The organism is Streptomyces sp. MGP-BFMKR1, assembly GCF_057766585.1.
In genome coordinates this window covers 7,441,170-7,496,872 of the sequence record NZ_CM173408.1, presented here as the reverse complement: position 1 = coordinate 7,496,872, position 55,703 = coordinate 7,441,170, and the positions used below count along the sequence as shown (strand labels likewise).

Genomic DNA, 55,703 nt, shown 5'->3' with positions numbered 1-55,703 from the left:
CTGATCGGCGAGGAGCCCGCGCACGACGGGGAGCACCTGTTCGCGCTGCGCCGGATGGCCGTGGCCGGCGCGGACGGCAGCCCGCTGCCCACCGGGCCGATGACGCTCGGCAGCATCGACACCCATCGGGCGACGGACATCGCGGCGGCTGCCGAGGCCGTGGACGGCAGCCGGGCCGAGGCCGTCTCGCGCGGCGGCGGGCGCGCCGAGCGCGCGGGCCGCGGCGGCCTCGTCGCCGACCTGCGGCGCACGGCGACCGCCGACGGTGCGCAGACCCCCACGGGCGCGGTGGACGGCGCCGAAGGTGAGGCCGCGAGCGGCACCCGGCCGGCCGACGCCGAGCCGCCTGCCGCGCGAGCGGCCGATGAGTCGGCGCCGGCCGAACGACAGGCTGCGGCGCGGGCGGCCGGCAAGCGGGCGGCCGACCGCCAGGAGGCCGACCGGCGGGCGGCCGACCAGCGGAAAGCCGATCAGCAGGCGGCCGGCGAGGGGGCGGGCGCGACCGTCGGGGGCGCCACGGCCGGCGCGCTGGCCGACGTCGGCACGGGCGCCAGGGGCGAACGCTGGGTCGGCCCCGAGACGCCCGGCCAGCACGGCGCCGACGGCTCGGGCGACTCCTACGGCTCGGGCGGCGCCGACGGCTCGGACAGCGCCGACGGCTCGGGCGACGCGAGCGCCGGGGCGTCCGACGCCAGCGACGAGGTGCTGGCCTGGGCCCGGTCGGTGCCCGGGGCGCACTCGGTGATGACGGCGCCGCTGCACGCGCGCGGCATCCTGCTGGGGCGCGTGACGGTCTGGCGCACCGAGGCCCTGGAACCCTTTGACGCCGAGGACCTGACGCTGCTTGAGGAGGTGGCCGCCCGCGCCGGGCTCGCCGTGGACAACGCCCGGCGCTACACCCGCGAGCGACGGGCCGCGGTCAAGCTCCAGCGCAGCCTGCTGCCGCCCGCGCTCACGGACGTGGTGGCGGCGGAGACGGCCAGCGTGTACCTGCCGACGGACGCGGCGCGCGGCGTCGGCGGCGACTGGTTCGACGTCATCCCGCTCTCGTCGGCCCGGGTCGCGCTGGTGGTCGGCGACGTCGTCGGGCACGGCCTCCAGGCCACGGCCACCATGGGCCGGCTGCGCACGGCCGTGCGCACGCTGGCCGACCTGGACGTGGACCCGGAGGAGTTGCTGACCCACCTCGACGACCTGGTGCTGCAACTGACGGTGGAGGCCGACAGCGACCGGCCCGGCATCGAGGACGGCGCGTCCAACTCGCTGACCGACTCGGTCGGAGCGTCCTGCCTGTACGTCACGTACGACCCGGTCACCGGACACTGCGTCATGGCCAGCGCCGGGCACCCGCCGCCCGCGCTGATCTCCCCGGACGGCTCGGTCCGCTTCATCGAGCTGGACCCCGGGCCGCCGCTGGGCGTGAGCAGCCTGCCCTTCGACATCACCGAACTCGACCTGCCCCCGGGCAGCGTCCTCGCGCTGTACACCGACGGCCTGGTGGAGCGGGGCACCGGCGACGTGGACGAGGGCATGGCCGAACTGCGCGCCCGACTGCTACGGGCCGACGCGCTGCACCGCCCGCTGGCGGGGCTGCCGCGCGAGGTCGTCACCGACCTGCCGCCCAGCCGGCTGCCGGACGACGTCACGCTGCTGCTGGCCCGCACCCGGATGCTCCCGGAGGGCGACCGGGCCGCCTGGACGCTGGCGGCCGACCCGGCGCTGGTCGCCGGCACCCGCGAGCTGGTCGCGGGCCAACTCGCGGAGTGGGGCCTGCACGAGCTGACCTTCACCACCGAGCTGGTGGTCAGCGAGCTGGTCACCAACGCCATCCGGTACGCGGGCGGCCCGGTCGAACTCAGGCTGATCCGGGCCGGCGTGCTCATCTGCGAGGTGTCGGACCCGAGCAGCACCCAGCCCAGGATGCGCCGCGCCCGCGCCACCGACGAGGGCGGACGCGGCCTGTACCTGGTCGCCCAGCTCACCAGCCGCTGGGGCAGCCGCTACACCCGGCACGGCAAGACGATCTGGACCGAGCAACCGCTCCCGGACGTCTAGGAGTACGGGCCGGTACGGGTACGGGCCGGTAGGAGTACGGCCCGGCCCGCTCGGGTGCCGAGCGGTGTGCCGGTCGCGCGCCGGCGACTCACACCGCGACCACCGCCCGCCGCTCCCGGGCCTCGTCGAGACGGGCGAGCACGCGCTCGCGCAGCAGCTCGTACTCCGCGCGCAGTCGCACGATCTCGGCGGGGCGGGGTATGACCACCCCGCCGCTGACGATCTCCTGCGGCGCGAACTGCTCCCGGGTGAGGTCGATCTCCACGCCCATGCCCAGCCGGTTCCACCAGTGGAAGTCGGTCTGCTCACCGTCCACGTGCACCATGCCGCGGATCAGCTCGCCGCCGAGCAGGTCGTTGAGCACCATGGCGGTGACCCCGCACTGGTCCCGGGCGGGGTTGTCCGGCGTCCACCGGTCGCGGTACTCCGGCGTGCAGGTGTCGGCGCCCCAACTGGCGCGGACGGCTTGTTCGATGTCGGTGAGCAGCCAGTACGTCATGGGCTCACCCTGACACGAGGCACTGACAATCCGGGTTCGGGCGATCCCGGGCCGGGCAGCGACCCCGGGCCCGGCAGCGGTCCCCGCGCGGGTGGCGGCGGGGACTCACGGCTCCAGGCGTCGGATCGGCGCCCCCGCGAGGTAGGCCCGGATGTCCTCGACGGCCTGCCCGTAGTACCTGCGGTAGTTGCCCCGGGTGACGTAGCCCAGGTGCGGGGTGGCCAGCAGGCGGGGCGCCGTGCGCAGCGGGTGATCGGCCGGCAGGGGTTCCTCGTCGAAGACGTCCACGGCGGCGCCGGCGATGGTGCCCGCGTGCAGCGCGGCGAGCAGCGCCTCCTGGTCGACGATCGCGGCCCGCGAGGTGTTGATCAGGTAGCCGGTCGGCTTCATGAGGGCCAGCTCGGCCGCCCCGAGCAGCCCCCGGGTGCGGTCCCCGAGCGCCAGGTGCACCGAGACGAAGTCGCTCCCGCGCAGCAGCTTCTCCCTGGTGCCGGCGTGCGCCACGCCGACCTCGGCGGCGCGCTCCGGGGTCAGGTTCTGGCTCCAGGCGACGACGTCCATGCCGAAGGCCAGGCCGATCCGGGCCACCCGGCTGCCGATCTTCCCGAGCCCGAGCAGGCCGAGGCGCTGGCCGGCGAGGTCGGCGCCGAGCGTGCTCTGCCAGGGGCCGCCGGCGCGCAGCGCGGCGTTCTCCGGGACCAGGCCGCGGGCCAGGCCGAGCAGCAGCGCCCAGGTCAGCTCGACCGGCGGGGTCGGGGAGCTCTCGGTGCCGCACACGGTCACCCCGTGGGCCTCGGCGGCGGCGAAGTCGATGACGGAGTTCCGCATGCCGGAGGCAACGAGCAGGCGCAGCCTCGGCAGGCGGGCGATGAGCGAGGCGGGGAAGGGCACCCGCTCCCGCAGCGTGACCACGATGTCGAAGTCGGCCAGGGCCGCGGCCAGCTCGTCCTCGGTGCCCAGGTGTTCGGCGAACGTGACCACGTCGACCTCGCCGGCCAGGGCCGCCCAGTCGGCGCTCGTGGCGGCCACGCCCTGGTAGTCGTCGAGGACGGCGCAGCGGTGGTGCATCTCGGTGCTCTCCCTGGTGGTCGCGGGTGCGGACGGTGCCCCCTTGCCTATCGCACGGGCCACCCCGGCCGGCGCACCGGCCCCCCGTCGCGCGCTCGCCGCCGGGGTGCGGAGGGATCGGTTCCGCCATGGGAGAGCGCCGGGGACATGCCGCCGGGCGGAGCGTCGAACGGGCCGCGGCCCGCCGTGTGGTTCCCCGTTCGCGGGCGGGCCCGTGCGGCCTGGCCAGGCATGCGGGGCCTGATCGGTCCTTGGCGTCCGGGAAGTGCCGGTGTCACCATAGGCATATGCCCACGCTTCAGGAGACGGCCGCGGTCCCGCGCGTTCAGCCGTGCTGCCCTCCGCTCACCCGGCAGGAACTCTCTCCCGCGGACGCGGTGACGATGGCCGCCATGTTCAAGGCGCTCGGCGACCCGGTCCGGCTGCGGCTCTTCTCGAAGGTCGCCTCCCATCCCGACGGAGAGGCGTGCGTGTGCGACATCGCCGACGTCGGCGTCTCCCAGCCCACCGTCAGTCACCACCTCAAGAAGCTGCGCGAGGCGGGCCTGCTGACCTCCGAGCGGCGTGGCACCTGGATCTACTACCGCATCGCCCCCAGCGTCCTGGCCGCCCTGTCCGTCATGCTCAGCGACGCGCCCTGACCGGGCCCCGGCTGGCGCCCCGTACCGCCGCGCGGGGCGGCGCGGGAAGCGCGTGCTCCCGACGCGGCCGAGCGCGCGTCACGGCGCGCCTTCCGGTGCGCGTCGTCTCAGGTGCTGCCTGAGGTGGGCGCGGGCGCGGGCCAGGTTCTGGCGGACCGCGGCGGGCGTCGTCTCCAGCGCGGCGGCCATCTCGTCCGTGCTGATTCCGTCCAGGTACCCGGCCATGACCTGCCGTCGCTTGCCCGGCAACCGGTCGAGGGCCGCGTGCACCCGGGCCTGCTGCTCGCGCAGGACCACGGCCTCCAGCGGGCCGCAGCCGTTCGCGCGCTCCGGGGCCGCGTCGGTGAGTTCCTCCTCCGGGCGCACGGACTGGCGCAGGAACATGCGGAGCGCCACGGTGCGCAGCCACGCGGCGCGGTGGTCGATGAGGTGCCAGCTCCGGAACGCCTCGATGAAGGCGGCCTGCGCGGCGTCGGCCGCCTCGTGGGGGCCCGCCCCGTGGCGCATGACGAACCGGGTCAACCCGGCCCGGTGCTGCCGGTAGTAGCGCGCGAAGTCCTCCCGCGTCCCCTCGTCGGCGGCTGCGGCCGGCTCGGCGGGCTGGCGCCGGCCCGGCCGGGGCAGGCCGGCCGCCAGGCCGGGGCCGTGCCGTACGTCATCCACGGGCCGTGCCCCTCGGGAGGACGACGCGCACGCTGACCTCGTCAGCGCTGTGCGACTCGGCCAGCGTGCCGCCGGCCGGCAGGGCCCGCATCCGTTCGCTGATCCCCTGCTCGCGCAGCCGGAACACCTGGACGCGCACCCGTCCCTCGATCCACCCGGACGCCAGGCGCCATCCCGCCAGGAGTCCCGTCACGACGGCTCCGGTGACCACGACCACCATGTGGCCTCCTCAACTCTCCGCGTCGCGGTGCCGGGTGCACCGCGAACCCGCGGAAGAGTGCGCGCGGCGTGGCGATGTGTGACATGGGATGGGAGGGAAACCGCAGCGCCGCCGTTGTGCGAGGCGACTACTCGCCGCACCGGCGCGGCGGGTGGACCGCCGCGGGTGGGGCGCCGGGGAGGGTTGGGGCGTACGGGTTACAGGTCGGGCAGCACGCCGTGCAGGTCGGGCACGGTGGCGTGGCCCGGCACCCGGTCGCCGCGCGGGTCGCCGGCGCGTCGTACGCCGATGACGCGCCAGCCGGCCTGGAGGGCGGCGTCCAACTCCTCCCGTACGTCGCTGAGGAAGAGCGTGGCGCCGGCCGGTACCCCGATGCGGGCGGTGATGGCCAGGTAGGACGCGGGGTCGCGCTTGGCCCCGGCGTTGGCCAGGTCGAAGTGCCCGCACAACAGGGGGCTGAGGTCGCCGTGGTCGCTGTGGGCGAACCAGTCGCGTTGCGCGGCCACCGACCCGGAGGAGTAGACGTAGCGGGCGATGCCCGCGCGCTGCCAGCGGGCCAGGGCCGGGGGCACGTCGTCGTAGACGTGGCCGGCGAGTTCGCCGCTCGCGTAGCCGTCGGCCCAGATCAGCCCCTGTACGTCCTTCAGTGGCGGGGCCTTGACGTCCGCGTCGGACCAGGCGGCCAGCGTCGCGGCGACGCCCCGTTCGTCGAGGTCGGGCGCGTCGGCGTGGGCGCGGGTCGCGTGGAGCACCCGCTCCCAGGCCGGCTGGCCGCGGTGGGCGGCGAGCCAGTGCGCGAGGCGCTCGCGCGCGTACGGGAAGAGCACGTCGCGCACGTGGTCCGCGGAGCCGGTGGTGCCCTCGATGTCGCAGACCACCGCGCGCGGCGCGGGGCCGTTCACGCCGCGTCCGCCGCGAGCAGCGCGTCGAGGCGCGGGAAGCGCTGGGAGATCGGGTCGCCGGTGAAGTCGCCCACCCAGCCGTCCTCCCCGGCGAAGAAGCGGATCGCGGTGAACTCGGGGCGCGGGCCCATGTCGAACCAGTGCGGGGTGCCGGCCGGTACGGACAGCAGGTCCCCGGCCTCGCACACCACCGCGTACACCTCCTCCCCCAGGTGCAGGTAGAAGCACCCCACACCGTGGGCGAAGAAGCGCACCTCGGCCTCGGCGTGCCGGTGTTCCTCAAGGAAGGTGGCGCGCGCCGTGGCGGCCTTCTGTCGCCAGGCGTCACTCTCCTCGGGGTGCAGGCCGGCGACGTCGACCAGGCGCAGGTCGTCGCGGGCCTGGAGCGCGTCCACCTCGGCGCGGTAGCGCGTCAGCACCTCGTCCGGGGCGGTGCCGGGCGCGACGGGGCCGCGCACCGGCCAGCGGTCGAAGGCCACCGCGTGCGCGCGCAGCGCGTCGGCGATGCGCGCCTGGTCACGGGTGCGCAGGAGCACCTGGTCGGGCGCGTCGTCGGGCATGACCTGGAGCAGGGTCACGGCACGTCACCTCTCGGCATCGGTTGTGTCGTCGTGTGCGTCGTCGGGGGTGTTCGGCGGCAGGCCGCCGGTGAGCAGCAGCAGTTGGCAGATCGCCTCCAGGCATTCCAACCGGTCGCGGGCCTGTGCCAGGTCGCGGCCCCAGGTGGTGACGCCGTGGTCGGTGATGAGCAGGGCGGGCGGCGGGTCGGGGGTGGCGGCGAGGTGGCCCGCGACGTCCTGGGCGATTCTGGGTACGTCGGGCCAGTTGGGGAAGACGGGCAGCGCGGCGCTGGTCGGGTCGGCCAGGCCCAGCCCCTTGAGGAGTTCGAGGCGCTCGACGCGCAGCGTGCGCCGGCGCGCGGGGTGCCCGACGCGGGTGGCGACGGCGGTGGCGTACGGCGCGTGGACGTGGATGACGGCGCGGGCCCCGGTCGCGCGGTAGACGGCGCAGTGGATCGTGGTCTCGGCCGAGGCGCGCAGCGGCCCGGGGGCCACCTCTACCCCGCTGTCGGCGTGCACGGCGACCACCTCGCGCCCGGTCAGCTCGCCCTTGGCCCGGCCGCTCGCGGTGATCAGCGCGGTGGTGTCGGACAGCCGCACGGAGAGGTTGCCCGCGGTGCCCGGCATCCAGCCGCGCTCGTACAACTGACGCGAGAAACGGGCGAGTTCCGCGCCCTGACCGTCGTGGGCGCGCGGCTCGGCGCGGGTCATGTCGCCGCCCCGTCACGCTGGTACGAGGCGGTGGGCGCGACCACCGGCCGCGCGGCGCGCTCTCGGTCGGCGGGGTCCAAGGCGGCGGGGGGCCGCGCGTCGCCGGGGACGAACACCCGGTCCTCGGAGACGATGGCGGTGATCAGGTCGGCCGGGGTGACGTCGAAGGCCGGGTTGTACGCGGCGGCGCCCGGCGGTGTGGTCACCACGCCGGCGTACGCGGTGACTTCGGCGGGGTCGCGCTCCTCGATGACGATGCCCGAGCCGTCGGCGGTCGCCCGGTCCCAGGTGGACTCGGGCGCGACGACCACGAAGGGGATGGCGTGGCGCGCGGCGGCTGTCGCGAGCCCGTACGTGCCGATCTTGTTCGCGACGTCCCCGTTGGCGGCGATCCGGTCGGCCCCCACCAGCACGCAGTCCACCAGCCCCTGGGCCATCGCGGCGGGCGCCGCGGAGTCCACGCACACCCGGTAGGCGATGCCCGCCCGCTCCAACTCCCAGGCGGTCAGCCGGGCGCCCTGCAGCAGCGGTCGGGTCTCGCCCACCAGCACCTCGCGGACCAGGCCGCGGCGGCCGAGTTCGAGGATGACGCCGAGCGCGGTGCCGACCGCGGCCGTGGCCAGCCGGCCGGTGTTGCAGTGCGTGAGCAGGCGCATCGGCCGCGCCCCGACGCGCGCGAGGACCAGTTCGCAGGCGCGCTCCACGGCGGCGGCCCCCGTCGCGGCGTCCTCCTCGACCATGGCCAGCGCCTCGGCGAGGACGGCGTCGGGCCCGGCGGCGACGCGCCCGGCGGCCCGGCGGACGGCCCAGGCCAGGTTGACGGCGGTGGGCCGGGCGGCGACCAGCCGCGCGGCGTCGGCGCGCACCGCGGCCTGGTCCCACCCGTCGTCGGTGCGGTGCCGGTACGCCGACAGCGCCACGCCGAGGGCGCCGGCGAGCCCGATGGCCGGCGCCCCACGGATGGCGAGCGAGCGGATGGCGGCGATGAGTTGGTCCACGCTGGTCAGCCGCAGCACCCGGGTCTCGCCGGGGAGCGCGCGTTGGTCGACGGCGACGATGGCGCCGTCGTCCCAGGCGAGCGACGGCTGGTCAACCGGTGCGGCGCGGGACGCGGGCGCCTGCGCGGGCCGCCTCCCCCTTGCGTCATCCATCGGCGTTCCCTCGGCTCGGGCCGGGGCGGCACGTGCGGCCCCGGGCTGTGGCGTGCCGCGCGGCCCATGCCGCGGCGGTCGTACGGAGACGGCCCCGCGACCGGCGCGGGGCGGGCGGACGACGGTCGGGCGCGCCGTGGTGACGGCGCCCGACGGCCAGGCTATATGAAAACGATAATCAAATATACGGGTGCCGCGACCACCTCACGAAACCGGCCGACGACGCCCCCGCCACCCCGTGGCGAGCACGCCCCGAGACGCGGCGAACGACGAACGGGCGACGAGCGAACGGCGGGCGATCGGCGGGCGGTCGGGGCGTGCGCCGGCGTACGGGAGGGGCCGAGCGGCGACCTGCGGGATGCGCCCCACGCCGCACCGCGTCCCAACTCCGCTGGTGGCGGCGCCGGTTCGAGGTCGATCGTATGTGCGCCCCTCGCGGGTGTGTCAATGGGTGCACATATCGCACCAGAGTCGGTCAATGCCCGTCCAACATCCGGGCACGTAGTTGACGGGAGGCGCAAAATACTGGTCCATTAGTTTCGTGAAGGGACAACAGCGCTTGGTCACCCGCGACCACATCGACTTCGGTCGGGTGTGGTCCGCCGCGTGTTGTCGCTGACGCGGCAGCGGGCCGTCTGACCGGCCCTCCCCTCCTGCGGTAGCCCCATCGCGGGCCACCCGACGCTCGCCGCCCCACCCTCGCGCGGCCCCTCCCCCACGCCGGCCGGCCCCGCACCCCAGCGGCGCGCCGCCGCGAACCCCGCCGCGCGAGCCGCCATCCGAGCCCGTGCCACCCACCGGTGCGCCGCGCTCGCCGCGTCCCGTTCACCCACCACTTCCGTGCCACGCCGACGGCCCGCTCCGCGCGCCGGCCCGTCGGTGTGCCGCCCTCCCCGTTTCTTCGCGAAAGGCCCTCCCATGCCCGTGGAGTTTCTTGGCATCGCTGCCACCAACGACGGTTCCGAGACCACCGCACGCTCCGGCGCCGCGTTCGACAAGGAGTACACGATCCGGCTCGCCCGGGCGCACGAGGAGTACGGCTGGGACCGGGTGCTGTTCGCCTACGCGTCCGGCGCGCCCGACCCCGCCCCGGCCGCCGCGTACCTCGCCAGCAAGCTCGACTCCCTCCAGATCCTGCTGGCCCACCGGCCCAACGTCTCGTACCCCACCTTCGCCGCCAAGACCTTCGCCACCCTCGACCAGATCAGCGACGGCCGGCTGACGGTGCACTTCATCACCGGCGGCAACGACCACGAGCAGCGGCGCGAGGGCGACACGCTCGGCAAGGACGGGCGCTACGCCCGCACCCGCGAGTACATCCAGCTCGTGAAGAAGATCTGGACCACCACGGAACCCTTCGACCACGAGGGCGAGCACTACCGGTTCCGCGACTTCGTCGCCGACGTCTTCCCCGTCCAACAGCCGCGCCCCGGCGTCTCGTTCGGCGGCTCGTCGCCCGCCGCGTACGCCGCCGGCGGCGCCGAGGCCGACGTCTACTGCCTGTGGGGCGAGCCGCTGGCCAGGACCGCCGAGCAGATCGAGGCGGTGAAGGCCGCCGCCGCGGCGGCCGGGCGCACCGACGTGCCGCGCATCCAGGTCGCCTTCCGCCCGATCATCGCGCCGACCGAGGAGCTGGCCTGGGAGAAGGCCCACCGCACGGTCGGCGCCATCAAGGCCCGGCGCGAGCAGGGGCTGCCCCGCCACCACCGCGGCGGCGCGCCGGAGAACACCGGCTCCCAGCGGCTGCTCGCCATCGCCGAGCAGGGCGAGCGCTACGACCGCGCGCTGTGGACCCCGACCGCGGCGGCCACCGGCGGCGCGGGCAACTCCAACGCGCTGGTCGGCACGCCCGAGACGGTCGCCCAGGCCCTCCTCGACTACTACGACCTCGGCGTCGACATCCTCTCGGCCCGCGGCTACGCGCTCCTCGACGACGCCATCGACTTCGGGCGGTACGTGATCCCGATCGTCCGCGAGGAGGTCGCCAAGCGCGACGCCGAGCGCGCGGCGGGCGCCGAGCGGAGCCTCGCGGCGGTGCGCGCGTGACCTCCGTAGCCCCGTCCCCGTCCGACCTGACGGTCATCGAGGTCCCGGTCTCCCACCCGCTGGTCAGGCCGCTGCTGCGGGAACTCGGCGACGAGTACACCGCGCGCTACGGCGGCGACGCGCACGAGGAGCTGGCCCGCTACCCCGACGAGGAGTTCACGCCCGCCCACGGGGGGACGCTGCTCCTCCTCCTGGAGGACGGCGACCCGGTCGCCGGCGGCGCCTTCCGCCGCTACGACGCCACGACGGCCGAGCTCAAGCGGATCTGGACGCACTCCGCGCACCGCCGCCGCGGCCTGGCCCGACAGGTGGTGACCGAGTTGGAGCGCACGGCGCGTGAGCGCGGCTACCGGCGCGTCTACCTGACCACCGGGCCACGCCAGCCCGAGGCCCGCGGCCTGTACCTGGCCACCGGCTACACGCCGCTCTTCGACACCGAGGCCGACCCCGAGACCATCGGCCCGCTCCCCTTCGAGAAGCACCTCGCCCCGGCAGACCACCAGCCACGACCATGAGCAGGCACACCACCATGGGACTCACCACGGACCCCGCGCCGCCGGACACCGGCGGCACCGATCTGGCACCCCACAAGGAGGCCGACCCGGGCGACCTCGCCGCGCTCAGGGTCGTTCCCACCCGACACTACGGCCGGTGGGCGGCTGCCCTCGCCGTGCTCGTCCTGACGGCGCAGTTCACGCACGGACTGGTCACCAACCCCGTCTGGGAGTGGGAGGTCTTCCGCGCGTACGTGCTGTCCGAGACGATCGTCTCGGCGGTCGGCCTCACGCTCCAACTCACCGCGTACGCCACCGTCCTGGGCTTCGCCCTCGGCACCGTGCTGGCCTTCATGCGGCTCTCGCGCAACCCGGTCCTCCAGACCGTTGCCTGGGCCTACATCTGGATCTTCCGGTCCATCCCGATGATCGTGCAGCTCGTGTTCTGGTTCAACCTGAGCGCCCTGTACGAGCGGCTCGGCCTCGGCATCCCCTTCGGCCCGGTCTTCTGGTCCGTCGACAGCAACGACCTGATCGGCACCATCGGCGCGGCCCTGATCGGCCTGTCGCTGCACCAGGCCGCCTACGCCGCCGAGATCGTGCGCGGCGGCGTCATCTCCGTCGACCACGGCCAGTTGGAGGCCGCGGCGGCGCTCGGCATCCCGCGGCTGCGGCAGATCCGGCGCATCGTGCTCCCGCAGGCCATGCGCGCGATCCTGCCCACGGCCGGCAACGAGATCATCGGCCTGCTCAAGGGCACCTCGGTGGTGTACGTCATGGCCATCGGCGAACTCTTCTACCAGGTGCAGGTGATCTACGGTCGCAACGGCCACGTGATCCCGCTGCTGATGGTCGCCACCGCCTGGTACGTGTTCCTGACCTCCGTGCTCTCCGTCGCGCAGTACTACGTCGAGCGGCACTTCGCCCGTGGCGCCAACCGCACCCCACCGCCGACCCCACTCCAGCGGGCCCGCGACGCCCTGGCCCGGCTGCGGGCCGGCGCGGCCGACAAGGCGCCCGCCACACCCCGGGGAGGCACCGCGTGAGCGAGGTCATGGTGGACGTACGCGGCGTCCACAAGAGCTTCGGGGCGCTGAAGGTGCTGCGCGGCGTCGACCTCACGGTCCGCGCGGGCGAGGTCACCGCGCTCCTCGGCCCCTCCGGCTCGGGGAAGTCCACACTGCTGCGCGTGATCAACCACCTGGAGAAGGTCAACCGGGGGTGGATCAGCATCGACGGCGAGCTGATCGGCTACCGGCGCTCCGGCGACAGGCTGTACGAGCTGCGGGAGCGGGACATCCTGCGCCAGCGCACCCACATCGGGTTCGTCTTCCAGCACTTCCACCTCTTCCCGCACCTGACCGTCCTGGACAACGTCGTCGAGGCCCCGGTCGCCGCGCTGCGCCGGCCCCGCAAGGAGGCCGTGGCGACCGCGGAGCGGCTGCTCGCGCGGGTCGGCCTGGCCGACAAGGCCGGCGCCTACCCCCGCCAACTCTCCGGCGGGCAGCAGCAGCGGGTGGCCATCGCCCGCGCGCTGGCCATCGAACCGAAGGTGCTGCTCTTCGACGAGCCGACCTCCGCGCTCGACCCGGAGCTGGTCGGCGAGGTCCTCGACGTCATCAAGGACCTGGCCCGCTCCGGCACCACGATGATCATCGTGACCCACGAGATCGGCTTCGCTCGCGAGGTCGCCGACACCGTGGTGTTCCTGGACGGCGGCGTCGTCGTGGAACAGGGCCCACCCGGCGCCGTCCTCGACGCCCCCCGGCACGAGCGCACCCGCGCCTTCCTGTCCAAGGTGCTCTGACCCCGGCGCGCGCTCCGTACCCCGCCGCCACCCCTCCCATCCCGCGTCACCCCGCACCCGCACCGCTCACGCTCCACCCGCAGGCAAGGAGAACACTCATGCGCACCCTCGTCGCCACCCGCACCACGGCCGCGGCGCTCGCCCTCGCGGCCACCGCCGCCCTCGCTGCCTGCAGCAACCCCTCGGACGGCGGCAGTACCGAGGTCGCCGCCAAGTCCGGCACCCGTACGAAGATCAACCTGAGCCCGGACCAGAGACGGATCAGCACCCCCAAGGTGGACGCCATCGCGGCCAAGGTGCCCGCGGAGATCCGCGAGCGGGGCACGCTGAAGATCGTCAACTCCTCCGGTTCCTCGGCGCCGTTGAACTTCTACGCCACCGACAACAAGACCCTCATCGGCGTGGAGACCGACATCGCCGCCCTGATCGCGAACGTGCTCGGGCTCAAGCCCCACTTCACCTCGACCTCCTGGGAGAACATCTTCGTCGGGCTCTCCAGCGGCAAGTACGACCTGGGCGCGAGCAACATCACCGTCACCGAGGAACGCAAGGACCGCTACGACTTCGCCACCTACCGCAAGGACGACCTCGCCTTCGAGGCCCGCAAGGGCAGCGGGCTCACGGTCAGGGGGCCGCGCGACGTGGCGGGTAAGACCGTCGCCGTCAGCTCGGGCACCAACCAGGAGAAGCTGTTGGTGGAGTGGAGCAAGGAGAACGAGCGGGCCGGCCGGAAACCGGTGGACATCAAGTACTACCAGAACGCCACCGACACCTATCTCGCGCTCGCCTCCCGCCGCATCGACCTCTACCTCGGCCCCAACCCGAACGCCGCCTACCACGCGGCGTCCACCGGCAAGACCGAGGTCGTCGGCACCCACTCGGGTGCCGGCACCTCCCTCCAGGGCCTCATCGCCGCCACCACCAAGAAGGGCAACGGCCTGGTCGAGCCGCTGGCCGAGGCGCTGAACGAGGTCATCGACAACGGCACGTACGGCAAGGTGCTGGCCCGCTGGGGGCTGACCAACGAGGCCGTGGCGAAGTCGGAGACCAACCCGCCGGGGCTGCCGCGGACCAACAAGTAACCCCCGCGCCACGGCCCCGGCGCCCGCTTCCCCTCCTGGCGCCGGGGCCGCGCCCGCCCGCGCCCACACCCGGCCCACGCCACCGGAGGTACCCCGTGCGATTCCAGGTCCTGACCATCGTCCAGCACGCCCCCCACCCGCTGACCGGCGCGCTCGGTTCCGCCGCCGACCGGCTCGCCGAGGTCGTGGAGACCGGCGTGCGGGCCGAGGAGTTGGGCTTCGACGGCTACGCGGTCGGCGAGCGGCACGCCGGGGCGTTCCTGTCCTCCAGCCCCACGGTGCTGCTCGGCGCGCTGGCCGCCCGCACCGCCCGGATCAGGCTGCTGACCGGCGTGACCGTGGTCGCCATACTGGACCCGGTCCGGGTGGCCGAGGACTACGCGACGCTGGACCAACTCTCGCGCGGGCGCGTCGAGTTGGTGATCGGCAAGGGCGCGGAGACGGGCCACTTCGACCTCTTCGGCCTGGACGAGGAGTCGCAGTGGGAGTACCAGGCCGAGAAGTACGAGTTGCTGCGCAGGCTGTGGCGGGAGGAGAAGGTGAGCTGGCGGGGCCGGTTCCGGCCGGCCCTCGACGGGGCCACCACCGTGCCCCGCCCGTTCGGCGCGCGCCCGCCGCGCGTCTGGCACGGCTCGGCCACCAGCCTCAACTCGCCGGAGCTGGCAGCCCGGCACGGCGACCCGTTGTTCAGCGCCAACGCCATCCAGCCGCGCGCGGCGTACGTCCGACTCATCGACCACTACCGCGAGCGCTTCGCCGCGCACGGGCACGACCCGGCCCACGCCTACGTCGGAGCGGGTTCGGGCGGCCTCTTCCTGGCGGACACCACGCAGCAGGCCGTCGCCCGGTTCAAGGACTTCTACGAGGCGCGGGTGCGCCAGGCGTACAAGCCACACCTGGCGGACAAGCCCGGCTACAACACGCCCTTCCGCACCATCGAGGAGGCGATCGCCGACGGCCCGCACCTGATCGGCAGCCCGCAGCAGGTCATCGACAAGATCCTCGAATCCCACCAGGTCTACCGGCACGACCTCCAGTCCATCACCGTGGACAGCTCCGGGCTGGCCCTGCCGGCGCAGTTCGAGCAACTCCAGCGGTTCGCCGAGGAGGTCGCGCCGGTCGTGCGGCAGGCCGCGCCCACCACGCTGTGGCAACGCCCGGCCCACGAGGAACGGAGCACGCCCGTGACCTGACGGGGCGTGCGCGGCCGGGCCCGGGCCGGACAGCGGGCCCACACGGGCGCACGCGTCAGCGGGAATTGATCGGAAATCCGTCCGCCATGCGGAATCACATTTCGGCCTTCTTGACCGGCCGAACTCCCCCCTGGTTAGATCGGTGACATGAAGCGACAGGAACTCACGCGGCGGCGCCATGTCGATCTCGCGCGCGTCTCAAGTTCCCGCTGTCGCCGGTGATATAGAGCGCGGCCTCCCGGAACAGCCCGCTCCCGCCCGGCACTCCTGGTCGTATCGCCCCTGACCAGTGATCACCCGGGCCAACCGCCCCACGATACGGCGCACTCACTCTTCCTTCCGCTCCCCGCGCGACGGCGCGGACACAGCGCGGGAATTTCCTCGCCGAGTCGTCTGTTCACATTCCTGTCCTCCCTTTTCCGCGGATTATCCAACTCCCAGGGAACGGCGCCAGCAGATCTCCCCGCACGTCTGCGTGCATACGGCATCGACTGGCGTGGAGGCGACGGAAAAGCGTGCGGCGCGCACCTCGTCACCGGGCCCCGGCGCCCTCGCCCCGCACCGCCCGCGACGCCCGGGGCGCGTTCCCGCCCGTACTCCCCGGCCCCGCCGGTCGGCGCCCGTACGCCGCCGCGCCGACCGAACCCCTGGTCTTCGAAAGGTCCCCGTCATGGCCACCGTCCTGTCCGTCTCCGGAAGCCCGTCCGCGACCTCGCGCACCGCCAGGCTGCTGCGCCACCTCGACGCCCGACTCGCCTCCCAGGGACACGAGGTGGTCCCGCTCGACGTCCGGACCCTCCCGGCCGAGGCGCTGCTCGGGGCCGACTTCCAGCACCCGGCGATCGTGGCGGCCACGGCCCAGTTCGCGCGGGCGCAAGGCGTGGTGATCGGCACCCCCATCTACAAGGCCGCCTACTCCGGCCTGCTCAAGTCGCTGCTCGACCTGCTGCCGCAGTACGCGCTGGCCGACAAGACCGTCCTCCCGCTGGCCACCGGCGGCACCACCGCGCACGTGCTGGCCATCGACTACGCGCTGCGCCCGGTGCTCAACTCCATGGGCGCGGCGCACATCGTGCAGGGCTGGTTCACGCTCGACAAGGACCTCACCGTCGGCGACGACGGCGCGCTGACCATCGCGCCGGCCGCGGCCGGCGCCCTGGAACAGGTCGCGGACCAGTTCTCGGCCGCGCTCGGTGGCCGCACGACCGTACTGGCGGCCACCGGATGAGCGCCCCCACCCACCCCCTCGCACGAAGGGCGTGCGCCCCATGAGCCTCACCTTCCACTGGTTCCTGCCCACCAACGGCGACAGCCGCCACGTCGTCGGCGGCGGCCACGGCACGCCGGTCACCGCGGCCGGCGGCGACCGCCCGCCGACCGTCGGCTATCTGACGCAGATCGCCCGCGCCGCCGAGGACCTGGGCTTCGTCGGCGCGCTGACGCCGACCGGCGCCTGGTGCGAGGACGCCTGGTTGACGACCGCCATGGTCAGCCAGCACACCGAGCGGCTGAGGTTCCTGGTCGCCTTCCGCCCGGGGTTCGTCTCGCCCACCCTCGCGGCCCAGATGGCCGCCACCTACCAGCGACAGACCGGCGGTCGGCTGTTGCTGAACGTGGTCACCGGCGGCGAGAGCCACGAGCAGCGGGCCTACGGCGACTTCCTGGACAAGGACGCGCGGTACGCCCGTACGGACGAGTTCCTGCGGGTCGTCCGCGGGTTGTGGCGCGGCGAGCGGGTGGACCTGGCGGGCGAGCACCTGCGGGTGGCGGGCGCGCGGCTGACCCAGCTGCCCGACCCGGTGCCGGAGATCTACTTCGGCGGCTCGTCGCCCGTCGCGGGCAAGGTGGCCGCCCGCCACGCACGGGTCTACCTCACCTGGGGCGAACCGCCCGCACAGGTGGCCGAGAAGATCGCCTGGGTGCGGGGGCTGGCCGAGAAGGAGGGCCGCGACATCCGCTTCGGCATCCGTCTGCACGTCATCACGCGGGACAGCGCGGAGCAGGCGTGGGCCGAGGCGCGGCGGCTGTTGGACGGCTTCGACCCCCAGACCGTGCGCGCGGTGCAGAGCGGGCTCGCCCGCAGCGAGTCGGAGGGCCAACGGCGGATGCTCGCCCTGCACGGCGGCGAGCGGGACGGCCTGGAGATCCACCCGAACCTGTGGGCCGGCATCGGGTTGGTACGCGGCGGCGCGGGCACCGCGCTGGTCGGCAGCCACGACGAGGTGGCCGAGCGCGTCATCGAGTACCACCGGCTTGGCATCGACGAGTTCGTGCTCTCCGGGTACCCGCACCTGGAGGAGGCGTACTGGTTCGGCGAGGGCGTCCTGCCGCGCCTGGCCGCGCGGGGCCTGTGGGCCCACCCGGCGAAGGCCGCGCCCGCCGCCGCGCCCGCCGCGGTGTGAGAGGGGGGTTCAGCGGCTGACGGCGGTCTCGCGCGCCACCCGGGACAGCTTCTCGGGGTTGCGGACGTGGTAGGCGCCGGTGACGTAGCCGTCCTCGACCCGCACCGCCACCACGCCGTCGATCTCCCCACCCACCCGGACCAGGAGCCCCGGGCCGCCGTTGATCTGCACCGGTTCGACCGACCTCTCGGCGTCGCGCCGCCACCAGCCGGCGGCCAGCAGGCGAGCCACCCGGTCCGCGCCGACGACGGGTTGGAGCAGGGCGTGCCTGACTCCCCCGCCGTCGCTCAGGGCGACCACGTCCGGCGCGAGGATGTCGAGGAGACTCTGCAACTCCCCGGTCTCGACGGCGCGTTGGAAGGCCCGGAGCGCGGCCCGGGTCTGGGCGGGTGAGACGGGGCCGCGCGGTCGGCGCGCGGCGACGTGTGACCGGGCCCGGTAGGCGAGTTGGCGGACGGCGGCCGGGCTCCTGCCGACGGCCTCGGCGATCTCCTCGTACTCGACGGCGAACACCTCGCGCAGCACGAACACCGCCCGCTCCACCGGTTGGAGCGTCTCCAGGACGAGCAGCATGGCCATCGAGACGCTGTCGGCCAGTTCGACGTCCTCGGCGACGTCCGGCGCGGTCAGCAGCGGCTCGGGCAGCCAGGGGCCGACGTAGGACTCCTTGCGCCGGCTGAGCGCGCGCATCCGGTCCAGCGCCTGCCGGGTGACGATCCGCACCAGGTAGGCGCGCTCCTCGCGCACGGTCGCCAGATCCACGCCCACCCACCGCAACCACGTCTCCTGCAGCACGTCCTCGGCGTCGGCGGCCGAGCCGAGCATCTCGTACGCGACGGTGAACAGCAGGTTCCGGTGGGCGACGAACGCCTCGGTGGCCGCGTCCACCGGCTCCGTCCGACCGCCGGGCCGCAGCCGCTCGGCCGGGCTCGTGACCGGATCGCCGTGCTCGCTCATACAGACTCCCACCCACTGGTCTCTCCACACTGCCGCACGCACTGGACGTCGGTGACGGTGGCCGCGTAACACGTGCGGCCGGTGGCCTACGTCACACGGGCGTGGTTGTTACGCGTGCCCTGACGCGGACGTCTGGTGTGCGTTGGTGCGCCACCGCACCGGCCCAGCACCCCACACCACAGGAAGAGGGACAGGGAACATGAGCACCGTCAAGTTCGCCGTGGCAGGAGCGACCGGACGGCTGGGACGCCACGTCGTGGACGTCCTCGCCGAGCGGGGACACCAGGTCGTGTCGATGTCCCGCGCCACCGGCGTGGACATCATCACCGGTACGGGCCTGGCCGACGCCCTCGCCGGGGTCGACGTCATCATCGACGTCGCGTCGTGGCACGCCTCCGACCAGGCGGCGGCCACGGAGTTCTTCCGCACCGCCACCGGCAACCTGCACGAGGCCGGCCAGCGCGCCGGAGTCGGCCACCTCGTCGCCGTGTCCATCATCGGCGCCGACAAGGCCACCGCCGGTTTCGTCGCCGCCCAGCAGGTGCACGAGGAGGCCACCCTGGCCGGCCCGCTGCCCGCCCGCATCCTGCGGGCCGCGCAGTTCCACGAGTTCGTCGACCAGCTCCTGGACTGGCGGCAGGGCGACGTCGCCTACGTACCGGCCCTGCCCACCCAACTCGTGGCCTGCCGCACCGTGGCCGAGACGCTGGTCGACCTGGCCACCGACGCCGACGCGTCCGGCCCGTCGGCGCCCGACACGCCGATCCCCGAGGTCGCCGGGCCCCGCCGGGAGGTCATGGCCGAGGCGGCCCGGCTCCTCGGCGCCCGTCGCGGCATCAAGGTCGTCGAGGTCGACGGCGCCGGCATACCCGACGCCGAGATCGCCGCGGCCGGCGGGTTCCTGCCCAGCCCGCACGCCAGGCTCGCCGGCCCCACCTTCGAGGAGTGGCTCGCCGCCCGCGGCTGAACTGCCCGCACCCGCACCGAGGGGGCGGGCCGACGCGGGGCGGGCCGAGCGTTGCGCACGGCCCGCCGCGCCGCCCCCACCAGCACCCTTGACCCACCACGGAGACACGCGATGCCATCACCGACCCAGCCACCTGCCCCGGCCCGCGCGGCGCGGGGCCGGCCTCCCCGGTTCTTCGGCCTGATGAAGGCGACCACGGCCTTCCTGGCCGCCACGCTGCTGGTGCAGGGGATCACCGCCGGACGCCTCATGTCCGGCACGGACGGCAGCGAGGTGCACCACACCACGGGCGCCTTCGTCACGGTCGCGCTGGTCCTCCAGACGACCGCCGCGGTCCTGGCCTGGCGGGCGGATCGCGCGACGGCGCGGTACCTGGCCACCACCGTGGTGCTGCTCGCGTTGACCAGCGTGCAGTTCGTGGTCGGCGGCAGCGGCGACCTCTCCCTGCACGTGCCGCTCGGCGTGGCGCTGTTCGGAGCGGGCGCCGTCCTGATGACACAGGTGTGGTCAGCCCGCACCACCCCGTGACGGCGAACGCCCCGGGGGCGCGGCGCCCGGCCGCGCCCCCACGGACGAGCCCGACGGCCTACCCCGTACGCTGACAGATGCCCGCATACCGGCCACCGCCGAGCCGCGCGGGCGGCGGCGGCCACACCGCGTCCGCGCCGTCAGTCCTCCCCCTCGTCGCCCTCGTCGCCCTCGAAGGCGTCGCCGATCTCGTCGACCACCTCGGTCGCGACGATGCCGCCCACGACACCCACGGCCACCCCGGCCGCCACGCCGGCCACCACGGCCCCGGTGCCCGGCCCCGACCGGCCCCCCGCGCCGTGCCCCGCGACGTGCTCGTGGGACGCGGGTCCGTGGTCCAGCCCGTACGCGTCGCCGCGCCGCTCGACCATGCCGCGAACCCAGGAGTCCACCGCCGCCGGCCAGTCCATCCGCTCCAGGTCCTGGTGGGCCACGGTGAAGCGGTGGACGGCGTCGCCGCCGGCGGACAGCGGGCCACCGCGCTTGTCGGCCTCCACGACGACCTCCATGCCCACCGGCGTGGCGAGGAACGTCACCTCGACCTCCTGGAGGGCGTGGGCGAGGCTCGGCGGCGGGCTCAGCTCGATCTCCTGGTAGAACGGCAGGCTCTGGCTGGTGCCGTTGATGTGGCCAAGCTCCAGGTCCGCGCCGGTGAACCCGTAACCGAGCTGCCCGAACGCCTCCAACACCGCCTCCTGGAGCGGCAGCGGGCGCACCCGCAGCGGGTCCAGGTCGCCCTTGTCCTTCGCGCCCGCGACCGCGAGTTCCGTGCGGACGCCGAGGACCACGCCGAGGCCCTGGCCGTGCAGCTCGGTCATCGGCGTCTCCCACGGCAGTGACAGTCCGAACGGCACCTCCCACTTCTGGCCCTCGGCCAGCCGGAAGCCTCCGTCGACCGTCGCCCGGTGGAAGGCGACCAGCCCCTCCCGTTCCCCGTCGCCGCCCTCGGCCTCGACCCGGGCGACCAACTCCAGCGTGACGTGCTCGATCTCGGCCGCCGACGTGCCGCCGACCATGCACACCCGGCCGGACAGGACGCCCCCGGGCAGCACCGCGCCGTCGTCCAGGACCGTGTCCACCGAGGGGCCGCCGACCCCGATGGCTCCCAGCAGCCGTTTGAACACCATCGCGGCGCTCTCCCTCTCCGTCGCTCTCACGTGATGATCCGTCGTACCGCGCGCCACCCGGCACGCGCCCGTACGCGGCGGCCCCCTGCGCGGGGGCCGCCGCCCGGTGCCCGGCCTACTTCGCCGCGGCGTCCAGGGCCGCGAGGGACGCGGCCCAGTGGAAGTACTTCACCTTGGCCAGATCGGCCACCGTCGTGACGCCGAACGCCTCGTGCAACAGCTCGCCGTCGCGGTCCGAGACGCCCTTCAGGGCCGAGACCGGCGCGGCGAGGATCTCCGGGAGGTCCTTGTCCGCCCACGCCTTGTCGAGCACCTTGCCAAGATCTACTGCCGCCATTGCCCTCTCCCAGGGGGTGTGGTGTTCACTCGTACCCGGCCGGCCCTCGGTACGGTCGCCGTCGAACCAACCCGCGCCGATCCCGGCAACTCCGGTCCTGCGCGGCCGACTTGGCCAGGACGCCGTACCGACACCGCCGCGCGCGGGACAACTCCGTGTCGTGTCGCGGGGTTTGTCGTACGCCGTCAGGGTCGCGGAACTCGGGTTGTCAGGGCCGCCACGGCGTTCCTCCGGTTCCGTTCCGTCGGCCGCGGTCACAGAATCTACAACACTGTAGAGGTCGGTAGGCCCGATCGCGCCAGCGAACGCTCACACCGCGGCAATCCGCCAACCCCACTGCCCCGAGCGGAGGATGGCGCGCCACGGCCCCGTCGAGGCCCCGAACGCCACCCCGGTCACGCCGCCACGGGCGCCGCCCCCCGTCGGCGCCCGCGCGGTCGGCACCCCCCACCTCGACCTCTGGTGGCTGCGTGCGCCTCGAACCCCACGGGCGCGGCCCGGGAGGGGACCCGACCAGGCTCGAAGGTCCGCTGAGTGATTGGTCAGTACCTCGCCCCGGCCCGCCTCCGCACGCTCCCCGCCGCCGCTCCGGCCTGGGCGGGCGCCCGCCGAGCAAGGCCCTGGGCCGTCCCCCGGCCGGTGCCTCACTTGGCGCGCCGGGCGCTCAGTGGTTAAGTAGTCACATGACGAGATCGCCGGCTGGGCGCCAGCTTTCGACGGCGGACGAACGGCGCGAGACGGTCCTGCGGACCGCCGTCGGCGCGTTCGCCGCCCGTGGGTACTACGGCACGACGACGGGCGAGGTCGCCAAGGCCGCCGGCATCTCCCAGGCGTACGTGTACCGGCTGTTCCCCGACAAGGAGACCCTGTTCGTGGCCGTGATCGAGCACTGCTCGACGCGGATGCGCGCGGCGTTCGCCGAGGCCGCGGCCCGGGCGACGAGCAGCGATCCGGCCAGCGTGCTGGACGCGCTGGGTGACGCGTACGCGCGGTTGGTCGCCGACAAGGACCTGTTGCTGGTGATGTTGCAGGCCAAGTGCGCGGCGAGCGAGCCGGCCATCCGCGACGCGGTCCGCGCGACCTACGCGCGCGAGGTCGAATACGTGCGAGCGGTCTCCGGCGCCGGCGAGGAGGACATCCAGCGCTTCTTCGCCCGCGGGTTCCTGTGCGACGCGCTGATCGCCATGGGCGCGGACGAGGTCGACGCCCCGTGGTCGCGCACGTTGCTGACCGGAATCCGCCACTACTGAGCCGGCGAGCGGGGCCCACACCGCCGCGCGCCACGCCCGTCAAAAAAACTTCGGCGCAGGATGTCGAGAACCCGATCCCGGCCACGTCCCCGCTACGGCACCCGCCAGGAACGTGCGAAGGAGACGAACGAGATGAGCAAGGTCACCACCGGCGCCACCACGATGTCCCTGGACGGCTACATCGCCGGCCCCGAGGAGAGCGGCTTCGACCTGCTGTTCCAGTGGTACGGCGACGGTGACGTCGAGATCCCGTCGGCCAGCCCCGACGTGCCGCCGCTCCGCGTCTCCGCGGCCAGCGCCGAGTTGCTCAGGCGGGAGTGGGCGAACACCGGCGCGCTGGTCGTCGGCCGGCGCCTGTACGACATGACGAACGCCTGGGGCGGGCGCCACCCGATGAACGTGACCACGGTCGTGCTCACCCACCAGCGCCCGGACGACCGGCCCGAGGACGACGAGAACTTCGTCTTCGTCACCGACGGCATCGAGTCGGCGGTGGCCAGGGCCCGGGAGTTGGCCGGCGAGAAGGACGTCGCGGTCAACGGCGGGGAGATGGCCCGGCAGTGTCTGGAGGCCGGCCTGCTGGACGAGATCGGCGTCGCGCTGGTGCCGGTCATCCTGGGTGGCGGAAAGACGCTCTTCGGCGAACTCGGCACCGTGCCGGTGCGGTTCGACGGGCCCAGCACCGTGATCGACGGCGGCGGCGTCACCCACCTGCGCTACCAGGTCAGGAAGTAGGCCACCGGCCGGCCACCGCGCCCGCGCGCGGTGGCCGGCCGGTGCGGGTCAGCCAAGGTCCAGCAGGGCCGCTCCGGGTTCCGGACGGCTCGGCTCCGGTGGCCGAGAGGGCCCGCCCTCGTACGCCACGACGGTGGCTCCGCTTGGCCGAGTGCCCCCGGTCGCCTCCGACCCGGTCACGTCCGGCCAACGCGCGCCCGGTCAGTTCGGGCAGCGCCCGGTCAGGGAACGGCCACCGAGGCGGGTACGGCGCGCCGCGGGGTCACCGAGACGAGCCCTTCGACACGGACGACTCGGTGGCCGGATCGGACGCCGCTTCGGCATCCGCCTCTTCGGCATCCGGCGCTTCGGCGGCCGACGCCCCGGGCGAGTCGCCGGGCGGGGCCCCCCGCCCCTTGATGCGTCGCGTGATGGCCTTGCCGCCGACGATGAGCACCACCGCGCTGACGATGACGGCCCCGCCGAGCAGCAGGTTCGGGCTGAGTTCCTCCTCGCCGAGCAGGGTGCCGAGCGCGACGGCGACCACCGGGTTGACGTAGGCGTAGGTGGCCATCGTGTCGTTGGGCAGGGTCGCGTTGGCGTAGCCGTACGCCGTGAAGGCGAGCATGGAGCCGGCGACGACCAGCCACAGGAACCCGACGATCGACTCGGTGGAGACGTTCGCGAGCTCCAACTCGCCGAACTCGCCCTTGACCCCGGCGAGGGCGACCAGCAGCACCCCACCGATCACCATCTCCAGCGAGGCCACCACCAGCGGGTGGGGCGGCAGCGAGGCGCTGCGGGCGTAGACCGACCCGGCCGCCCAGCACAGCGACCCGATGAGGACGAGTATCGCGCCGCCGGTGTCCACGTCGGCGCCCGGCCCGCCCACGAGGACGCCGACGCCCACCGTGCCGAGGAGGAGCGCGAGGGTCATCGTGAGGGTGACCCGCGTCTTGGTCACCGCGGCGTTGATCAGGACCATCCAGACCGGGACGGTCGCCACGATGAGGGCGGCGAGGCCGGAGTCCACGGTGGTCTCGCCGACGCTGAGCAGACCGTTGCCGCCGACCAGCATCAGGGCGGCGACGACGAGGGCGGAACGTACGTGCAACCTGGTCGGCCGATTGGCCCCGCTCGCGTGGCGCGGCGCGACGATCGCGTACATCACCACGCCCGCGATGAGATAGCGGAAACCGGCCATGAGTAGTGGGGGGATGGTGTCGACGGCCATCTGGATGCCGAGGTACGTGGACCCCCACACGACCCACACCGTGACCAGGGCCAGCCAGGGTAGGAGGGAGCGGCGCGTAGACGTCAACTTAGGCTCAGTGAGCATCTGGCCTCATTTACTAAGGCAAGCTACGTAGTATGGCTATGCGAGGGTAAGTTGATCCGCCACGGAGGGCAAGTTGTCACTATGACACGACAGCTGGATGAGATTGATCGGACGATCCTTCGGGCGATGACGACGGACGGCCGGCAGACCGTCCGGGCGCTGGCGCGGATCGTCGGGCTGTCCGAGCCGTCAGTTCGTGAGCGCCTACAGCGCCTTGAGCGCGACGGCGTCATCACCGGGTACCGCGCGGAGCTCGATCCCGCGAGCGTCGACGCGACCACGGCGGCCTTCGTCGCGGTGCGCTTCGAGCCCAACCAGGACGCGAAGGACCAGATCAACAAGCGGCTCGAACACGAGGACTGCGTGTTGGAGGTGCACGAGGTGGCGGGCGAGGACTGCTACTGGCTCAAGGTGCGCGTGTCCGGTACGCACGCGCTGGCCGAGTCGCTGGACCGCATTCGGGCGATCCCGTCGGTACGCAGCACGAGCACCACCATCGTGCTGCGCACGGTCTTCGAACGACCGTTGGGCCCGGACACCGCGCGCCCGCGATAGGTCGACGACACCGCCTCGCCCCGGCGTTCCGGCCGGCCCGGCGGCGGGTCACGACGGCCGAGTGGCGCGCGCGAGCGCCCTGGCGACGCCCGGGGGCAGGGCGGCCGTGCCCGGGCGGCCCGCCGCCGGAGTGTGCCGGGAGGCGTCGGGGCGGGTCGCGTCGATGGCGCGTGGCTCAGCCGGCGTCCGTCGCGCCGGCGCAACAGGCCGCGCCCGCGCTCGCGGTGGAGCCTGCCGTGGGGTGTGTGTCCTCCGCCGCGACGGGCGGGTTCGGCTCGGACGCCACGGGCGCCTGAGGGGATGACGCCGCGCTGGCGCCGAGGGTGTCGGCGTCCGCCTTCACGACGTAGACCTCCCACGGCTCGCGGCCCGGGCCGTGCACCCACACCTTGTCCTGTACGGCATAGCAGCACGCGGTGTCGTTCTCTTCGAACGTGGCCAGGCCGGCCTCCTTGAGCCGGTCGGCCGCCGCCGTGACCTCCGCCGTCTCGGCCACCTCGATGCCCAGGTGGTCCAGCGCGGTCGGCTGCCCCTGCTCGCCCTCGATGAGGACGAGCTTGAGCGGCGGGGAGGCGATGGCGAAGTTGGCGTAGCCCGGGCGGCGCTTGACGGGCTCGGCGCCGAGGAGCTTGGAGTAGAAGGCGATGGAGCCCTCCAGGTCGGCGACGCGCAGGGCGAGCTGGATGCGGGACATGGCCCCTCCAAAAGAGTGATGACGCTCCGTCGTACGGCACGGGCGGCGCCGGAGGCGGCACGCCTGTCGCGCCGTGCGAACCCCGGAACGGCCAACCGGACCACCGGCCGGCCGACCACGCAGACGGCCGAAAACCTTCGCCCCCGCCCTCATCAGCATGCGCCCTGATTCGATGAACGTCAATACAGTGCGGGCGGGCGCAGCCAGCGACCGATACGCCCCGCCCGGAGGCCGCGTGCCCGGTCGCCGAACGGGGCGGGGCGCGGCTCGCGAGCCTAGAAGCAGCCGGCGGGGAGGGTGGCGCCGCCGGCGTACAGGTGCCTGATGGCCGCGGCGAAGGAATAGCAGTCGAAGAGCGCCGAGTGCTCCTCGCCGGCGAAGGGCTTGGGCAGTCCCAGGACCTTCCACAGGCGGCCCACGTTGGCCTCGGCGGTCGCCGGCGCGAGGGTGTTCACCCAGGGGCGCACATTGAGGAAGTGGGCGGCGAGAAATCCGCTCTTCACCTCTTCGCCCCGCGCACGCGCCCAGCCCACGTTCTCCCCGAGGACGACCATGTCGTTGCCGTACGAGAGGACGGACTGGCCGCGGCAGAACGTCAGGAAATCACCGAGCGCGGCGGCCGGCGACAGCCCGTCCCGGTCGACCTCCTCCTGTGTGATGCCGGTGAGGCCGGTGAAGTACGGGGACAGTTCGGGATTGACCACGGGGCGCACCAGCACCTCGTACTCCTCGGCGACGGTGAGGTCGTCCCGCAGGCGTAAGGCGCCGATCTGCACGATCTCCCGGAGTTGCCCCGGCGCCGCCCAGTCCTGCTCCAGCGCCCCGGGCCACGTGGTGAATTCGAGGTCGAAGATGACAAAGGTCGACAAAGCAGCTCCTCCTAGCGCGGAAATCCCGGAACTCAGGTCGCCGATGCGGGGCACGGGGTGGGAAACACGTACGGAAAGCCGTCCGGAATCCGTCGGAAAGGCGGTCGCCCGCCCTTTCCCAGCGCCCTGACCTTTCGCGGTGGCACCTCGCGGCGAGCCATGCGGTGCGCACCGCCGGAGCCCCGAAAGTGGCGCGGCACGACGCCCCGCGATAGGCGTTGAGATCTGGGCGTCATCGTATCGGCGGCGGGCCTCGCCCCCTCTTCTTCCCGGCGCTTCGCCACTCAGTGGACACGCGCCGTTGTGGTGCGGTTTTCCGCACTTCGCCGTCCGTACGCGAACCGGGGCCGACGCCCCGTCAGGCGGCGCGCGGAAGGGACGTGACACAGCCGCGCGAGGCCACCGGCGGACACGGCGGGACGGGACGGGACGGGCGACGCGGAGTCGGCGCTATCCGGCGGGGGTGGGCGCACCGCGGCGCCGGTGCCCTCACGCGCCGGCGTCGTGCCGGTCCGCGCGGGGTATGGGAGCGTCGCCGCTCAGTCGCTCGGGGCCGCCGTAACCGGGGCTGGCGTAGTCCGGGCTGGCATAGTCCGGGCTGGCGTAGCCGATGCGCGGGCGCTGCGGGCGGCGGTCGGCCCGCCGCCCCGGTCGCGCCTGTTCGCGCTCGGCCAGTCGGGCCCGCAGGAAGGGCAGCATGCCGCGCTCCAACAGGGCCTGCCGCCAGGTCTCCCGGGCCTGGTCCACGGCGGAGGCGCGCGCCGCGCGGTCCGGACCCGGCCGGGGTAGGGAGCGGTGTCGGAGGGCCGTGACGAGGAGGCCGGCCAGCGCCGCCGCCCCGGTCAGCACGGCGATCACGGCCGCGGTCCAGCCGGCGCGCACGAGCGCGTCGGCCGTCTCCGACGCCGCGTCGGCGACCTCCAGGACGTAGCCGAGCAGCAGGAAGGCCACGGCCGCCATGCTGGCCAGCAGCGGGGCGAGGACGGCGAGCGCGGGCAGCAGCCTGCGGCGCGCCCGCACCCACCGGCCGACCGGCGGCACCCGGCGGGGCCGCGTCGCGGCCGAGCCCCCGCCGGCGTCGGCCCGCGCGCTGAGGTAACGCGCGTACTCCGGCGCCGCGTTCGCCGCGATCTCCGACCGGCTGGCCTCGACGCGCTCGCGCAGCCAGTCGGCGAGGGCGGTGGTGTGGACGCCACGGCGCAGCCGCGCACGCATCTCCGTGGTGGCCAACGCCCGGTGCAGCACGTCGTCGAAGTCGGCCCGGTCTTCGCCGCGCAGCTCGGGCGCGCTCGTCATGGTGCTCCCCCGGGTCATGGGCGGAGCTGTCGCGTCCGCCTTCCGTTGCGCTGTTCTCCGCGAGCCTTCGCCGTTCCCGTCGAGGCGTCCCGCAAGGCTTAGAAATCTACAGCACTGTAGAAACTCGGGGGGCGGTAATGCGCCAGCGACCGGCCGGCCGCGCTCACCTCGGCCACCTCGGCCATCTCGGCCACCCAGCGGCAGCGGTCAGGTCAGGGCGAGGAGGCTGACGGCGACGGCGGCGGTGCCCAGGCCGACCAACTGGCCCCGGTGGATGCGCTCGGCGAGGACGCCGCGGGCGAGCAGGACGGTGCCGGCCGGGTACAGGGCGGTGATCACGGCGACGACGGCCAGGTCACCGCTGCGCGCGGCGAGCAGGAACAGCAGGTTGGCGACCGAGTCCAGCATGCCGGCCGCCGCCGAGATCGCGTACGCGGGCCGCTCCGGACCCAGCCGCCGGAACATGACCCCGGCGGCGGCCAGGATGACGGCGGAGGACACGGCCCGGCCGACGATCAGCGGGCCGACGCCGCTGTCGGAGGGCGCCTGGTGCAGGAAGACCAGTTGCAGGGCGATGGCGGCCCCGGCGCCGAGGGCCAGCAGCAGGGCGGTGCGCGACGGGCGCGCCCTTCCGGCGCCGTGCCCGGCGCTGACCAGCACCACCGCCGCCAACGCCAGCGGCAGTCCGACCAACCCGGCCAGCCCCAGGTGCTCGCCCTGCACCAGGCCCACGCCGACCGGCAGCATCGCCGAGACCAGCGCGGTCACCGGGGACAGGACGTTCATGGGGCCGATCGCCAGCGTGCGGTAGAGCAGGGCGAACGCGGCGGCCGAGGCGACGCCGGAGGCCGCGCCCCAGGCGAGGGTGGCGGGGGCGAAGGAGGCGCCGAGGAAGGGCCACAGCAGCAGTTCCACGGTGAGCGAGGCCGGGGCCGCGATCATGACGGTGCGCAGGACATGGGCCTTGCGGGCGCCGAGACCGCCGAGGAAGTCGGCGCATCCGTAGGCCAGTGAGCTGCCCAGGGCCAGCAGCAGAGCGATCACAGGTGGCACTTCCCTTACTATCATTGGAACGACCGCACCGTACAACGTAACGACCGAGAATTTCAATCAAACGACCGCGCGGTGCAGTGCTCTGATCCGCCGACCGAAGGGGCGACAGCGATGGCCGAGACCGAGGCGGCGCTGCGGACGCTCGCGCACAACGTCCGCGCGGCCCGCACCCGCGCCGGCCTGTCCCTGGACGAGCTGGGCCGCCGCGCCAAGGTGAGCAAGGGCGCCCTGGTCGCCCTGGAGAAGGCGCAGGGCAACCCGAACTTCGCCACCCTGGTCCGCCTCGCCGACACCCTCGGCGTCTCCGTCTCCGCGCTCATGGAGGGCAGCCCCGAGCAGCGTGTCCGGGTGGTGAGCGCCGACGCCGTCATGCCCCTGTGGAAGGGTGAGCGGGGCGGCGAGGCCCGACTGATGCTGACCACCAGCGGGCCCGCGCCCACCGAGGTCTGGCGGTGGACGCTGGAACCCGGCGAGGAGTACCCCAGCCACCCCCACCAGGCCGGCGTCACGGAGACCATCAGCGTCACCGCCGGACGCATGGTGCTCGTCGTGGACGGCGTCGAGCACCCGGTCGCGGCCGGACAGACCGCCACCTTCGACGCCGCCCACGCGCACACCTACCGCGGCTCGGGCACCGAACCCTGCCACCTAGTCATGACCGTCCACCTCCCGCCGGGCCCGGCGTAACGGCTCGGCGGCTCGGCGGCTCGACTACTCGACAGCTCTCGGTCGACCGGGCGCCACCGACCGCCCGCCGTCGCGCGGCGGCGAGGCCGAGCCCAACTGGCGGGCGCGGCAGCCCCGTTCGGCGGCGCGACGACCGGCCCCGGCCCTCATCCCCACCTCCGCGGCCTCATCTCATGTCAACACGTGCGCCCTTGCGCACATGATGGCTAGAGTTGACGGGCGAGCAACCGGTCACCGGTGGAGGGAAGGCCATGCTGTCCGTGTTACGCCGCCACCGCGGCTACCGCCGCCTGTTCACCGCGCAGGTCATCGCGCTCGTCGGAACCGGTCTGGCCACCGTGGCGCTGAGCCTGCTCGCCTACGACCTCGCCGGCTCGCACGCGGGATCGGTCCTCGGCACCGCGCTGGCGATCAAGATGGTGGCCTACGTCGGGCTCGCCCCGCTGATCAGCGCCCTGGCGCGTCAACTGCCGCCGCGCCCGCTGCTGGTGAGCGCCGATCTGGTCCGCGCCGCGGTCGCCCTCGCCCTGCCGTTCGTGGACGCGGTCTGGCAGGTCTACGCGCTGATCTTCGTACTCCAGGCGGCCTCGGCCACCTTCACGCCGGCCTTCCAGTCGCTGATCCCGCGACTGCTGCCCGCGGAGGACGACTACACCCGCGCCCTGTCCCTGTCGCGCCTGGCCTACGACCTGGAGGTCCTGTTCAGCCCGCTGCTGGCCGCCGCGCTGCTGTCGCGGATCACCTACGACTGGCTCTTCCTCGGCACCGTGATCGGCTTCCTCGGCTCGGCCGCCCTCGTCCTGTCCGCCGCTCTCCCGGGGCCCGCGGCGGCCCCCGCCGACGGCACCCCCGGGCTCGCCGCCCGGATCACCCGCGGCACCCGCGTCCTCCTGGCCACACCCCGGCTACGGGCGCTGCTCGCCCTCACCCTGGCGATCGCGGCGGGCGGCGCGATGGTCATGGTCAACACCATCGGTTACGTACGCGACCACCTCGGGCGCGCCACGTCCGACGTCCCGGTGGCGCTCGGCGCCTACGGAGCGGGCTCCATCGCCGCGGCGCTGCTGCTCCCCACCCTGCTGCGCCGCGTCAGCGACCACACGCTGATGCTGCCCGCCGCCTTCGCGTCCGCCGCCCTGCTGCTCGCCCTCGCCGCCCTCACCCGGACGGGGGCCGGCGCCTGGCAGTGGCCGGCCTTGCTGGCCATCTGGTGCGCGTTCGGCGTCACCGAGTCGGTCATCATGACCCCCACCGGCCGGCTGATCCGCCGCTCGGCCTCCGCCGCCGACCTCAACGCCACCTTCGCCGCGCAGTTCTCGCTCGCCCACGGCTGCTGGCTGCTCACCTACCCGGTGGCCGGGTGGCTGGGATCGGCCGCCGGACTGGCCGTGGTGGCGCTGGTGTTGGGCGCGGTGGCGCTGGGCGCGGCGCTCGCCGCCTGGCGCCTGTGGCCCGCGCCCGACACCTCGTACCTGCCGCACGTGCACACCACGCTGGCGTACGGGCACCCGCATCTGGCCGACGCCCAGCCGGCGGGCGGCGGCTGGCTGCACACGCACGAGTTCGTCATCGACGACCTGCACGACCGCTGGCCCCTGCGTCCCCACCACACCTGAGCCTCGGCCTGCCCTTCCCCGTTCCGAACCGCCCGAGTGCCCCGTCCACCACTCCCCCGGCGGGCCCTCCGCCGCGCTCACGCCTGGCCGGCGCCCTCGCCCGGCGCGGCCGTCACCGCGCCCCGCTCCGCGGGCGAACCGTCGTACGGCACGTCCGCCGCGGGCTCGCCCGCCGGCGCTTGCTTCCCGCTTGCCACGCCCCGCACCGGGTCGCCGGCACCCTCATCGGCCGGGGGAACGGGCCCGGGACCGTGGTCGGTCGCGGCGGCGGTCGAGGGGGTGGGCTCGGCGCCCCGGCGTCCCGGCCGGGCGCGTCGACGGGTGGCGCCGGGGCCGGACGGGGCGGGCAGGCTGTGGTGCCCGTGGCTGGCGACCATCTGGCGCACCCACACCTCGGCCGTGGCGTCCCAGTCGCGCCGGTCGGCGTCACCGTGGCTGACGAGGTGTCGGTTGAGCAACCCGTGGCCGTGCGCGAACAGGCCGTCGGGCTTGTCCGCCTCCAGGATGACCTCCACGCCTCCCGGGTTGGCCAGGAACGTCACCTGCAACTCCCGCATGACCGCCGCGTGACGGGGCGCCGGGGCGAGCCCGATGACCTGGTACAGCGGGAGGCGTTGGCTGGTGCCGTGGATGAGCCCGTGTTCCAGCCTGGCCGAGCGGAAGCCGAAGCCGAGCCGGTCGAGCGCGGCGAGCAGGGAGTCCTGGACGGGCAGCGGGGCCACCCGCAGCGGGACCAGGTCGCTCCTGCCCCTGGTCCCGGTCGCCGTGAGTTCGGCGCGCACGTCGAGCGTGACGTCCAGCGCCGCCCCGGACAGTTCGGTCACCGGGGTCTCCCACGGCAGCCGTACGTCGAAGAGGAGGCTGCGCTGCTCGCGCCGGCCGAGCCGGAAGCTGCCGGGCAGGGTGAACCGCGCGCAGACGGCCTCCGACGCGGACCCGCCCGCCCCCGGCGCGGCGCCGACCTGGGCGACCAGCTCCAGGGTGAGACGGTCGATGTCGCAGTCGGCGTTGCCGCCCAGCAACTGGAGTTGGCCGGTGAGCCTGCCGCCGGGCAGCGCGGCCTTCGGCATGAGGGTCGTGTCGAGACTGGGGCCGCCCCGGCCGAGAGGGGCAGGCACCTTCGTGAACACCATCGCGGCGTTCTCCTTCACATGGGTGACGGGGGCGGGGTACGCGACGCCGCACGCGGTCGCGGGACAACGATGGGCGCTCCACTGCCAGTTCGGCGACCGCGAGCAGCGCCCGTGGGCACCCGGTCGCGCGGGCTTCGACCGCGCACCGGGCTTCCACCCGGTGCGTGCCCCGCCAGACCCCGGCCCACCCCGCGCCCCGGCGACGGTTTCCGAGTGACCGGCGCATTGGGGCGCGTTCGCCGTAGCCCCGGGCGCCCGAGCGCGCCCCCTCGCCCGCCCGTCACCCGGCCCACCGCATCCCCGTCGGGCACCGGCGGAGGTGGCGACGCAGGCACCCGCCACGGCGCCGCGCCCCTCCCCGTACCCCCCGTTCGCGCCGCACAGTGGCGCCCCTCCAGACTCCGCGTTTCTACAAAACTGTAGAAGCATAGAGGGATCGCCTGACCCCTCGCACGTTCTTTCGTCCGCGGCGACGAAACGGCCGACAGGGCGCCGCGGTCACCAACCCAACCGACCGCCCACCGCCCCCACGAACCACACCGCGAACACACCCCCGCACCGCCCCACACCCGCCCGTACCCCATCCCACACGAGCGCGAGCGCGCCCCGCATCCGAAGAGTACGCCGCCGCCGAACTGGCCGCGTGCGGTTATCCCTTGGCGCCACCTCGGCCCCCACGGAGCGGCCGGCCGGGGTAGGGGGCCGAGGCAGCGGGGCGGGGCAGCGGGGCGACGACCGACTGGGCCCCCGTTCCCCGGGCTGCGGGGCCGCAGGCCAGGGACCAGCGCCGTGGTTGGCAGACTGGGCACATGAACAGCGAGTCCACCCCCTCCGCCGAGCCCGCCGCCGCGTCGCGGGCGGGCGACTGGATCACCACCCCCCTCACCGCGGACCTCGTGCGGGGCGCGCTCGACCTGGAGCACACCGCGGACGGTGTGCTGCCGCACCGGCTGCCGGCCCGGGCCCGCGCGCAGTGCGCCGACGGGCAACTGGCCATGGCCGAGGCGCAGCCGTCCGGCGTGCGGCTGGCGTTCCGCAGCCGGGCCACGGCCATCGAGCTGGACACCCTCCCCACCAGGAACGTCTACCAGGGCGTGCCGCCCCGCCCGGACGGCGTGTACGACCTGCTCATCGACGGCCAGCTCACCGACCAGGCCAGCGCCACGGGCGGCAACACCCTGCTGATCGACATGGCCACCGGGTCCCGCGAGACCCGGCCCGGGCCGGTCGGCACCCTGCGGTTCACCGGCCTGCCCGACCGCCCGAAGGACATCGAGATCTGGCTGCCGCACAACGAGATCACCCAGTTGGTCGCCCTGCGCACCAACGCGCCCGCGCATCCCACGACACACCCGACGCGCCGGGTGTGGCTGCACCACGGCTCCTCGATCAGCCAGGGCTCCAACGCCGCGAGCCCCTCCACCACCTGGCCGGCGCTGGCCGCGGCGCGCGGCGGCGTGGAGCTGGTCAACCTGAGTCTGGGCGGCGGGGCGCTGCTCGACGCCTTCACCGCCCGCGCGATGCGGGACACCCCCGCGGACCTGCTCAGCGTCAAGATCGGCATCAACCTGGTGAACACCGACCTGATGCGGCTGCGCGCCTTCACCCCGGCGGTGCACGGCTTCCTCGACACCCTCCGCGAGGGGCACCCGACCGCGCCGCTGCTCGTCGTCTCACCCCTGTTCTGTCCGATCCACGAGGACACCCCCGGCCCCGCGGCCCCCGACTACGGCTCGCTCGCCACGGGGCAGCTCCGCTTCGCGGCGACCGGCGACCCGGCGGAGCGGGCCGGCGGAAAGCTGACCCTGAACGTGATCCGGGACGAGTTGGCCCGCATCGTGGCCCAGCGCGCCACCGACGATCCGCACCTGCACTACCTCGACGGACGACTCCTGTACGGCGAGGCCGACTTCGCCGAACTGCCGCTGCCCGACGCGCTCCACCCGGACGCCGCCACCCACCGCCGCGTCGGCGAGCGCTTCGCGGCCCGCGTCTTCGACGCGGACGGTCCGTTCGCCGCGTAGGGGCTGACGCCGTCGCGGGTTCGACGCCGTCGCGGGTTCGCGGAAGCCGGGTCGGCAGGGCGCGGTTCGGCGGGGACGGGGGACGCCCGGCGCGCGGGCGAGGGCGAGGGCGCTGTCGCGCGGGCCCGGGAGCCGTGGTCCGCTCCCCCGTGGCTCACGCGGTGGACGAGAAGGCGTCGACGCCGGTGAGTTCGGCGGAGAGCCGCCACAGCCGCGCCGCCTCCTCGGGGTCGGTGGCGTGCTCGTACACTCCGCTGGTCAGCGGGCCCGCACTGGTGTGGGAGGCGATGTCGCAGTCCTCGCAGTAGACCCCACCCAGGTGGGCCAGCCGCGGCGCGGTGGCCGCCCAGACCTGGGTGGCGGCCCCCTGGGCGGGCGTCTTCATGTTCGGGTCGTTCGGATTGCCGTCCGCGTCGACCCAGCCGGCGGCGATCTGTTCGGCCCGGGGTACGTGGCGGGCGAGTTCGGTGAGGATGACGCCGGGATGCACCGCGAAGGCCCGGATGCCAGCTCGCGCGCCCAGCGCGTCGAGGTGCACGGCGAAGAGCGCGTTGGCCGTCTTCGCCTGGCCGTACGCCGCCCACTTGTCGTAGGCGCTCGTGAAGTGCACGTCGGCCCAGCGCATCGCAAGAGTTGGTGCCCGTTGGAGGAGACCGACACGACCCGCCCCCCGTCGCGCGCGATCGCCGGCCAGAGACGGTTGACCAGGGCGAAGTGGCCGAGGTGGTTGGTGGCGAACTGTGCCTCCCAGCCCGGCCCGACCCGCGTCTCGGGACAGGCCATGACGCCGGCGTTGTTGATCATCAGGTCGATGGTGCGGCCGGAGGCGAGAAACCCCTCGGCGAAGCCCCGGACGCTGTCGAGGTCGGCCAGGTCCAGCGCCGCCACCTCCACCGCGTCGAGGTCGGCCAGCGCGCTCCGCGCGACGTCCGGGCGCCGGGCCGGTACGACGACACGGGCGCCCGCGGCGCACAGCGCCCGTGTCGTCTCCAGCCCCAGTCCCGCGTAGCCACCCGTGACGATCGCGAGTCGCCCGGCGAGGTCGACCCCGCGCACCACGTCCCGCGCCGTACTCCGGGCTCCGAAGCCTGAACCGATGGCGTGTTGGGGAGTTGTCATGCCAGCACGCTAGGTACTGGAGCGCGCTCGAAGGCAAGCCCCGCGGACCCCGTGGCCCGTGGTCCCGCCGCCGACGCCTCAGCCCTCGCGGCTGGTCAGGTAGGCGTCGATGGCGCGCATCGTGTCCTGGGTCCCGCCCCTGCGGTAGAGCCAGTGCGCCACGACGTCCACCGTGAGCAGGGTCGCCTTCGGGTACGAGCGCGCCATGCGCCGCGCGCCCGGCAGCGGGGTCGCCAGGTCGTGGGTGGCGTTGGCCACCAGGACGGGTGGCAGGTCGCCCTTCGCCCGGGCGGGCTGGGGCAGCGGTGGCATGGTCCAGCCCTGACAGCCGAGGACGGCGTCCAGGGCCTGCGCGTTGTAGCGGACGTGTGGTGCGGCCTTGGCGACCCGCTCGCGGATGGCCCGGTACTCGGCGTAGTCCCGGATCCGGAAGTCGTAGTCCCGGCACAGTACGAGTTGCGTCTCCAGGGAGGAGCCGCCGGGGACCCAGTGCACCTCGCCCCTGCCGGTGCGCAGGGCGGCCAACTGGCGTGCCGTCTCCTCCTGGCTGCCCTTGCCGAGCGCGAAGGTGAGGAAGTCGGACAGTCGGTCGGCGTCCACCGGGACCGACGTCGGCCCGTTCGGGCCCGGCTCGCGGAGGGTGCCCGCGTCCGCCCGGGCGAAGAGTTCATCCGTCACGGCCGTCACGCTCTGCCCCTTGAGCGCACAGGCCGCGTCCCGCTCGCACCAAGCCGCGAGCCGCTTCAGGGTGTTGTTGGTGGTGACGCTGCCGTCCGTGAGGTAGCGCTCGGCGGTCGGCCTGGCCGGGTCCATCGCGCTGTCCAGGGCGAGCGCGCGCAGGCGGCTCGGGAACAGGCGCGCGTAGCGCTCGCCGAGGAAGGTGCCGTACGAGTGGCCGATGAAGCTGATCCGGTGTTCGCCGAGGGCGGCGCGGATGGCGTCCATGTCGCGGGCCACGCTCTCGCCGTCCATGTGCGCGGCGAGCGGCCCCGTCTCGCGGAGGCAACTGTCGGCCAACCGGCCGTTCAGCGCCCGCAGTCGGGCGAACTCGGCCGCGCTGGCCGGGCGGGACGGGGTCGCGTCCCTGATCGTCTCGTCGCAGCGGGCGCCCTGGCTGCGGCCGATGCCGCGCGGGTCGAAGCCGACCATGTCGAAGCGTCGGAGCATGGCCGGCTCGTAGCCGCTGATGGGATCGTCCGCGTACAGCGCGTCATCCGCTCCGGGCGCCCCCGGGCCGCCCGGGTTCGACATCAGGACGCCGATCCGCCGCGCGGGGTCGGTGGCCCGGTAGCGGGCGACGAAGAGGCCGATCTTGGGCCCCTTGGGCTTCGACCAGTCCAGCGGCACCTTGACCGTCGCGCACCGCGCCCTCGGGCTGGGGTCGGGATAGGGCGGGTCCGCCTTGGGACAGGCACCCCACCGAAGAGTCGACGTCGGCGAGTCGGCGCGCGATGGTCCGTCGCTGGCCGCCGCGCCGGGGGCGGCCAGGGTGGCGGAGGCCGCCAGGGCGAGGAGTACGGCGGGCACCCGCCGCCGCGCGCCCGACTTCTGGCACGTACGCATGCTCGTGTTCATGCGCGTCACTGTTACGGCCCCGCATGGTGACCCCGCTATGGGCACATGATGGGAACGTAACAACGCCCGCGGACTGGGCACACCGCCCCGTACGCACGGCCAACCCGCCGACCGAACCCGCCCTCGCCGCCTGGCGGGTCGGCGGGCTGGCAGGCTGGGCCGAAGGGTTGGCGGGTCGCCGGGGGCGGGGGTGCCTCTATGTCTTTCGTCAAGGCGTCCGGGTTCGGTTTGGGGTGGTTCGGGCTCGCTGGGTTATGCGGCGAGTTCGACGTCCTTGGGGGCGCGGGGTTCGTAGAAGGTGCCATCGCGGAGCATGGCGAACAGGACGCTGATGCGCTGGCGGGCGAGGCGGAGGAGGGCCTGGGTGTGGGTCTTGCCGCGGGCTCGCTGGCGGTCGTAGTAGGTGCGGGAGGCCGTGTCGGCGTTCATGCAGGCGAAGGCGGAGAGGAACATGGCGCGTTTGAGCTGCCGGTTTCCGCCTCGGGGTGCGTGTTCACCGTGGATAGAGGTTCCCGACGACTTCGTGGTGGGGGCGAGTCCTGCGTAGGAGGCGAGGTGGGCGGCGGTGGGGAAGCTGGTGCCGTCGCCGACGGTGACCAGCAGGACGGCGGCGGTCCTGACGCCGACGCCGGGCATCGACGTCAGGACCGGGGAAAGAGGGTGGGCCTCCAGCAGGGTGTTGATTTGGGCTTCCAGAGCCCGGCGCTGGGTATGGACGGTGGCCAGGGAGGAGGCCAGGGTGGGGATGACGATGTCGAGCGTGCCGGTGCCGGGGACGACGACGGTCTGCTCGTCGAGTGCGTCGAAGACATCATCGATCAGCCGCTGGGCCATGCGCGGGGCTTTGGGCCGGATCAGTTCGACGAGTCTGCGGCGGCCGGCTTTCCGCAGTGCGGCCGGGGAGCCGTGGCGTTCCAGCAGCCAGGTGACGGCCTGGTGGTCGAGGCGGGGGCCGAGGACGCGTTCCAGGCTGGGATGGAACTGGGTGAGCAGGCCGCGTATCCGGTTGCTGGTGCGGGTGGCCTCGGCGGCGAGGTCCTGGTCGAACCCGACCAGGACAGTGAGTTCGGCGGTGATTTCGTCGGTGAGCTCCAGCGAGCGCAGCGTGTGCGGCATGGTGCGGGCCGCGTCCGCGATCACGGCCGCGTCCTTCGCATCGGTCTTGGCCTCGCCTGGATACAGGTCAGCGATCCGCCGCATCGCCAGGCCAGGCAGGTAGGCGACCTGGCAGCCCGCGTCCCGGGCCACGGTCAGAGGCAGAGCGCCGATGGAGGCGGGCTGGTCCACGACCACCAGGACGGTGCCGAACTTCGCGGCCAGCTTGTCGAGCACGGCCCGCAGCTTCGGCTCGCTGTTGGGCAGCTGTTTGTCGAAGACCTTCTTGCCCGCCGGGGTGAGTCCGTGGCCGTGATGGGCACTCTTGCCGACGTCCAGGCCCAGAAACACACCCACGTCTTCGGTGTCGAACATCGCGCCCTCCCGGAGGTGTTGACGGTGCCGGCCTCGGCAGCGGTGTCGTACTCGCGCATCCACGTTATGCAGACCTGCCGCCCGCGAGCTGTCCGGCATTACGCCGGACCGGACGGTGGCCGGACCTCTGATCAGCGTCTCCGACGGCACCCCTCGGACCCGGTGACACCACCCCCCAGGTCATCCCATCGACAGGGGGCAACAGTCATGCCGGGCCCGGAGGCCAGCGGCCCTCTTGCAGGACCGCGAAAAACATAACGGGGCCGGCGGCCGGGGGGCCGGTCCGTACGCTCAGAAGGTCCAGCGCGTGTGGCTGTAGACCCCGCCGTCCCGGCCGAAGCCGTACGCCGTGTCCGGGGCCAACCCGAAGACCAGCACCTCGCCCTTCCGGATGCCGTCCGCCATACCGAAGAAGGTGCCGTCGGGCGAGGTCATGTGGTCCCCGTACTTCGCCTCGTGGGCGGCGATGACCTCCTCCAGCAGCGCCGGGTCCGTCACGCGCTCGGCCACGCCCTCCGCGACGATGTCGAGCCCCTCGGTGAGCGCGTTGCGGCCGGTGGTGAGCGCGCAGTGCGGGTCGTGGGCGAGGTTCTTCGCCTTCTGCTCGCCGGGGCCGGTGGAGAAGTAGAGCGCGCCGTCGTGCCAGGCCCCGACCAGCGGGGTGACGTGCAGCCGACCGTTGGGGCGCACCGTGGACAGCCAGAAGATCTCGGCCGCCGCCAACTGGCGAAGGGCCTCGTCCCACGCGACGGCCGTGACGGCCTCGGCGCCGGGGCGTGGGTTGGTCGCCGAGCTGTACCGGGCGTCCAGCTCGCCTACGGGTTCCGATGCGGGCATGCGGGTCTCCTCACGTTCGTGTGTTCTCCCCGTAACGATCAGCCAGCGTGGCGAGTTTCACCGCACCGTCCGTTCCTGGCGGGAGAGTTGCCGGCATTGAGGGTGCGTACGGCCACGGCGTCCATGCCGCTCACCCGGGCCCACAACCAGACGTTGACCCTGACCCGCGTGTTCGTTGTTTGCTTCCCCGTCGTCCGGATCGCTTTGATGACGCGGTCAGCCACTCGCCGGCCCGTCGCCGCGACCGCCGGGCGCCACCCGACGACCACGCCACCCGCCACCCGCCACCCGCCACCCGCCACCCGCCACCCGCCACCACCGGAGGATTTCGCATGCCCGACGAGGACCGTCTCTACGTCCACACCCCCGAGTTCGCGCGGGTGGCCGAGCGGATCGAGTACGTCACCACGCTCACGTCACGCCTGAACGTCCTGCCCTTCGACGACAGGGCCGCCCGGGCGGCCCTGCTGTGCGAGATCACCGGCGGGAAGGTGCCCGACTCCGTCACGGTCTATCCGCCCTTCTACACCGACCACGGGCTCGGCATCGACTTCGGCGAGCACGTCTTCGTCAACCAGGGCTGCACCTTCCTGGACCAGGGCGGCATTCGCCTGGGGGACGGCGTCCTGATCGGCCCGAAGGTCAACCTCATCTCGTCCGACCATCCGCTCCCGGCCTCCGAGCGCAGCGCGTTCATCACCCGGGCCCCCGTCACCATCGGGGCCAACGCCTGGCTGGGGGCGGCCGTGACGGTGCTCCCGGGTGTGACGATCGGCCGCGGCGCCGTGGTGGGCGCTGGCGCCGTCGTCACCAGGGACGTGCCCGCCAACACGCTGGTGACGGGGACGGCCGCGTTCGCGCGCAAGCGCTGGGACGACTGAGCGCGCGGGGCCGGCGGAACGCCCACGGGAGACCACGGCCGAGGGGCGCCGCTCAGCCGATCGCGCGGCGGTAGACCTGCCGCGAACCGCCCTCCGGCCCCGGGTCGGCGGCCTCCGCGGGGCTGAACCCCAGGCGCTCGTAGAAGACGCGCGCCCCGCTGGCCACGGCGCCCGGATGGTCCGCCCCGAAGGTGATGACCTCGACGCTGCCCGGCCCCCGGACGAACCTCCGCTCCGCGTCCGCCATGAGTGCCCGCCCCACACCGCTCCCCCGTGCCTGGGCCGAGACCACCAGCCAGTCCACGTGGTACGTCGGCGCCTGCCCGCCGAACAGCAACCCGCCGAGCAGTGGCGACTGTCCCGACACGGCCACCAGCGCCGACGACCGACGTATGTGCTCCCGCACGGCGCGGTGGAAACCCGGCTCGGCCACCATCGCTCCGAACCAGTGCTCGACCTGGGCCGCCAGCTCCAGGAAACCGGGGAAGTCCTGCTCGCGCGCGATTCTCGTAGTGATCACAGAGGCAGCTTCGCAGACGCGCCGACGGCCTCGACGTGCCACCATCGGGTCCCGCCCCGCCCGCCACACCGCCCGGCCGCCCGCGCTGTGCGGGCGCCGGTCTCATACGCCGAGCAGCGCACGGGAGTTGGGCCCCGCCCCGGGCTGGTAACGGCGTGCGGTACCCGACGCGCCGGGGGCCCGGTCGCCGCCGGAGCGGGAGGCGCCGGTGGTGTGGCCGCCCGTGCCGGTGATGGTCGGTATGCGGGCCCAGACGGTCTTGCCGGCGCTCGTGGGGTGGGACCAACCCCAGGACTCGCTGAGCCTGGTGATGATGTGCAACCCGCGCCCCTGTTCGGCCAGCGGATCGTCGGGGCCCACCACCGGGGCCCGGGGGCTGGGGTCGGCGACGGCGCACAGCAGGGCGTTGGCCTTGCGGATCAGGGCCAGCCAGGCGTGCTGGCCGGCGTGCGAGTGTGCGGCGCCGAAGGCGTGTTGGTGGGCGTTGGCGACCAGTTCGGTGGTGATGATCTCGGCGTCGTCCAGGTAGGCGCCCAGGTCCCAGGCCCGGAGCGTGGCCCGTACGAAGCGGCGGGACGCGGGGATGTTCTGGGCGGTGCCGTCGAGGCGTAAGGCGGACATGCTGCCGGTCGTCAACCCGAGCGCGCACGCCCAGTCCTGCTGGGCGCCGCGCATCAGTGCGCCGAGTTCGGGGGCCTCCCGTTCGGCCACTGGGGTCCGCAGGTGGCGCTGCCTGCCGCTGCGCGCTGACACGTGGGGGTCTGCCGGCATGGTTCATTCCTCCGAGGGATTTCCCAGTGAAGGCATCGAGTTGGGAAGCGTCCCCTGGATAGTGTCGCCTCTCAGCCGCTGAGGCAATTGCCTCTTGGAAATTGCCCCGATCGACTCACAGTGAAGCCATAGCGAAGGCTTTGGGCTGCCCGATCGCATTTCTCGGCGGATAACTTGTTCGAATTACGGCAAGAAAGTGGTGACCCGTGCAGCAGGTGCACAACGGAATGACGCCGGCCAGTGCGATTGCCGGCGTGACGTGGGTGAAGAGCCAGCGGACGGCGCAGGAGGGCCAGTGCGTCGAACTCGCGGCGCTCGCGGACGGCAGGGTGGCGATGCGCAACTCGCGCCACCAGGACGGGCCGGCCCTTGTGTACACGCGTGACGAGATCGCGGCGTTCCTCGACGGCGCGAAGCGTGGCGAGTTCGACTTCATGATCGACTAAGTCGCCCCGCCTTCACGCCCAATGGCGTCGGCGCGCGCACTCCTCGGTGGAATACTGGATCCAAGTCTTCCACCGAGGAGCGTGCATGGAAGCCGAAGCAGCCCTTCCGGCGTCAGAAGCAGCCTTTCCGGCGTCAATCGAGCAGTACGCGGCCAAGGCGGGTCACGGTCCGGTCGTGGTGCGCGTGGCCCTGGCCAGCCATCTCCGGCAACGCCGCCTGGCCGCCGGCGTGTCCATGGAGCAGGCAGCCGCACACCTCAAGGTCACGCCGTCGAAGATCAGCCGCCTGGAGAACGGGCGACGCCCCTGCCAGGCATGGGACGTGGTGCGCCTGCTCCAGCTCTACGGGGCGCCGCAGGCCCACATCGACCAACTCGTGGGGCTCGTCGGCGTCTCCACCGAACCGGGCTGGTGGAGCTCGTTCGGGATTCCCAAGTGGTTCGAGCTACTGGTGGGGTTGGAGGCCGCGGCGGAGCGGATTCGCATCTACGAGTCGATGCTGGTGCCGGGCCTGTTGCAGACCGACCACTACGCGTGGCACATATCCCACGGTGACCAGGACGACGAGGAGGCCCGACAGCGCCTGGAGGTGCGGCTGCAGCGCCAGCGCAACGTTCTCGACGGCGGCGGACAGTCGTTGTGGGTCGTACTGGAGGAGGCGGCACTCTTACGCGCGGTGGCCCCGCGCCCGGTGATGCGGGCCCAGATGGAGCGCCTGCGCTCGCTGGCCGACCGCTCGGGCATCACCCTCCAGGTCGTGCCCTTCGACCAGGCCCACTTCAGCCCCCGGGTGCCGTTCACCCATCTGCACTTCGCGGAACCGGAGTTGGCCGATCTGGTCTACATCGAACAGGTCGACGACGCCATCTACCTGGACAAGGCGGACGACGTCGAGAAGTACCGCGCCAAGCTGGACCACCTCTCGGCCTCGGTGCTCACCCCCGAGCAGACCTGTCGCAGGCTGGACGAGGCGATCCGCTTCTTCGAGTAACCCGGCCCGCCGCTGTCGCCCCACACCCGGGCGCGGGGTCACCCCGAGGTGCGGGCCACGCCCCCGTACTCGATCCACTCGTCGCCCGGCTGCTTGCGGACCAGGTCCGTGTCCTGGCGCCAGGTGGAGATCTCCACCAGGCCCGGGGGCACCAGGTGCAGGCCCTCGAAGTACGCCGCCACCTCCCGAGGTTCACGCACCCGGCCCCAGTCGCCGCCGGTGCTGCGCCGCATGAAGTCCGTGGTGGCCTGCCGGGTGGCGGGGTCCTCGCTGACGAGGTGGCTGATGACCAGGAAGCTGCCCGGCGGCATCGCGGACACGACGCGGCGTACGAGCGCCGCGGGATCGTCCTCGTCGCGGATGCAGTGCAGTACGGAGACGAAGAGCGCGGCCATCGGCTCGGTGAAGTCCAGCAACCGCCGCACGCTCGGGTCACCCATGATCGCCTCGGTGTCGCGCATGTCGGCCTGGATGACGGCGGTGCGCGACTGGTCCTCAAGGAGCGCCCGCCCGTGCGCGAGGACGATGGGGTCCTTGTCGACGTAGACCACCCGGGCTGCGGGGTCGACCTGCTGCGCGACCTGGTGCACGTTGTCCTGGGTGGGCAGCCCCGAGCCGTGGTCGAGGAACTGGCGTATCCCGCACTCCTGCGCCAGGTAGCGCACGGCCCTGCGCAGGAAGTGGCGGTTGTTCTGGGCGAGGATCTTCGTGCTCGGTGCGAGAGCGGAAAGTTCCTCGCACGCCTTGCGGTCGGCGGCGAAGTGGTTGCTGCCGTCGAGGTAGTAGTCGTACATGCGCGCCACGCTGGGCTGGCTCGTGTCCACGCCGCGCGGTGAGGCGGGGCTCCGCGCGAAGTGCCCGTCCATACAGCCCCCTTGAGACGATCGCGGTTCCTCGAGCGCGCTCATCCTAGGTGGGTCGGTGCTGACGTGACAGGTCCGCCCGAGACCACGGCAGGCGCAGGGAAGTGAATCAGCCACTGTGATGGGCGCGGGGCGCAACCGTGCGCGCCGGGTTCGTCAACGCGCGCTCCCTCGCACTCCCGCGAGGTCGGGCTCGCTCACCGCGGCAGGTCCCGGAGGGCCGTCCGCAGGTGCGTCGCGATCACCGCCGGGTCCACGCCCATCAGGTGCGCGGACTGGTCGGTGGTGAGGGAGAGGCGGTAGCGCAGGATGAGGGCGTCCGCCTGGTCCGCGGGCCAGGCCCGGTGCAGCGTGTCGGGTGGCCGCGGGTCGCTCGCCCGCGCGGCCGCCTGCACGCGGGCGCGCAGCAACCGCCAGGCCACGGCGGGCAGGCAGGCGCTTCGGAGCGCGCCGTCCCAGTTCAGGGCCAGGTCCCCGAGGGCGGCGGCCACCGCGTTCCGGCTCGCGGCCTCGTGGCGGAGCCGGACGTGGCTGTAGCGGTGGTAGGACTCCTGGTGGCGGAGGCAGAAGGCGGTGTACTCCAGCGGCAGGCTGATGACCAGGGACGTCGGGTGGGCCACGGTCGCCTCGGCTGGCGCTCGCTGGGGACACCCGACCCGCACGGTCACTCACCCTCGACCCACCCGGCCGCGCCGCGCCGGGCCGGGCCACCGTCGGCCAGGGTCTCCAGCGGGGCGTCCAGGGTGGCGAGCAGCGTGTAGTGCAGCCCCTCCCACACGGCGCGCAGGTCGCCAGGGCGCGCTCCCAGGGCGGAGACGAGCGCGCTGAGCCGCGCCCAGTCGGGCACCTCGGCGCCGGCCAGCACGCGCTTGACCCACTCCGCGGACAGCGCCTCGCTGGCCTTGCACACCTGTTCCACGTCGGGGCAGGCGGCGGCCAGGTACAGGCCCATCACGGCCGCGTGCACCCGGCGGGCCGCCTCGTCCACGCCCACGCGCGCCCGGGGGGCCAGTCCGTGCGCGCTCTCCCACAGGTGGCGCACGTACTCCGGCCTCCCACCGCACTCCCGCACCAGGGCCTCGACCACCGGCCAGGCCGCCGAGCGCTCCCCGCTGAGGACGCGCGAGATGTACGAGGGCGAGCGCCCGACCGCCCGGGCCAACTCCTGCAGGGAGCGATCGCCGTGCAACTGGCTCAGCGCCGCCGCCAGGGCCCGCCCCGCGCGCTCCATCGCGGCGTGCTCCCCCTGGCTCGCCGCGCTCGCCCGGCCGGGGCTGACCCGGGGCGCCTCGTCGCGGCCCGCCCCGCGCTCGCGGTCACGACGCCCCAGGAGACGCCGCACCTCCCCCTCGCCCCACCGCGTGCGGGCCGTGTACGTGCTCACCGCCGCCGCCGCGGCCACCTCGTCCCAACTCCGCCCCGCGCGGCGGCCGTCCTCGACCGCCGCCGCGACGTAGCACTCCACCTCGCGGGCGAGCCTCCTGGCCCGCTCCAACACGGCCTCCAACGCGGCGCCGGCCTGCTCGGCCGCCAGCAGCGCCGCGACCTCCTCGGGCAGGCCCTCGGCGACCGACAGCGCCAGCCCCGTGGACACCGGCTGGCTCGACCGTTCGCGCTGGCCCTGCGAGCGCGCCCGCTGCGCCCGTCGCCGACACGCCGTCGAGCAGTAGACCCGTCGACGGCCCGGCCCCTGGCGCACGTCCATGCCGCGGCGGCAGAACGCGCAGGCGTGCTTCACCTCGGACACCGGGAAACCACCTTCTCCCCCACCTCGTTTTTCTCCCTGACGTGATGCCATTTCCGCGCCGCGCGGGACAGCAATGTCAGTTCATCGCCCCTGGACACGCGAGTGCGTTCAGTGGCCGGTGCGGCGCGGTGACCGACCCGCCCGGACACGGCCACTCGTTGAAGCGTCGATAAACCCGCAGGCAGACACGGCGCTATTCCCTTGCCCGGCACTCCCATACGACCCGCGCGCCCGTCATCCCGCGCCGGCGCGACTGGCACGCGTATCGGCCGGTGTTGGCAACCAGGCGGCGCCGACAACCGCGCCGGGCGGATGACAGCCCTGGCAATTGCCGCACCGGCATTACTCGGCCAAAAGCCCTGGATGCTACGGTCGCAGCACGTCAAAGGGTGCCCCCGGTTGGCCCCTTCGAACTGATGGTTCGCACATCGAATACCCTTTCGCGTGAACCGTCTCGCACGAGGGCCCCGGATCTGCTTGCCGGCCGTCCGGGGCCGCCTCAACGTGAGTCATACAACGGTCAGTTCGTTCCGCGAGGACAGTACCGCTCCCGCGACAGCCGCCGCCATCGGCTCTGCACTTTATGCAGGAAATGTATTTTTCGCCGCCACCCTTGGGACGATTGCGCGTCCCATCCGGTCGGCACGCGTTCGGGAATTCCTCGTACGGTCATTCTCCCCGGCGGCGAGTAGCACAGAATTCCGAAATCGCGGCGCGCCTCCCGGACAAGGGATACGTGGGGGCCGTCGCGAGCGGACGCACCCGCCGTCAGGGGCCCGCCCGCCACCCGATAACCCGGTGCCAGCCCTCCGGCGCCCGCCGTAGCGCGACGAGACCGAGTGACCAAACCGGGTGACGCGGCGCTGACTCCGGCCGCTGGCCGTGGTGTCGCGTCCTCGGTGGCGGGCCGTGCGTGAGGGGGGTACCCGGCCCGGGCCGGGTACCCCCCTACGCGCGCTCGCTGGTGACGCCGACGGGCCCGAGGGGCGTCAACGGGCCGGGGAGTCGGAGTGGTTGACGCTCAGGTCGCGCTCCAGGTCGCCGGTGAGGTCGTCGGTGGCGAGCACGTCGTCGCCGTAGAACTCGTGCAGCCACTTCGGGTGGTAGATCGTGTCGAGGTAGCGGTCGCCGAGGTCCGGGGCGATGGCGACCGCGGTGAGGTCGGGCGCGTCGTGCTCGTCCAGCCAGCGTTCGGCGCCGCTGACCACGGTGCCGGTGGACCCGCCGAAGAGGAATCCGCGCCTGGCCAGTCGGTGGCAGGTGCGGATGGTGTCCGTCTCCTCGACCACGACCACGTCGTCCACGTACGCCTCGTTCAGCAGCGCCGGGCGGACACTGGTGCCGAGGCCGGGGATCATGCGGCGGCCCGACTCGCCGCCGAAGGTCACCGAGCCCACGCTGTCCACCGCCACGATCCGCACCTGGCGGCGCAGTTCCTTGAAGTAGCGCGCGCAGCCCATCAGGGTGCCGGTGGTGCCGGCGCCGACGAACAGCACGTCCAACCCGGGGAAGTGGCGGGCGATGGCGGGCGCCGTCGTGCGGGAGTGGGCCCGCCAGTTGTCGGCGTTGGCGTACTGGTTGAGCCACACGTAACGCTCGTCGGCGGCGCACAGTGCTCGCACGTAGGCGATGCGCGCGCCGAGCAACCCGTCGTTGGTCGCGGGTTGGGGGATGACGTGCACCTGGCTGCCCAGGGCCTCCATGGCGCGGCGGGCCGACAGGTTGCAGCGGGCGTCGGTGACGCACACGAAGCCGTAACCCTTGCTCGCGGCGATGATGCTGAGCGCCACGCCCAGGTTGCCCGACGACGACTCGATCAGGACGGAGCCCGGTTTCAGGTCGCCGCTCCACTCGGCGGCCTCCACCATCTCCCTCGCGGCCTTGAGCTTGATCGAGCCGGCGAAGTTGAAGCCCTCGCACTTGAGGAAGAGCGCGTGCCCGACGATCGACCGCAGGTCGACGTAGAGCTCCTCCTCGTTGAAATCCACCGGAGCGGAGATGACCGTCATATCGCCCCCTTCAGCGTTCGTCGCTGGCCCGTACGGTCAGCCATGACGGCGCAGTTCGTGGAAGAAGTCGTCGATGACGTGCAGGTGGCCGGAGCGGCTCACCTCGTCGTGGACGTACTTGCCGACGGCGAGGTCGAGCACCCCGAGGCCGAAGGGTGAGAAGACCACCGTCCGGTCCGCGGGCACGCGCACGCGTCCGGCGAGTACGTCGTCCAGGGTGCCGGCGAGGAAGGCGCGGCTGCCGGTGCGTTGTTCGGCCAGGTGCGGCGAGGTGTCGGCCTGGAGGCAGTGCTCGATGTCGTCCACGATGTTGACCGCGTCGAGGATGATCTCGGGGGCGAGGTCGCGCAGCGAGATGTGCAGCACCAGCGGATGGTGGTCGAACCAGGACGCGTCGCTGACGTGGGGCCTGCCGGCGGTGGTGGCGAAGACGACCAGGTCGCTGGAGCGGATCAGTGCCTCGGCGCTGTCGTGCACGGTGACGGGGCCCGTGGCGTTCGACTGTTCCAGGTAGGTGCGGAAACCGGCCGCGCTGTCGGCGGCCAGGTCGTGCACGCCGGTCTGCTCGAACGTCCAGCCGGTGGCGGCCAGGAAGGTGTGGATGTAGCGGGCGATCAGCCCCGTGCCGAGGAAACCGACGCGGGTCGGGCGGGGCCGGCCGCGGCTGAGTCGGTCGGCGGCGAGGGCGGCGGAGGCCGCCGTCCTGGTGGCGCTGATGATCGAGCTCTCCAGGCAGGCGAACGGGTAGCCGGTGTCGTGGTCGTTGAGGATCAGCACGGCCGAGGCCCGTGGGATGCCGGCGGGCACGTTGGCCGGGAAGCTGGAGATCCACTTCAGGCCGTCGACCCTGGTCTGTCCGCCGAGCGAGGCGGGCAGCGCGATGATCCGGGACGCGGGACGGTCCGGGAACCGCAGGAAGTACGAGGGCGGGTTGACCGAGTCGCCCTCGCCGTGCAGCCGGTAGGTGGCTTCGACGAGGTCCACGATCGAGGTCTCGCGGCCCTGGATCGTCTGCTGCACCTGGGCCCCGGAGATCACCGCGAACGGTGGCACGGTGGCGGCGGCGGAAGCGGGCCGTGCGGTGGCGGAGCGCTCACTGATCACGGGTGGGTCACCTCGATCGTCGGCGAGCAGTCGGACAGCCGCACCTGGTCGGCCATGGCGACGAGGATCTCGCGCGGCCCCTCGAACGGGTCCCTGCTGTGGGCGGTGCGGATGTTGTCCACGACCAGGAGGTCTCCGGCCTGCCACGGCTCGCGTGCGGTGTGGGCCTCGTAGACGGCGTTCAACTGCCGCACGACCTCGCCGTCGATCGGGTCGCCGTTGCCGTAGAAGGTGTTGAACGGCAGGCCGTCGGCGCCGTAGACGTCGACCAGGTACTCGCGGACCTCGGGCTCGATGGTCCACTCGTTGAGGAAGGCGACCTGGTTGAACCAGCAGCGCCGGCCGGTGACCGGGTGGCGGACCACGGCGCTGCGGCGCTGGCGGGTACGGAGTGAGCCGTCGGGCTGCCACCGGAAGTCGATCGCGTTGGCGCGGCAGTAGCCCTCCACGGCGTCGCGGTCCTCGGTGCCGAACGCCTCGGCCACGGACGCGCCGATCTCGTCGTTGTAGTTGCGCGTCAGCAGCCAGCCCTGGCGCTCGAACCGCTTGACCAGCTTCCTGGGCAGCGCGTCGAGGACGGTGGGCGCGTCGGCCACGCCGGTCACCCCGCCGGTGGTGGGCGCGGTCAGGCACGCGAAGAGCATCAGGCCGGGGAACCCCAACGTGTAGCTGAGTTCGTGGTGCATGCACATCTGTTGGTTCTGTGGCCACTTCGAGGAGGAGTACACCCCCGCGCTGTGGGCCCGCCGGGGCGCGAAGGTCTCTCTCTCCTCGCCCATGAGCCCGTTGGAGACGGCCCGGAAGACCGCTTCGGCCTGGCCGACGTCGCCGATGCCCAGGCCGCGGACCAGCAAGGCGCCGTGCTCGGCGACGGTGGCGCGCAGCGCGTCCCGGTGTCGGGCCGCCCAGTGGGCCGGGTCGGCGCGGGTTTCGAGCCGCAGCACCGGCGGGCTGCCGGGCCCGCGCACCACGTCGAGCAGTGACGCCGCTGATGGCGATGGCATATCAGTACCCCTTTCGTTCCTTCTCTTCGCGGTTCACGGACGCGTCGGGCGCCGGTAGGGCGCGCAGCACGGCCTGGGCCGCATCGGCCGGGCGGGTTCGCGGGAAGTAGTGCCCGCCGTCGGCGAGTTCGCGCAGCTCCACGCGGTCGGCCAGCAGTCGCCAGGTGTGGTGGCGGTGCGTGGCGTCCGCGGTGATCGGGTCGTCGGCGGCCACGACCGCCGTCAGGGGGGTGGTCAGCCGGTCAGCCGGCGGGTGTTCCAGCAGGTCGGTGAAGTAGCGGTGGGCCGCCACGCAGTCGTGCCGGTAGGCGGCGCCGATGTGGTCGCCGTGCTGCGCGTCCAGGTCGTCGAGGGTGCTGTAGCCGGTGTCGGCGCTGAGTTCCTTGGTGATCTGCGCGTTGCTGCGCAGCGCCAACTCGGCGATGGCGGCGCGTCGTTCCTCCGCGTCGCCGAGGAGTTGCGCGCCGACGAACACCCGGTGCACGGGGATGCCGCGGGCCGCCAGGGCGCGGGCGGTCTCGATGGCCGGGGCGGCGCCGGACGAGTGGCCCCAGAGCAGCAACCGGGGCGGCAGTGGGCGCGCGGCCAGTTCGGCGACGACCTGCTCGACCACCTGCTCCAGCGGGGCGAACGGGGCGCGCTCGGCCGCCAGGTCGTGGCCGGGCAGCTCGACGGCCTCGACCGCGAGCCCGCCGGCCCGCAGGGCCGTGGCCATCGGCCGGAAGTTGACCGCGTTGCCGCCGGCGTACGGGAAGCACACCAGGAGCGCGGTGGGCTCGCCCTCCGGTTCGGCCAGCGGGTGCAGCAGCCCCGGCCGACGTACGGAGCGGCCGTCGACCAGGGCGGCCAGGTCGGCCAGGACGGGGTGGCGGGTGAGGTCGTTGAGGGAGACCGCGCGGTCGAGGGCGATCGCGAGTTTGACGGCGGAGAGCGAGGTGCCGCCCAGGTCGAAGAAGTGGTCCCGGCGCCCGATGCGGTCGGTCGGGATGCCGAGCACCGTGGTCCACGCCTCGGCCAACCGGCGTTCGGTGGGCGTGCGCGGCGCGTGCTGGCCGTCGTCGGTGGCGCCGCGTTCGGCGGCCAGGGCGGTGAGCGCCTTCTTGTCGACCTTGCCGTTGGCGGTGAGCGGGAGTCGGTCGCGCCAGTGGAAGGCCGTCGGGACCATGTACGCGGGCAGCGACTCGCGCAGCCGGTCGCGCAGGTCCTCCGTGGCCACGGCGTGGGGCCCGGCGCAGAAGGCCACGAGGTGCTTGGTCTGGCCCTCGCCCTGTCCGGCCGCGACGACGGCGCCGTCGCGCACGCCGGGCACCCGCAGCAGCGCGCTCTCGATGTCGCCGATCTCGATGCGGAAGCCGCGGATCTTGACCTGGGCGTCCCGGCGGCCGAGGAAGTCGAGCTTGCCGCCGGGCAGCCAGCGGCCGAAGTCGCCGCCCCGGTAGAGGCGTTGGCCCGGGTGGTACGGGTCGTCCAGGAAGGCGAGTCGGGTGCGTTCGGGGTCGTTGACGTAGCCGCGGCCGACGCAGACGCCGGCGAACACGATCTCGCCGGGGGCGCCCAGCGGGACCGGCGACAGGTGCTCGTCCACGACGTACACCCGCACGTTGTTGACGCAGGGGCCGAGCGGGACCCGGTCGCCGTCCGGCGCCCGGTCCATGACCTCGTGGTTGGTGTCGTCGGAGGTCTCGGTCAGGCCGTACGCGTTGACCAGCCTGATTCCGGGTTGGGCCGCGAACCAGCGCTGGGCGATCTCCTTCTTGAGCGCCTCGCCGGTGACCGAGACGCAGCGCAGGTCGGGCAGCGGGCGCGGCCGGCGTTCCAGGTCGGTGAGGACGGCTTCGAGGTAGGAGGGGACGACCTGGAGCACGTTGACCCGGCCCGCGACGAGGGTGTCGACGAACCGCTGGACGTCCAGGATCACCCGCTGTTCGACCAGGTGGGTCCGGCCGTCGACCAGGAGGGCGGAGACCAGTTGCCACAGCGAGATGTCGAAGCCCTGGGGGGCGGTCTGGGCCACCACCTGTCCCGGGCCGATCCCCAGGTCGGTGATCTTGGCGTAGAGGTGGTTGAGCATGCCCGCGTGCTCGCACATCGCGCCCTTGGGCTCGCCGGTGGAGCCGGAGGTGAAGTAGATGTAGGCGAGTTGGTCCGGCCCGACCTCGATGCCCAGGTCGTCCTCGGCGTGGTCCTCCGCGTACGCGGCCTCGATGGGCAGGGCGCGGACGGCGGGCAGCGTCTCCAGGGCCGGGCCTAGGCCGGTGCCGTCGGGACCGGTGCCGTCGGGGCCGGTGCCGCTGGGGCTGGTGCCTTCGTGGCCGGTCAGGGCGAGCGTGCAGGCGGCGCGGGAGAGCATGGCCGCGACGCGGTCGGCCGGCAGGTGCGGTTCGACGGGCAGGTAGACGCCGCCGGCCTTGAAGATGGCGATGACGGCGGCCATCCAGTCCAGGTCGCGCTCGGTCACCACGGCCACCACGTCCTCGCGGCCGAGGCCCCGCGCCAGCAGGGCCCGTCCCAGGCGGTTGGCGCGGGCGTTGAGCTCGCGGTACGTCCACCGCCGGTCGCCGTGGACGGCGGCGATGGCCTCGGGGTGGGCCCGTACCCGCTCCTCGAAGAGTTCGTGGAACCGGCGGTCGGGCAGCGGGCGGTCCGGACCCGCCAACCCTTCGAGCTGGAAGCGGTGTTCGGCGGCGGAGAGGAGGCTCTGCCGTGCGTGCTCGGCGTCCGGGTCGGCGGCGAGTTGGGCGAGCGCGGTGCGGTGGTAGCCCGCGACCCGGGCGGCGTACTCGGCGTCGAGCGCCTCGGTCCGGTACCGCAGCCGCAGCGCGAGCCGCTCGCCGCTCCACCGTGCCGCCACCCGCAGCACGGTGTGGGGTGCCAGGTCGCCGCCGCTGCCGGCCAGGTCGAGTTCGGTCTCGTACGGCAGGTGGTCCAGGCCCAGTTCGCGCGCGAGGTCGGCCACCGCACAGCCCTGGTGGGCCAGCAGTTCGGCCTCCACCCCGCGCGCCTCGGCCACCAGCTCGCGCCAGGTGGTCGGCGCGGTCGACAGCCGGCAGGGCAGGGCGGGGCCCGGCCCCGGCGTGGCGTAGCCGGTGCGTACCGTCCGCTCTCCGGAGAGCGCCGCCAGCACCCTGGCGTGCGCGGCGAGCAGCAGTGTGTGCGGCGGTACGCCCAGCTCGTCCGCCCGTCGGCGCAGCGCCGCCGCCAGGTCGTCGGGGATCTCCGTCTCCTGGTCGGCGACGCCCGTCACCGGATCGGGCGTCCACCGTGGGATGGCGGTGAACCCGCCGGCGGTGAGCACCTTCCGCCAGTACTCCCGGTCATCGTCCATCGATGCGCTCATCGAGCCTCCCTCCTCGCCGTGCCATGGCGCCGCGGGTCACTGGCCGCGGGAACGCGGCGGTGCGGCGGTGGATCGTGCGGTGTGCGGGTGGTGTGCGGGCCGGGCGGTCACCCGGCCGCGGGTGGTCGCGGCGTCACCCGGACGCGCTCTTCGCGACGGCCGCGCCGTCCGCCCTGGGTCGCGGTGGCGGGACCCGCCGGTCGGCCGCCGGCGCGAGCGCCGCCGCGCCGGCCGCCACGACCGGCCGTGGCGCGGGGCCGCGCAGCTCGCCGGCCGGGTTGCCGCCCCACCGGGCGTGCGCGGGCACGTCCTCGCCCTTCATCAGGAACGAGTCGGCGGCCAGCGTCGCGCCGTCCCCCATCGTCACGCCGTAGTGGACCAGCGCGCCGACCCCGATGGTGCATCCCGCGCCCAGGGTGCTGTGGTCGGACTTGAAGGTGCCGTCCTCCTGGGAGTGGCACTGGATGGCGCTGGCCGCGTTGAGCACGCAGTCGTCGCCGATGGCGACGAGCGTGCGCTCGGAGAGGTCGCAGCCGTCGTCGTAGACCCGGCGGCCCACCCGCACGCCGAGCAGCCGCCAGAACACGCTCTTGAACGGGGTCCCGTTGAGCGCCTGGAGGTGGGCGTAGGGCACCTTCCACAGGCGTTCGTGGTGCCAGAAGTAGGGGTCGTAGATGGAGCACACCATCGGTCGCAGGGGGCGGAAGCGCGTCATGCACCGTTCCACCAGCGCGTAGTACAGGGCGGTGAAGACGAACACGCTCGCCAGCAGCAGGACCTCCATCAACTGGCCCACCGTGTCGTACCGGCCGATGGTCGCCAGGCCGAGCAGCGTGACGACGAGGACGTGCAGCCAGCGCAGGAACAGGACGACGCCCATCGTGCGGATGTTGTAGCGGTTCTTCGCGGCCAGGCCGCGGCGCAGACCCTCGCCGTCGCGCAGGTGGTCGAACCGGGTGTCGCGCTCCACCGTGCGCGGGATCTCGAAGCTGGGCGAGCCCAGCAGGCCCGTCCCCTGCCGCACCTCGCCGTCGAGCGGCACCATCACCTTCGTGGCCAGCAGGCAGTTGTCGCCCGTCCGGCCTCCCGAGGGGTACGAGATGTGGTTGCCCAGGAAGCTGGAGCCGCCGATCGAGGTGTGCGAGAGGCGGAAGGAGGTGCTGGAGACGTCGGTGTTGATGATCGACAGTCCGTCGGCGACCATCGTGCCGCTGCCGACGGTGCTCAGGTACGGGGACTCGTGCTGCACCTGGATGCCGAAGTTCGAGCCGGTCTGTTCCACCTGGGACAGGTCGTACCCCAGGCATCGCAGGTAGTGGACGATGTACGAGCTGTCGCCGAAGAGCCACAGGAAGAACCTGGCGTTGGTCATGCGCTGCACCGTCCGGTGCATGGAGTACCGCACGCCGTACAGCGGATAGACCACGTCCGGCTTGACCGCGAGGCTCAGCAGGCGGGGCACGGTGAACAGCAGGACGGGGCCGAGGACGAGGAAGCCGGCGAAGAGCACCAGTGAGAGCGCCAGCCCCTCGACGTAGAACGCCGAGGACGTGACGGACTCGGCTCCCGAGTCGCGCGCGCCGGCCAGCGTGCGCACCCAGGTCAGCAGCGCCTCCACGGTGGCCATCGTCAGTGGCACGACCACGAGCAGCGTCTTGAGCACGCCGCCGATGCCGAAGGTGGCCCGCCGCAGGGTGCCGCACCGGGCCGGCTCGACCCTGAGGTAGTCGACTTCCGTGCGCTGCGCGGGAGATCCGTGCCAGTGCTGACCGCCGGGGACGGCCATGCCGCTGTGCAGGGCGGAGGCGTGGCCGAGTTGTGCCCCGTCCCCCATGGACGTACGGATGTCCAGAACGGAGCGTTCGCCGACGAACGCGTCGCGGCCGATGGTGACCGGTCCGGTCTCGATCCGTCCGGCGTGCGCCCGGTGGCAGAGGAAGAACGCCTCCTTGCGGATCACCGTGCCGGCGCCGATGGTGAGCAGGTCGGCGCAGACCGGGACGCTGCGCGAGAGGATCGTGACGTGCTTGCCGACCCTGGCGCCGAGGGCCCGCAGGTAGAACACGTACACCGGGTTGCCGACGAAGAGGGCCAACGGGCTGCTGCGGATCAGCACCTTGACCACCCAGAACCGCAGGTAGGTCGGGCCCCAGAGGGGGAAGTCGCGGGCCGTCCAGCGGCCGATGAGGAGCCACTTGGCGGCGACCGGCAGCAGGCTCATGCCGAGGAAGTTGGCGGCGCCGAAGACGACGGCCCGGCCGTAACCCCCCGTCGGGTTCGACGCCTCGGAGATCCACTCGTAGCCCCGCACGGTGACGACCGTGAGGAGGAAGGCGTAGCCGAGGAAGAAGAGGAGCTGCGCCGCTCCGCACAGGGCGTAGCGCACCGT

At 73.4% G+C, this 55,703-nt stretch carries 52 protein-coding genes and 1 pseudogene (2 of these 53 cut by a window edge); 22 read left to right on the top strand and 31 right to left on the bottom strand.

Annotated elements, in window-relative coordinates:
* Positions 1 to 2,055, top strand: partial view of a SpoIIE family protein phosphatase gene (locus AC3CHW_RS30185; RefSeq protein WP_488468569.1) — the 3' portion only. Its footprint begins 879 nt before the window's first position; the window shows 2,055 of its 2,934 coding nt (coding positions 880-2,934); the start codon falls outside the window, past its left edge; the stop codon is at positions 2,053 to 2,055.
* A gap of 88 nt (positions 2,056 to 2,143) precedes the next feature.
* Here the strand turns inward: AC3CHW_RS30185 and AC3CHW_RS30180 are convergent, their stop codons facing one another.
* Together AC3CHW_RS30180 and AC3CHW_RS30175 are read right to left on the bottom strand one after the other, a co-directional pair.
* On the bottom strand, positions 2,144 to 2,554 hold the full coding sequence (locus AC3CHW_RS30180) for a YunG family protein (RefSeq protein ID WP_488468568.1): 411 nt from the start codon (positions 2,552 to 2,554) through the stop codon (positions 2,144 to 2,146).
* 105 nt (positions 2,555 to 2,659) lie between these two features.
* The gene (locus tag AC3CHW_RS30175; RefSeq protein ID WP_488468567.1) at positions 2,660 to 3,622 is read right to left on the bottom strand and encodes a D-2-hydroxyacid dehydrogenase family protein; all 963 of its coding nucleotides are present in this window, start codon (positions 3,620 to 3,622) and stop codon (positions 2,660 to 2,662) included.
* Positions 3,623 to 3,909: 287 nt separating this feature from the next.
* Here AC3CHW_RS30175 and AC3CHW_RS30170 point away from each other — a divergent pair, with 287 nt between their 5' ends.
* Complete coding sequence (locus AC3CHW_RS30170; RefSeq protein ID WP_398609150.1) at positions 3,910 to 4,263, top strand: ArsR/SmtB family transcription factor; 354 nt, start codon at positions 3,910 to 3,912, stop codon at positions 4,261 to 4,263.
* Positions 4,264 to 4,341: 78 nt separating this feature from the next.
* Here the strand turns inward: AC3CHW_RS30170 and AC3CHW_RS30165 are convergent, their stop codons facing one another.
* The 6 genes from AC3CHW_RS30165 to mtnA form a co-directional block, all read right to left on the bottom strand.
* Positions 4,342 to 4,926 (bottom strand): RNA polymerase sigma factor, encoded by a 585-nt coding sequence (locus AC3CHW_RS30165; RefSeq protein ID WP_488468566.1) that lies wholly within the window; start codon positions 4,924 to 4,926, stop codon positions 4,342 to 4,344.
* Positions 4,919 to 5,146, bottom strand: a complete 228-nt coding sequence (locus AC3CHW_RS30160; RefSeq protein WP_398609152.1) for a hypothetical protein — start codon at positions 5,144 to 5,146, stop codon at positions 4,919 to 4,921. The genes AC3CHW_RS30165 and AC3CHW_RS30160 overlap by 8 nt, the downstream gene beginning before the upstream one ends.
* Before the next feature lie 197 nt (positions 5,147 to 5,343).
* Positions 5,344 to 6,048 (bottom strand): acireductone synthase, encoded by a 705-nt coding sequence (mtnC, locus tag AC3CHW_RS30155; protein WP_488468565.1) that lies wholly within the window; start codon positions 6,046 to 6,048, stop codon positions 5,344 to 5,346.
* Entirely contained in the window at positions 6,045 to 6,626 is a 582-nt protein-coding gene (locus AC3CHW_RS30150; RefSeq protein ID WP_488468564.1) for a 1,2-dihydroxy-3-keto-5-methylthiopentene dioxygenase, read from the bottom strand. Before AC3CHW_RS30150 ends, mtnC begins: the two co-directional genes overlap by 4 nt.
* Before the next feature lie 6 nt (positions 6,627 to 6,632).
* A complete protein-coding gene (gene mtnB, locus AC3CHW_RS30145) occupies positions 6,633 to 7,319 on the bottom strand; it encodes a methylthioribulose 1-phosphate dehydratase (protein ID WP_488468563.1) in 687 nt (228 codons plus the stop codon).
* Positions 7,316 to 8,470 (bottom strand): S-methyl-5-thioribose-1-phosphate isomerase, encoded by a 1,155-nt coding sequence (mtnA, locus tag AC3CHW_RS30140; RefSeq protein ID WP_488468562.1) that lies wholly within the window; start codon positions 8,468 to 8,470, stop codon positions 7,316 to 7,318. Before mtnA ends, mtnB begins: the two co-directional genes overlap by 4 nt.
* 918 nt (positions 8,471 to 9,388) lie before the next feature.
* Between mtnA and AC3CHW_RS30135 the strand changes: the two genes are divergently transcribed.
* From AC3CHW_RS30135 to AC3CHW_RS30095, 9 genes are all read left to right on the top strand, one after another.
* Entirely contained in the window at positions 9,389 to 10,516 is a 1,128-nt protein-coding gene (locus AC3CHW_RS30135) for an LLM class flavin-dependent oxidoreductase (RefSeq protein ID WP_488468561.1), read from the top strand.
* Positions 10,513 to 11,031, top strand: a complete 519-nt coding sequence (locus AC3CHW_RS30130; protein WP_398609158.1) for a GNAT family N-acetyltransferase — start codon at positions 10,513 to 10,515, stop codon at positions 11,029 to 11,031. The genes AC3CHW_RS30135 and AC3CHW_RS30130 overlap by 4 nt, the downstream gene beginning before the upstream one ends.
* A gap of 14 nt (positions 11,032 to 11,045) precedes the next feature.
* Positions 11,046 to 12,056 carry an amino acid ABC transporter permease gene (locus tag AC3CHW_RS30125; RefSeq protein WP_488471212.1) on the top strand — a complete coding sequence of 337 codons (1,011 nt, stop codon included), beginning with the start codon at positions 11,046 to 11,048 and terminating at the stop codon, positions 12,054 to 12,056.
* Positions 12,053 to 12,817, top strand: a complete 765-nt coding sequence (locus AC3CHW_RS30120; protein WP_488468560.1) for an amino acid ABC transporter ATP-binding protein — start codon at positions 12,053 to 12,055, stop codon at positions 12,815 to 12,817. Before AC3CHW_RS30125 ends, AC3CHW_RS30120 begins: the two co-directional genes overlap by 4 nt.
* A 98-nt stretch (positions 12,818 to 12,915) precedes the next feature.
* Positions 12,916 to 13,899: an ABC transporter substrate-binding protein gene (locus AC3CHW_RS30115; protein WP_488468559.1), complete on the top strand. Its 984-nt coding sequence runs from the start codon at positions 12,916 to 12,918 to the stop codon at positions 13,897 to 13,899.
* A 95-nt stretch (positions 13,900 to 13,994) separates the two neighbouring features.
* Positions 13,995 to 15,092 (top strand): LLM class flavin-dependent oxidoreductase, encoded by a 1,098-nt coding sequence (locus tag AC3CHW_RS30110; RefSeq protein ID WP_488468558.1) that lies wholly within the window; start codon positions 13,995 to 13,997, stop codon positions 15,090 to 15,092.
* Positions 15,093 to 15,239: 147 nt separating this feature from the next.
* Positions 15,240 to 15,314 carry a putative leader peptide gene (locus AC3CHW_RS30105; RefSeq protein ID WP_372454699.1) on the top strand — a complete coding sequence of 25 codons (75 nt, stop codon included), beginning with the start codon at positions 15,240 to 15,242 and terminating at the stop codon, positions 15,312 to 15,314.
* A gap of 448 nt (positions 15,315 to 15,762) precedes the next feature.
* Positions 15,763 to 16,320: an NADPH-dependent FMN reductase gene (gene ssuE, locus AC3CHW_RS30100; protein WP_459248057.1), complete on the top strand. Its 558-nt coding sequence runs from the start codon at positions 15,763 to 15,765 to the stop codon at positions 16,318 to 16,320.
* A 40-nt stretch (positions 16,321 to 16,360) separates the two neighbouring features.
* Positions 16,361 to 17,494 (top strand): LLM class flavin-dependent oxidoreductase, encoded by a 1,134-nt coding sequence (locus AC3CHW_RS30095; protein ID WP_488468557.1) that lies wholly within the window; start codon positions 16,361 to 16,363, stop codon positions 17,492 to 17,494.
* Between the two features lie 9 nt (positions 17,495 to 17,503).
* On the opposite strand, the gene AC3CHW_RS30090 is transcribed toward AC3CHW_RS30095, so the two are convergent.
* Entirely contained in the window at positions 17,504 to 18,451 is a 948-nt protein-coding gene (locus AC3CHW_RS30090) for an RNA polymerase sigma-70 factor (RefSeq protein ID WP_398609163.1), read from the bottom strand.
* Positions 18,452 to 18,650: 199 nt separating this feature from the next.
* Between AC3CHW_RS30090 and AC3CHW_RS30085 the strand changes: the two genes are divergently transcribed.
* Positions 18,651 to 19,418 carry an SDR family oxidoreductase gene (locus AC3CHW_RS30085; protein WP_488468556.1) on the top strand — a complete coding sequence of 256 codons (768 nt, stop codon included), beginning with the start codon at positions 18,651 to 18,653 and terminating at the stop codon, positions 19,416 to 19,418.
* A 111-nt stretch (positions 19,419 to 19,529) separates the two neighbouring features.
* A complete protein-coding gene (locus tag AC3CHW_RS30080; protein WP_187060915.1) occupies positions 19,530 to 19,946 on the top strand; it encodes a hypothetical protein in 417 nt (138 codons plus the stop codon).
* A gap of 140 nt (positions 19,947 to 20,086) precedes the next feature.
* On the opposite strand, the gene AC3CHW_RS30075 is transcribed toward AC3CHW_RS30080, so the two are convergent.
* Positions 20,087 to 21,073: a sporulation protein gene (locus AC3CHW_RS30075; protein ID WP_488471211.1), complete on the bottom strand. Its 987-nt coding sequence runs from the start codon at positions 21,071 to 21,073 to the stop codon at positions 20,087 to 20,089.
* A 115-nt stretch (positions 21,074 to 21,188) separates the two neighbouring features.
* Positions 21,189 to 21,410, bottom strand: coding sequence for a hypothetical protein (locus AC3CHW_RS30070; RefSeq protein WP_176160717.1), 222 nt, complete (start codon positions 21,408 to 21,410; stop codon positions 21,189 to 21,191).
* A 683-nt stretch (positions 21,411 to 22,093) separates the two neighbouring features.
* Here AC3CHW_RS30070 and AC3CHW_RS30065 point away from each other — a divergent pair.
* On the top strand, positions 22,094 to 22,660 hold the full coding sequence (locus AC3CHW_RS30065; protein WP_398609166.1) for a TetR/AcrR family transcriptional regulator: 567 nt from the start codon (positions 22,094 to 22,096) through the stop codon (positions 22,658 to 22,660).
* Between the two features lie 132 nt (positions 22,661 to 22,792).
* Positions 22,793 to 23,395, top strand: a complete 603-nt coding sequence (locus AC3CHW_RS30060; protein ID WP_459248052.1) for a dihydrofolate reductase family protein — start codon at positions 22,793 to 22,795, stop codon at positions 23,393 to 23,395.
* A gap of 262 nt (positions 23,396 to 23,657) precedes the next feature.
* On the opposite strand, the gene AC3CHW_RS30055 is transcribed toward AC3CHW_RS30060, so the two are convergent.
* Positions 23,658 to 24,713: an EamA family transporter gene (locus AC3CHW_RS30055; protein WP_398610486.1), complete on the bottom strand. Its 1,056-nt coding sequence runs from the start codon at positions 24,711 to 24,713 to the stop codon at positions 23,658 to 23,660.
* Positions 24,714 to 24,794: 81 nt separating this feature from the next.
* Here AC3CHW_RS30055 and AC3CHW_RS30050 point away from each other — a divergent pair, with 81 nt between their 5' ends.
* The gene (locus AC3CHW_RS30050) at positions 24,795 to 25,268 is read left to right on the top strand and encodes an Lrp/AsnC family transcriptional regulator (protein WP_488468555.1); all 474 of its coding nucleotides are present in this window, start codon (positions 24,795 to 24,797) and stop codon (positions 25,266 to 25,268) included.
* Positions 25,269 to 25,443: 175 nt separating this feature from the next.
* On the opposite strand, the gene AC3CHW_RS30045 is transcribed toward AC3CHW_RS30050, so the two are convergent.
* The 4 genes from AC3CHW_RS30045 to AC3CHW_RS30030 all read right to left on the bottom strand — a co-directional run bounded on the left by AC3CHW_RS30045 (position 25,444) and on the right by AC3CHW_RS30030 (position 29,171).
* Complete coding sequence (locus AC3CHW_RS30045; protein WP_398610487.1) at positions 25,444 to 25,962, bottom strand: ArsI/CadI family heavy metal resistance metalloenzyme; 519 nt, start codon at positions 25,960 to 25,962, stop codon at positions 25,444 to 25,446.
* Between the two features lie 275 nt (positions 25,963 to 26,237).
* Positions 26,238 to 26,831, bottom strand: coding sequence for an exonuclease domain-containing protein (locus AC3CHW_RS30040; protein WP_488468554.1), 594 nt, complete (start codon positions 26,829 to 26,831; stop codon positions 26,238 to 26,240).
* Between the two features lie 489 nt (positions 26,832 to 27,320).
* Entirely contained in the window at positions 27,321 to 28,127 is an 807-nt protein-coding gene (locus tag AC3CHW_RS30035) for a serine/threonine-protein kinase (RefSeq protein ID WP_488468553.1), read from the bottom strand.
* A 207-nt stretch (positions 28,128 to 28,334) separates the two neighbouring features.
* Positions 28,335 to 29,171 (bottom strand): EamA family transporter, encoded by an 837-nt coding sequence (locus tag AC3CHW_RS30030; RefSeq protein WP_398610490.1) that lies wholly within the window; start codon positions 29,169 to 29,171, stop codon positions 28,335 to 28,337.
* 120 nt (positions 29,172 to 29,291) lie between these two features.
* Here AC3CHW_RS30030 and AC3CHW_RS30025 point away from each other — a divergent pair, with 120 nt between their 5' ends.
* Positions 29,292 to 29,867, top strand: a complete 576-nt coding sequence (locus AC3CHW_RS30025) for a helix-turn-helix domain-containing protein (RefSeq protein WP_488468552.1) — start codon at positions 29,292 to 29,294, stop codon at positions 29,865 to 29,867.
* A 251-nt stretch (positions 29,868 to 30,118) separates the two neighbouring features.
* Positions 30,119 to 31,483: an MFS transporter gene (locus AC3CHW_RS30020; RefSeq protein ID WP_488468551.1), complete on the top strand. Its 1,365-nt coding sequence runs from the start codon at positions 30,119 to 30,121 to the stop codon at positions 31,481 to 31,483.
* A 77-nt stretch (positions 31,484 to 31,560) separates the two neighbouring features.
* Here the strand turns inward: AC3CHW_RS30020 and AC3CHW_RS30015 are convergent, their stop codons facing one another.
* Positions 31,561 to 32,616, bottom strand: a complete 1,056-nt coding sequence (locus AC3CHW_RS30015; RefSeq protein WP_488468550.1) for a sporulation protein — start codon at positions 32,614 to 32,616, stop codon at positions 31,561 to 31,563.
* An 809-nt stretch (positions 32,617 to 33,425) separates the two neighbouring features.
* On the opposite strand from AC3CHW_RS30015, the gene AC3CHW_RS30010 reads away from it, so the two are divergent.
* Complete coding sequence (locus AC3CHW_RS30010) at positions 33,426 to 34,640, top strand: GDSL-type esterase/lipase family protein (RefSeq protein ID WP_488468549.1); 1,215 nt, start codon at positions 33,426 to 33,428, stop codon at positions 34,638 to 34,640.
* A 154-nt stretch (positions 34,641 to 34,794) separates the two neighbouring features.
* Here AC3CHW_RS30010 and AC3CHW_RS30005 read toward each other — a convergent pair.
* The 4 genes and pseudogenes from AC3CHW_RS30005 to AC3CHW_RS29990 form a co-directional block, all read right to left on the bottom strand.
* Positions 34,795 to 35,759, bottom strand: a pseudogene (locus tag AC3CHW_RS30005) (SDR family NAD(P)-dependent oxidoreductase).
* A gap of 78 nt (positions 35,760 to 35,837) precedes the next feature.
* On the bottom strand, positions 35,838 to 37,334 hold the full coding sequence (locus tag AC3CHW_RS30000) for an alpha/beta fold hydrolase (protein WP_488468548.1): 1,497 nt from the start codon (positions 37,332 to 37,334) through the stop codon (positions 35,838 to 35,840).
* A gap of 252 nt (positions 37,335 to 37,586) precedes the next feature.
* Entirely contained in the window at positions 37,587 to 38,804 is a 1,218-nt protein-coding gene (locus AC3CHW_RS29995; RefSeq protein ID WP_488468547.1) for an IS110 family RNA-guided transposase, read from the bottom strand.
* 291 nt (positions 38,805 to 39,095) lie between these two features.
* On the bottom strand, positions 39,096 to 39,641 hold the full coding sequence (locus AC3CHW_RS29990; RefSeq protein WP_187118158.1) for a pyridoxamine 5'-phosphate oxidase family protein: 546 nt from the start codon (positions 39,639 to 39,641) through the stop codon (positions 39,096 to 39,098).
* 332 nt (positions 39,642 to 39,973) lie between these two features.
* On the opposite strand from AC3CHW_RS29990, the gene AC3CHW_RS29985 reads away from it, so the two are divergent.
* Positions 39,974 to 40,522 (top strand): DapH/DapD/GlmU-related protein, encoded by a 549-nt coding sequence (locus AC3CHW_RS29985; RefSeq protein WP_488468546.1) that lies wholly within the window; start codon positions 39,974 to 39,976, stop codon positions 40,520 to 40,522.
* A gap of 52 nt (positions 40,523 to 40,574) precedes the next feature.
* On the opposite strand, the gene AC3CHW_RS29980 is transcribed toward AC3CHW_RS29985, so the two are convergent.
* Entirely contained in the window at positions 40,575 to 41,087 is a 513-nt protein-coding gene (locus tag AC3CHW_RS29980; RefSeq protein ID WP_488468545.1) for a GNAT family N-acetyltransferase, read from the bottom strand.
* A gap of 57 nt (positions 41,088 to 41,144) precedes the next feature.
* On the bottom strand, positions 41,145 to 41,813 hold the full coding sequence (locus AC3CHW_RS29975; RefSeq protein WP_488468544.1) for an ATP-binding protein: 669 nt from the start codon (positions 41,811 to 41,813) through the stop codon (positions 41,145 to 41,147).
* Positions 41,814 to 42,019: 206 nt separating this feature from the next.
* Between AC3CHW_RS29975 and AC3CHW_RS29970 the strand changes: the two genes are divergently transcribed.
* Entirely contained in the window at positions 42,020 to 42,259 is a 240-nt protein-coding gene (locus tag AC3CHW_RS29970) for a DUF397 domain-containing protein (protein WP_187085814.1), read from the top strand.
* An 85-nt stretch (positions 42,260 to 42,344) separates the two neighbouring features.
* The gene (locus AC3CHW_RS29965; protein WP_398610501.1) at positions 42,345 to 43,250 is read left to right on the top strand and encodes a helix-turn-helix domain-containing protein; all 906 of its coding nucleotides are present in this window, start codon (positions 42,345 to 42,347) and stop codon (positions 43,248 to 43,250) included.
* 38 nt (positions 43,251 to 43,288) lie between these two features.
* Here the strand turns inward: AC3CHW_RS29965 and AC3CHW_RS29960 are convergent, their stop codons facing one another.
* From AC3CHW_RS29960 to AC3CHW_RS29925, 8 genes are all read right to left on the bottom strand, one after another.
* Positions 43,289 to 44,116, bottom strand: a complete 828-nt coding sequence (locus AC3CHW_RS29960; protein WP_488468543.1) for an SAM-dependent methyltransferase — start codon at positions 44,114 to 44,116, stop codon at positions 43,289 to 43,291.
* 194 nt (positions 44,117 to 44,310) lie between these two features.
* Positions 44,311 to 44,733: a hypothetical protein gene (locus tag AC3CHW_RS29955; RefSeq protein WP_488468542.1), complete on the bottom strand. Its 423-nt coding sequence runs from the start codon at positions 44,731 to 44,733 to the stop codon at positions 44,311 to 44,313.
* A gap of 44 nt (positions 44,734 to 44,777) precedes the next feature.
* On the bottom strand, positions 44,778 to 45,860 hold the full coding sequence (locus AC3CHW_RS29950; protein WP_488468541.1) for a helix-turn-helix domain-containing protein: 1,083 nt from the start codon (positions 45,858 to 45,860) through the stop codon (positions 44,778 to 44,780).
* A 989-nt stretch (positions 45,861 to 46,849) separates the two neighbouring features.
* Positions 46,850 to 47,869 carry a 2,3-diaminopropionate biosynthesis protein SbnA gene (gene sbnA / locus AC3CHW_RS29945; RefSeq protein WP_488468540.1) on the bottom strand — a complete coding sequence of 340 codons (1,020 nt, stop codon included), beginning with the start codon at positions 47,867 to 47,869 and terminating at the stop codon, positions 46,850 to 46,852.
* 36 nt (positions 47,870 to 47,905) lie between these two features.
* Positions 47,906 to 48,973 carry a 2,3-diaminopropionate biosynthesis protein SbnB gene (sbnB, locus tag AC3CHW_RS29940; RefSeq protein WP_398610507.1) on the bottom strand — a complete coding sequence of 356 codons (1,068 nt, stop codon included), beginning with the start codon at positions 48,971 to 48,973 and terminating at the stop codon, positions 47,906 to 47,908.
* Positions 48,970 to 49,977, bottom strand: coding sequence for a TauD/TfdA family dioxygenase (locus tag AC3CHW_RS29935; protein ID WP_488468539.1), 1,008 nt, complete (start codon positions 49,975 to 49,977; stop codon positions 48,970 to 48,972). The genes sbnB and AC3CHW_RS29935 overlap by 4 nt, the downstream gene beginning before the upstream one ends.
* A 1-nt stretch (position 49,978) precedes the next feature.
* A complete protein-coding gene (locus AC3CHW_RS29930; RefSeq protein ID WP_488468538.1) occupies positions 49,979 to 53,314 on the bottom strand; it encodes a non-ribosomal peptide synthetase in 3,336 nt (1,111 codons plus the stop codon).
* Positions 53,315 to 53,447: 133 nt separating this feature from the next.
* Positions 53,448 to 55,703: the 3' portion of a Pls/PosA family non-ribosomal peptide synthetase gene (locus AC3CHW_RS29925; RefSeq protein ID WP_488468537.1), read on the bottom strand. The gene runs 363 nt beyond the window's last position; the window shows 2,256 of its 2,619 coding nt (coding positions 364-2,619); the start codon falls outside the window, past its right edge; its stop codon occupies positions 53,448 to 53,450.

Excerpts from the sequence above, each read along its gene's own strand:
- AC3CHW_RS30035 (WP_488468553.1), bottom strand. The coding sequence starts at position 28,127 with ATGACGAGCGCGCCCGAGCTGCGCGGCGAAGACCGGGCCGACTTCGAC.
- AC3CHW_RS30010 (WP_488468549.1), top strand. The coding sequence starts at position 33,426 with ATGAACAGCGAGTCCACCCCCTCCGCCGAGCCCGCCGCCGCGTCGCGG.
- AC3CHW_RS29995 (WP_488468547.1), bottom strand. The coding sequence starts at position 38,804 with ATGTTCGACACCGAAGACGTGGGTGTGTTTCTGGGCCTGGACGTCGGC.
- AC3CHW_RS30065 (WP_398609166.1), top strand. The coding sequence starts at position 22,094 with ATGACGAGATCGCCGGCTGGGCGCCAGCTTTCGACGGCGGACGAACGG.
- AC3CHW_RS30160 (WP_398609152.1), bottom strand. The coding sequence starts at position 5,146 with ATGGTGGTCGTGGTCACCGGAGCCGTCGTGACGGGACTCCTGGCGGGA.
- AC3CHW_RS30060 (WP_459248052.1), top strand. The coding sequence starts at position 22,793 with ATGAGCAAGGTCACCACCGGCGCCACCACGATGTCCCTGGACGGCTAC.
- AC3CHW_RS29990 (WP_187118158.1), bottom strand. The coding sequence starts at position 39,641 with ATGCCCGCATCGGAACCCGTAGGCGAGCTGGACGCCCGGTACAGCTCG.
- AC3CHW_RS30075 (WP_488471211.1), bottom strand. The coding sequence starts at position 21,073 with ATGGTGTTCAAACGGCTGCTGGGAGCCATCGGGGTCGGCGGCCCCTCG.
- AC3CHW_RS29935 (WP_488468539.1), bottom strand. The coding sequence starts at position 49,977 with ATGCCATCGCCATCAGCGGCGTCACTGCTCGACGTGGTGCGCGGGCCC.
- AC3CHW_RS30025 (WP_488468552.1), top strand. The coding sequence starts at position 29,292 with ATGGCCGAGACCGAGGCGGCGCTGCGGACGCTCGCGCACAACGTCCGC.
- AC3CHW_RS30125 (WP_488471212.1), top strand. The coding sequence starts at position 11,046 with ATGGGACTCACCACGGACCCCGCGCCGCCGGACACCGGCGGCACCGAT.
- AC3CHW_RS30175 (WP_488468567.1), bottom strand. The coding sequence starts at position 3,622 with ATGCACCACCGCTGCGCCGTCCTCGACGACTACCAGGGCGTGGCCGCC.
- AC3CHW_RS29975 (WP_488468544.1), bottom strand. The coding sequence starts at position 41,813 with ATGCCGGCAGACCCCCACGTGTCAGCGCGCAGCGGCAGGCAGCGCCAC.
- AC3CHW_RS30015 (WP_488468550.1), bottom strand. The coding sequence starts at position 32,616 with ATGGTGTTCACGAAGGTGCCTGCCCCTCTCGGCCGGGGCGGCCCCAGT.
- sbnA (WP_488468540.1), bottom strand. The coding sequence starts at position 47,869 with ATGACGGTCATCTCCGCTCCGGTGGATTTCAACGAGGAGGAGCTCTAC.
- AC3CHW_RS30020 (WP_488468551.1), top strand. The coding sequence starts at position 30,119 with ATGCTGTCCGTGTTACGCCGCCACCGCGGCTACCGCCGCCTGTTCACC.
- AC3CHW_RS30045 (WP_398610487.1), bottom strand. The coding sequence starts at position 25,962 with ATGTCCCGCATCCAGCTCGCCCTGCGCGTCGCCGACCTGGAGGGCTCC.
- mtnA (WP_488468562.1), bottom strand. The coding sequence starts at position 8,470 with ATGGATGACGCAAGGGGGAGGCGGCCCGCGCAGGCGCCCGCGTCCCGC.
- AC3CHW_RS30070 (WP_176160717.1), bottom strand. The coding sequence starts at position 21,410 with ATGGCGGCAGTAGATCTTGGCAAGGTGCTCGACAAGGCGTGGGCGGAC.
- AC3CHW_RS29960 (WP_488468543.1), bottom strand. The coding sequence starts at position 44,116 with ATGGACGGGCACTTCGCGCGGAGCCCCGCCTCACCGCGCGGCGTGGAC.
- AC3CHW_RS30115 (WP_488468559.1), top strand. The coding sequence starts at position 12,916 with ATGCGCACCCTCGTCGCCACCCGCACCACGGCCGCGGCGCTCGCCCTC.
- AC3CHW_RS30080 (WP_187060915.1), top strand. The coding sequence starts at position 19,530 with ATGCCATCACCGACCCAGCCACCTGCCCCGGCCCGCGCGGCGCGGGGC.
- mtnB (WP_488468563.1), bottom strand. The coding sequence starts at position 7,319 with ATGACCCGCGCCGAGCCGCGCGCCCACGACGGTCAGGGCGCGGAACTC.
- AC3CHW_RS30170 (WP_398609150.1), top strand. The coding sequence starts at position 3,910 with ATGCCCACGCTTCAGGAGACGGCCGCGGTCCCGCGCGTTCAGCCGTGC.
- AC3CHW_RS29980 (WP_488468545.1), bottom strand. The coding sequence starts at position 41,087 with ATGGTGGCACGTCGAGGCCGTCGGCGCGTCTGCGAAGCTGCCTCTGTG.
- AC3CHW_RS30090 (WP_398609163.1), bottom strand. The coding sequence starts at position 18,451 with ATGAGCGAGCACGGCGATCCGGTCACGAGCCCGGCCGAGCGGCTGCGG.
- AC3CHW_RS30085 (WP_488468556.1), top strand. The coding sequence starts at position 18,651 with ATGAGCACCGTCAAGTTCGCCGTGGCAGGAGCGACCGGACGGCTGGGA.
- AC3CHW_RS29985 (WP_488468546.1), top strand. The coding sequence starts at position 39,974 with ATGCCCGACGAGGACCGTCTCTACGTCCACACCCCCGAGTTCGCGCGG.
- AC3CHW_RS30000 (WP_488468548.1), bottom strand. The coding sequence starts at position 37,334 with ATGAACACGAGCATGCGTACGTGCCAGAAGTCGGGCGCGCGGCGGCGG.
- AC3CHW_RS30135 (WP_488468561.1), top strand. The coding sequence starts at position 9,389 with ATGCCCGTGGAGTTTCTTGGCATCGCTGCCACCAACGACGGTTCCGAG.
- AC3CHW_RS29965 (WP_398610501.1), top strand. The coding sequence starts at position 42,345 with ATGGAAGCCGAAGCAGCCCTTCCGGCGTCAGAAGCAGCCTTTCCGGCG.
- ssuE (WP_459248057.1), top strand. The coding sequence starts at position 15,763 with ATGGCCACCGTCCTGTCCGTCTCCGGAAGCCCGTCCGCGACCTCGCGC.
- AC3CHW_RS30095 (WP_488468557.1), top strand. The coding sequence starts at position 16,361 with ATGAGCCTCACCTTCCACTGGTTCCTGCCCACCAACGGCGACAGCCGC.
- AC3CHW_RS29930 (WP_488468538.1), bottom strand. The coding sequence starts at position 53,314 with ATGAGCGCATCGATGGACGATGACCGGGAGTACTGGCGGAAGGTGCTC.
- AC3CHW_RS30055 (WP_398610486.1), bottom strand. The coding sequence starts at position 24,713 with ATGCTCACTGAGCCTAAGTTGACGTCTACGCGCCGCTCCCTCCTACCC.
- AC3CHW_RS30180 (WP_488468568.1), bottom strand. The coding sequence starts at position 2,554 with ATGACGTACTGGCTGCTCACCGACATCGAACAAGCCGTCCGCGCCAGT.
- AC3CHW_RS30050 (WP_488468555.1), top strand. The coding sequence starts at position 24,795 with ATGACACGACAGCTGGATGAGATTGATCGGACGATCCTTCGGGCGATG.